57 protein-coding genes, 1 other RNA gene and 1 other annotated feature (2 of these 59 only partly in view) are annotated in these 57671 nt (G+C 52.9%); of the genes, 51 read left to right on the top strand and 7 right to left on the bottom strand.

The features are described 5' to 3' along the window. From M2298_RS03345 to M2298_RS03375, 7 genes are all read left to right on the top strand, one after another. Positions 1-2066: the 3' portion of a peptidoglycan D,D-transpeptidase FtsI family protein gene (locus M2298_RS03345; protein WP_280648221.1), read on the top strand. Its footprint begins 376 nt before the window's first position; the window shows 2066 of its 2442 coding nt (coding positions 377-2442); its start codon lies beyond the left edge, outside the window; it ends in the stop codon at positions 2064-2066. Positions 2067-2179: 113 nt separating this feature from the next. After that, complete coding sequence (minC, locus tag M2298_RS03350; RefSeq protein WP_122964231.1) at positions 2180-2857, top strand: septum site-determining protein MinC; 678 nt, start codon at positions 2180-2182, stop codon at positions 2855-2857. A gap of 20 nt (positions 2858-2877) precedes the next feature. Further along, on the top strand, positions 2878-3672 hold the full coding sequence (gene minD / locus M2298_RS03355; RefSeq protein ID WP_122964230.1) for a septum site-determining protein MinD: 795 nt from the start codon (positions 2878-2880) through the stop codon (positions 3670-3672). A 58-nt stretch (positions 3673-3730) separates the two neighbouring features. Then, positions 3731-4861: an FtsW/RodA/SpoVE family cell cycle protein gene (locus tag M2298_RS03360; RefSeq protein WP_122964229.1), complete on the top strand. Its 1131-nt coding sequence runs from the start codon at positions 3731-3733 to the stop codon at positions 4859-4861. A 234-nt stretch (positions 4862-5095) separates the two neighbouring features. After that, entirely contained in the window at positions 5096-5296 is a 201-nt protein-coding gene (locus M2298_RS03365) for a cold-shock protein (protein ID WP_005832370.1), read from the top strand. Positions 5297-5455: 159 nt separating this feature from the next. Further along, positions 5456-6235, top strand: coding sequence for a M23 family metallopeptidase (locus tag M2298_RS03370; protein WP_122964228.1), 780 nt, complete (start codon positions 5456-5458; stop codon positions 6233-6235). Beyond that, on the top strand, positions 6228-7064 hold the full coding sequence (locus M2298_RS03375; protein ID WP_122964227.1) for a M50 family metallopeptidase: 837 nt from the start codon (positions 6228-6230) through the stop codon (positions 7062-7064). Before M2298_RS03370 ends, M2298_RS03375 begins: the two co-directional genes overlap by 8 nt. On the opposite strand, the gene M2298_RS03380 is transcribed toward M2298_RS03375, so the two are convergent. Further along, complete coding sequence (locus tag M2298_RS03380; RefSeq protein WP_348521710.1) at positions 7061-7570, bottom strand: GNAT family N-acetyltransferase; 510 nt, start codon at positions 7568-7570, stop codon at positions 7061-7063. The two genes, M2298_RS03375 and M2298_RS03380, sit on opposite strands and share 4 nt — an antisense overlap. Before the next feature lie 130 nt (positions 7571-7700). Here M2298_RS03380 and M2298_RS03385 point away from each other — a divergent pair, with 130 nt between their 5' ends. The 9 genes from M2298_RS03385 to M2298_RS03425 all read left to right on the top strand — a co-directional run bounded on the left by M2298_RS03385 (position 7701) and on the right by M2298_RS03425 (position 15000). Next, positions 7701-9191, top strand: a complete 1491-nt coding sequence (locus M2298_RS03385; RefSeq protein WP_280648238.1) for an Rne/Rng family ribonuclease — start codon at positions 7701-7703, stop codon at positions 9189-9191. A gap of 52 nt (positions 9192-9243) precedes the next feature. Beyond that, positions 9244-9322, top strand: a sequence feature (ribosomal protein L21 leader region). A 10-nt stretch (positions 9323-9332) separates the two neighbouring features. Next, positions 9333-9644: a 50S ribosomal protein L21 gene (rplU, locus tag M2298_RS03390; protein WP_173597471.1), complete on the top strand. Its 312-nt coding sequence runs from the start codon at positions 9333-9335 to the stop codon at positions 9642-9644. Between the two features lie 15 nt (positions 9645-9659). Then, positions 9660-10010 (top strand): ribosomal-processing cysteine protease Prp, encoded by a 351-nt coding sequence (locus M2298_RS03395; RefSeq protein ID WP_122964225.1) that lies wholly within the window; start codon positions 9660-9662, stop codon positions 10008-10010. A 7-nt stretch (positions 10011-10017) separates the two neighbouring features. Continuing rightward, positions 10018-10311: a 50S ribosomal protein L27 gene (rpmA, locus tag M2298_RS03400; protein WP_063230242.1), complete on the top strand. Its 294-nt coding sequence runs from the start codon at positions 10018-10020 to the stop codon at positions 10309-10311. A 181-nt stretch (positions 10312-10492) separates the two neighbouring features. After that, positions 10493-11074 (top strand): Spo0B C-terminal domain-containing protein, encoded by a 582-nt coding sequence (locus M2298_RS03405; RefSeq protein WP_280648222.1) that lies wholly within the window; start codon positions 10493-10495, stop codon positions 11072-11074. Positions 11075-11090: 16 nt separating this feature from the next. After that, on the top strand, positions 11091-12368 hold the full coding sequence (gene obgE / locus M2298_RS03410; RefSeq protein WP_122964223.1) for a GTPase ObgE: 1278 nt from the start codon (positions 11091-11093) through the stop codon (positions 12366-12368). Positions 12369-12376: 8 nt separating this feature from the next. Continuing rightward, positions 12377-13042 (top strand): PilZ domain-containing protein, encoded by a 666-nt coding sequence (locus M2298_RS03415; protein WP_122964222.1) that lies wholly within the window; start codon positions 12377-12379, stop codon positions 13040-13042. 290 nt (positions 13043-13332) lie between these two features. Continuing rightward, entirely contained in the window at positions 13333-13782 is a 450-nt protein-coding gene (locus tag M2298_RS03420; protein ID WP_122964221.1) for a DUF1641 domain-containing protein, read from the top strand. A gap of 39 nt (positions 13783-13821) precedes the next feature. Continuing rightward, positions 13822-15000 (top strand): NAD(P)/FAD-dependent oxidoreductase, encoded by a 1179-nt coding sequence (locus tag M2298_RS03425; protein ID WP_280648223.1) that lies wholly within the window; start codon positions 13822-13824, stop codon positions 14998-15000. Positions 15001-15163: 163 nt separating this feature from the next. Here M2298_RS03425 and M2298_RS03430 read toward each other — a convergent pair whose 3' ends face one another. Beyond that, a complete protein-coding gene (locus M2298_RS03430; protein WP_167470286.1) occupies positions 15164-15316 on the bottom strand; it encodes a hypothetical protein in 153 nt (50 codons plus the stop codon). A 187-nt stretch (positions 15317-15503) separates the two neighbouring features. Between M2298_RS03430 and M2298_RS03435 the strand changes: the two genes are divergently transcribed. From M2298_RS03435 to M2298_RS03465, 7 genes are all read left to right on the top strand, one after another. Then, the gene (locus M2298_RS03435; RefSeq protein ID WP_122964219.1) at positions 15504-15947 is read left to right on the top strand and encodes an ACT domain-containing protein; all 444 of its coding nucleotides are present in this window, start codon (positions 15504-15506) and stop codon (positions 15945-15947) included. Positions 15948-15971: 24 nt separating this feature from the next. Then, entirely contained in the window at positions 15972-17273 is a 1302-nt protein-coding gene (locus M2298_RS03440; RefSeq protein ID WP_122964218.1) for a homoserine dehydrogenase, read from the top strand. After that, entirely contained in the window at positions 17273-18355 is a 1083-nt protein-coding gene (gene thrC, locus M2298_RS03445; protein ID WP_122964217.1) for a threonine synthase, read from the top strand. The genes M2298_RS03440 and thrC overlap by 1 nt, the downstream gene beginning before the upstream one ends. After that, positions 18352-19281 (top strand): homoserine kinase, encoded by a 930-nt coding sequence (gene thrB, locus M2298_RS03450; protein WP_173598623.1) that lies wholly within the window; start codon positions 18352-18354, stop codon positions 19279-19281. The genes thrC and thrB overlap by 4 nt, the downstream gene beginning before the upstream one ends. Before the next feature lie 23 nt (positions 19282-19304). Next, a complete protein-coding gene (gene pheA, locus M2298_RS03455; RefSeq protein ID WP_173597468.1) occupies positions 19305-20180 on the top strand; it encodes a prephenate dehydratase in 876 nt (291 codons plus the stop codon). A gap of 115 nt (positions 20181-20295) precedes the next feature. Next, positions 20296-21735, top strand: a complete 1440-nt coding sequence (locus M2298_RS03460; RefSeq protein WP_280648224.1) for a LysM peptidoglycan-binding domain-containing protein — start codon at positions 20296-20298, stop codon at positions 21733-21735. Positions 21736-21746: 11 nt separating this feature from the next. Continuing rightward, positions 21747-22775, top strand: a complete 1029-nt coding sequence (locus M2298_RS03465) for a phosphotransferase (RefSeq protein ID WP_122964214.1) — start codon at positions 21747-21749, stop codon at positions 22773-22775. Between the two features lie 60 nt (positions 22776-22835). Here M2298_RS03465 and M2298_RS03470 read toward each other — a convergent pair whose 3' ends face one another. Continuing rightward, entirely contained in the window at positions 22836-24824 is a 1989-nt protein-coding gene (locus M2298_RS03470) for a bifunctional 2',3'-cyclic-nucleotide 2'-phosphodiesterase/3'-nucleotidase (protein ID WP_122964213.1), read from the bottom strand. Between the two features lie 256 nt (positions 24825-25080). Between M2298_RS03470 and M2298_RS03475 the strand changes: the two genes are divergently transcribed. Continuing rightward, positions 25081-25650, top strand: a complete 570-nt coding sequence (locus tag M2298_RS03475) for a BofC C-terminal domain-containing protein (RefSeq protein WP_173597466.1) — start codon at positions 25081-25083, stop codon at positions 25648-25650. 57 nt (positions 25651-25707) lie between these two features. Here M2298_RS03475 and M2298_RS03480 read toward each other — a convergent pair whose 3' ends face one another. Continuing rightward, complete coding sequence (locus tag M2298_RS03480) at positions 25708-26799, bottom strand: hypothetical protein (protein ID WP_217022419.1); 1092 nt, start codon at positions 26797-26799, stop codon at positions 25708-25710. 134 nt (positions 26800-26933) lie between these two features. On the opposite strand from M2298_RS03480, the gene M2298_RS03485 reads away from it, so the two are divergent. The 9 genes from M2298_RS03485 (at position 26934) to yajC (ending at position 34350) form a co-directional block, all read left to right on the top strand. Next, on the top strand, positions 26934-27125 hold the full coding sequence (locus M2298_RS03485; RefSeq protein WP_063230197.1) for a hypothetical protein: 192 nt from the start codon (positions 26934-26936) through the stop codon (positions 27123-27125). 124 nt (positions 27126-27249) lie between these two features. Continuing rightward, entirely contained in the window at positions 27250-27750 is a 501-nt protein-coding gene (gene ruvC / locus M2298_RS03490) for a crossover junction endodeoxyribonuclease RuvC (RefSeq protein ID WP_063230198.1), read from the top strand. Next, positions 27747-28364: a Holliday junction branch migration protein RuvA gene (gene ruvA, locus M2298_RS03495; protein ID WP_122964210.1), complete on the top strand. Its 618-nt coding sequence runs from the start codon at positions 27747-27749 to the stop codon at positions 28362-28364. The genes ruvC and ruvA overlap by 4 nt, the downstream gene beginning before the upstream one ends. Positions 28365-28368: 4 nt before the next feature. After that, positions 28369-29367, top strand: a complete 999-nt coding sequence (gene ruvB / locus M2298_RS03500) for a Holliday junction branch migration DNA helicase RuvB (protein ID WP_122964209.1) — start codon at positions 28369-28371, stop codon at positions 29365-29367. Further along, positions 29364-29582 carry a DUF2905 domain-containing protein gene (locus tag M2298_RS03505; protein WP_063230201.1) on the top strand — a complete coding sequence of 73 codons (219 nt, stop codon included), beginning with the start codon at positions 29364-29366 and terminating at the stop codon, positions 29580-29582. Before ruvB ends, M2298_RS03505 begins: the two co-directional genes overlap by 4 nt. A 183-nt stretch (positions 29583-29765) precedes the next feature. Continuing rightward, positions 29766-31694 (top strand): SpoIID/LytB domain-containing protein, encoded by a 1929-nt coding sequence (locus M2298_RS03510; RefSeq protein WP_217022420.1) that lies wholly within the window; start codon positions 29766-29768, stop codon positions 31692-31694. Positions 31695-31737: 43 nt separating this feature from the next. Further along, a complete protein-coding gene (queA, locus tag M2298_RS03515) occupies positions 31738-32766 on the top strand; it encodes a tRNA preQ1(34) S-adenosylmethionine ribosyltransferase-isomerase QueA (RefSeq protein ID WP_173597464.1) in 1029 nt (342 codons plus the stop codon). Positions 32767-32883: 117 nt separating this feature from the next. Further along, the gene (tgt, locus tag M2298_RS03520; protein ID WP_063230203.1) at positions 32884-34014 is read left to right on the top strand and encodes a tRNA guanosine(34) transglycosylase Tgt; all 1131 of its coding nucleotides are present in this window, start codon (positions 32884-32886) and stop codon (positions 34012-34014) included. 15 nt (positions 34015-34029) lie between these two features. Next, entirely contained in the window at positions 34030-34350 is a 321-nt protein-coding gene (gene yajC, locus M2298_RS03525) for a preprotein translocase subunit YajC (RefSeq protein ID WP_063230204.1), read from the top strand. A gap of 60 nt (positions 34351-34410) precedes the next feature. On the opposite strand, the gene M2298_RS03530 is transcribed toward yajC, so the two are convergent. After that, the gene (locus M2298_RS03530; protein ID WP_122964207.1) at positions 34411-34812 is read right to left on the bottom strand and encodes a TIGR04086 family membrane protein; all 402 of its coding nucleotides are present in this window, start codon (positions 34810-34812) and stop codon (positions 34411-34413) included. A 133-nt stretch (positions 34813-34945) separates the two neighbouring features. Between M2298_RS03530 and corA the strand changes: the two genes are divergently transcribed. Both corA and M2298_RS03540 read left to right on the top strand, forming a co-directional pair. Beyond that, entirely contained in the window at positions 34946-35923 is a 978-nt protein-coding gene (corA, locus tag M2298_RS03535) for a magnesium/cobalt transporter CorA (protein ID WP_063230206.1), read from the top strand. Positions 35924-35967: 44 nt separating this feature from the next. Next, positions 35968-36705: a DUF421 domain-containing protein gene (locus M2298_RS03540; RefSeq protein WP_217365236.1), complete on the top strand. Its 738-nt coding sequence runs from the start codon at positions 35968-35970 to the stop codon at positions 36703-36705. Between the two features lie 3 nt (positions 36706-36708). Here M2298_RS03540 and spoVB read toward each other — a convergent pair whose 3' ends face one another. Continuing rightward, on the bottom strand, positions 36709-38295 hold the full coding sequence (spoVB, locus tag M2298_RS03545; RefSeq protein ID WP_122964205.1) for a stage V sporulation protein B: 1587 nt from the start codon (positions 38293-38295) through the stop codon (positions 36709-36711). Positions 38296-38382: 87 nt separating this feature from the next. Between spoVB and M2298_RS03550 the strand changes: the two genes are divergently transcribed. The 9 genes from M2298_RS03550 (at position 38383) to M2298_RS03590 (ending at position 48172) form a co-directional block, all read left to right on the top strand. Beyond that, entirely contained in the window at positions 38383-38619 is a 237-nt protein-coding gene (locus M2298_RS03550; RefSeq protein ID WP_122964204.1) for a post-transcriptional regulator, read from the top strand. 178 nt (positions 38620-38797) lie between these two features. Continuing rightward, entirely contained in the window at positions 38798-40036 is a 1239-nt protein-coding gene (gene secD / locus M2298_RS03555; protein ID WP_122964203.1) for a protein translocase subunit SecD, read from the top strand. Beyond that, entirely contained in the window at positions 40026-40940 is a 915-nt protein-coding gene (gene secF, locus M2298_RS03560) for a protein translocase subunit SecF (RefSeq protein ID WP_122964202.1), read from the top strand. Before secD ends, secF begins: the two co-directional genes overlap by 11 nt. 113 nt (positions 40941-41053) lie before the next feature. After that, a complete protein-coding gene (locus tag M2298_RS03565) occupies positions 41054-41962 on the top strand; it encodes a cation diffusion facilitator family transporter (RefSeq protein WP_122964201.1) in 909 nt (302 codons plus the stop codon). Positions 41963-42035: 73 nt separating this feature from the next. After that, entirely contained in the window at positions 42036-44390 is a 2355-nt protein-coding gene (gene recJ / locus M2298_RS03570) for a single-stranded-DNA-specific exonuclease RecJ (RefSeq protein WP_173598618.1), read from the top strand. Positions 44391-44402: 12 nt separating this feature from the next. After that, positions 44403-44915: an adenine phosphoribosyltransferase gene (locus M2298_RS03575; RefSeq protein ID WP_063230212.1), complete on the top strand. Its 513-nt coding sequence runs from the start codon at positions 44403-44405 to the stop codon at positions 44913-44915. A gap of 358 nt (positions 44916-45273) precedes the next feature. Beyond that, entirely contained in the window at positions 45274-47445 is a 2172-nt protein-coding gene (locus M2298_RS03580) for a RelA/SpoT family protein (protein WP_063230213.1), read from the top strand. A gap of 84 nt (positions 47446-47529) precedes the next feature. Next, the gene (dtd, locus tag M2298_RS03585; RefSeq protein ID WP_122964199.1) at positions 47530-47967 is read left to right on the top strand and encodes a D-aminoacyl-tRNA deacylase; all 438 of its coding nucleotides are present in this window, start codon (positions 47530-47532) and stop codon (positions 47965-47967) included. Between the two features lie 25 nt (positions 47968-47992). Beyond that, positions 47993-48172, top strand: coding sequence for a Rossmann-fold NAD(P)-binding domain-containing protein (locus M2298_RS03590; RefSeq protein ID WP_233454075.1), 180 nt, complete (start codon positions 47993-47995; stop codon positions 48170-48172). A 223-nt stretch (positions 48173-48395) separates the two neighbouring features. On the opposite strand, the gene M2298_RS03595 is transcribed toward M2298_RS03590, so the two are convergent. Beyond that, on the bottom strand, positions 48396-50309 hold the full coding sequence (locus M2298_RS03595) for an N-acetylmuramoyl-L-alanine amidase family protein (RefSeq protein ID WP_429827580.1): 1914 nt from the start codon (positions 50307-50309) through the stop codon (positions 48396-48398). Positions 50310-50455: 146 nt separating this feature from the next. Here M2298_RS03595 and M2298_RS03600 point away from each other — a divergent pair, with 146 nt between their 5' ends. The 7 genes from M2298_RS03600 to M2298_RS03630 form a co-directional block, all read left to right on the top strand. Next, on the top strand, positions 50456-50626 hold the full coding sequence (locus tag M2298_RS03600) for a hypothetical protein (protein ID WP_167470285.1): 171 nt from the start codon (positions 50456-50458) through the stop codon (positions 50624-50626). Between the two features lie 93 nt (positions 50627-50719). Further along, complete coding sequence (locus M2298_RS03605; RefSeq protein ID WP_280648226.1) at positions 50720-52225, top strand: coproporphyrinogen III oxidase; 1506 nt, start codon at positions 50720-50722, stop codon at positions 52223-52225. 507 nt (positions 52226-52732) lie between these two features. After that, positions 52733-54013 (top strand): histidine--tRNA ligase, encoded by a 1281-nt coding sequence (gene hisS, locus M2298_RS03610; protein WP_173597460.1) that lies wholly within the window; start codon positions 52733-52735, stop codon positions 54011-54013. Positions 54014-54047: 34 nt separating this feature from the next. Next, positions 54048-55838 carry an aspartate--tRNA ligase gene (gene aspS, locus M2298_RS03615; RefSeq protein ID WP_217022422.1) on the top strand — a complete coding sequence of 597 codons (1791 nt, stop codon included), beginning with the start codon at positions 54048-54050 and terminating at the stop codon, positions 55836-55838. A gap of 50 nt (positions 55839-55888) precedes the next feature. Beyond that, positions 55889-56070: non-coding RNA, 6S RNA (ssrS, locus tag M2298_RS03620), on the top strand. Between the two features lie 69 nt (positions 56071-56139). After that, entirely contained in the window at positions 56140-56895 is a 756-nt protein-coding gene (locus M2298_RS03625) for a tRNA threonylcarbamoyladenosine dehydratase (RefSeq protein WP_122964195.1), read from the top strand. A 6-nt stretch (positions 56896-56901) separates the two neighbouring features. Continuing rightward, positions 56902-57671, top strand: the 5' portion of a protein-coding gene (locus tag M2298_RS03630) for an AAA family ATPase (protein ID WP_122964194.1). The gene runs 589 nt beyond the window's last position; 770 of the gene's 1359 nt are visible here — the first part of the coding sequence; it begins with the start codon at positions 56902-56904; its stop codon lies off the right edge, out of view.

Below are 57671 nucleotides of genomic sequence, written 5' to 3' on the forward strand. Positions count from 1 at the left end.
GCTCCACTTTGCCGATTGCTTTTAACAATGAGGAAACAAACGCGTTGAAAAGCAGAGTAGCTGCCAAGCTGCAAGCTGTTCCCAAGCAGGAAGCGGTGGACAGCATGTCCGATTTCGAGCTGGTGAAGACGGCTCTGTATGTAGGGTTGCGCGTACGTTCGCCATTTGATGACAAGCAGCGAAAAGACGTGATCAAAAAGCTCAATGCCAACAACAAGAGCGCAGAGAAAGCCTTGACGGAAGACAACGTTTCCGATTTTGAGCTGCTGAAGATGGCGATCGGCGCCAACATGCAGCTGACGCTCACGTTGGACAAGGAAGATCGCGATGCCCTCAGCAAGGAAGTGAAGGCGCAAATTCGCAAACTGCCTGCCCCCAACGGACTGTCTGACAAATCCGACATGGAGCTGTTGCGTTACGCCTCGCTGTTTGAACTGGATGTACAACTTCCGCTCAAACCGGAGCAGCGGCAATTTCAATGGCACAAGCTCTCACTTTTGCAGGAGATGCGCTCGCCGCAGATGGCGAGCTATATCCCGCGGCGTGTGAAGGTAAACATCACAGACAATGAGATGTTTCAAATCGAAGAACGCCGTACAGAGCTGCCTGGGATTAGCGTTGTGCTGGAGCCTGTCCGGCAAATTTTCCGGGACCCGGATGGCTCTGCTTTCGGAACGCACTTTCTCGGCTACATCAACGCGATTCGCCCCGAGAGCCTGAAAGAGTATCAGGCGCAAGGCTACAATGCGATTGACCGCGTTGGTGTCACTGGACTGGAAAGCTCCTATGAGAGATATTTGCGCGGCAAGGACGGCGTCATGGATGTCTTCGTAAACAAAAACTCGGAGACGGTGAAAAAGGAAATGCGGCCGGGAAGAGAGCCGGAGCCGGGCAACGACCTCGTGCTCGCGATGGACTGGCGCTACCAGAGCAAGGTGGAAGCGATCCTGAAAGAAGAGGTAGAGGCGTTTAAAAAGCGGCCTACTACACCAAAAGAGTTCAAGGATGCGCACGTCCTGGTAATGAATCCGAATACGGGCGAGATTTTGGCGATGGCCAGCTACCCGGATTACGATTTGAACCTGTACTACGATCGCAAGGCGTTCAACGAAAACTACACCTCGCTCATTTTGCCGAACGAGTCCAATCGGTTCATTTATACACCGTACCCTCCTGCCTCTACTTACAAGCCGTTGTCAGTCATGATCGCGTTGCAGGAAGGGCTGACGACGCCAAGCGAACCGATTAATGACCGTGGGGGCTTGAATGTCGGTACTTCTTACAAGCGCAACTGGAAGCCTGGCGGACACGGTATCGTCAACGCGCGCCGCGCTTTGCAAGTTTCGAACAATACGTACATGTACGAAATGGCGATCCGCTTGGCGAGAAAAGGTAAAGAAGGCTGGGAGAAACAATTTTCCGTGCTGGATTACTACAATGCCCAGTTCGGACTTGGCGTCAAAACAGGCATTGACCTGCCGGGCGAGAAGACAGGCTGGGAAAACCCGAACCTGTACTACGGGAACTTGGCTGACGCGATGATCGGTCAGTACGATTTGTTTACACCGATACAGATCGGGCAATATGTCTCGACGATTGCCAATGGAGGGTACCGGGTTCGTCCGCACCTGGTCAAGGAAATACGCAAAGGCACGACCGATCCGAAGCAACAGGGCCAGACGCTTGCACAAATTGAGCCGCAAGTTTTGAATCGGGTCAACATCGATCCTAAGTACATCCAGGTTGTAAAAGAAGGGATGCGCATGGTTACGCAGCCAGGCGGTACGGTTCAGCGTTTTAACGGGTTGCCGTTTGCTGTGGCGGCGAAATCAGGTACAGCGCAGACCGGAAAAAGTGCGGAAAACGCGCTGGTTGTAGGTTTTGCGCCGTATGAGAAGCCGCAACTCGTGTTTGTCGTCGTCGCACCAAACAGTTTGCGGGACGGGACATCCAGTTCGGATGCGACTGGTCCGATCGCGCGCCGTTTGCTGGAAGCTTACAACGAATTGAATCCGGGAGTTTTGACAAACGGAGTACCGATTCCAAATCCGCCCTCCTCTAAATAAATAACGGGACGAGACCTTCGCCCAGCAGCATTTGACCCGATTCGGCAAATTTTTCATGCAGAGCAGGAGAAATCTTTCTGTATGGCGAATGGTATCGGTCGAGGTGAAACCGGGTGACGACTGTGAAAAGCAAGGTCACAATCAAAGGGACTAAAGAAGGTCTCGTCTTCTTTATGGATGATGCCTGTTCCTTCGACGAACTGCTGGCCGATGTGCGTGAAAAAATAGAGCATAGCCACCAACAGATATTGTCGGGGCCACTGATACGGGTATCCATAAAATTGGGGAAACGTTACTGCACTCCTGAACAACAGGAGCAGTTGACACAAATTATCCGGCAAAAAGGAAACCTGGTGATTCACACGATCGAAGCCGACGTGATCACACGGGAGGAAGCTTTTGCTGAACGCCTAAAAACCCATTTTTCCATACAGGTAAACACCGTTCGCTCTGGTCAAGTATTGGAGTTTGACGGAGATTTGCTTTTATTGGGGGATGTCAATCCCGGGGGAACGGTTCGCAGTACAGGAAGCATTTATGTGCTAGGTCATCTGCGTGGTTACGCCCATGCAGGTATTTCCGGCGATGCACAGGTGATTATAGCGGCTGCGGTCATGAGTCCTACCCAGTTGCGGATTGCCGATGTGATCAGCAAGCCTGGAGAAGAATGGACGAATCATTCCGGAGGGACAGAGTTTGCCTATCTGGACAATGAGACCATGCTCGTAGCAAAAATGAACTACTTGTCGCGAATACGCCCGGATCTTGGCGCGAACAAGCGTGAGGGTTGAGGGAAAGAGGAGGAACGGACGTGGGTATTGGAATAGTCGTAACTTCAGGAAAAGGCGGCGTGGGCAAGACGACCACATCCGCGAATTTGGGAACAGCACTTGCATTGCTGGGCCAAAAGGTGTGCATGGTAGATACTGATATCGGTTTGCGCAATCTCGACGTGGTCATGGGTCTTGAGAACCGGATCATCTACGATCTGGTGGACGTGGCAGAAGGCGCTTGCCGACTTCCGCAAGCGCTGATCAAGGACAAGCGCTTCGAGAACCTTTCCCTGCTGCCTGCTGCCCAGACAAAGGACAAATCGGCAGTCTCGCCTGAGCAGATGGAGGAAATCATCACGCAGCTCAAGCGTGAATTTGATTACGTGATTATCGACTGCCCGGCAGGCATCGAGCAAGGTTTCCGCAACGCAGTAGCGGGAGCCGATCAGGCCATCGTCGTAACAACTCCGGAAAAGGCGGCTGTCCGTGACGCGGACCGCATTATCGGCCTTTTGGAGCGGGAAAAAGTGGGGATGCCAAAGCTCGTCATCAATCGCGTGCGCTCTCACATGGTAAAAAACGGCGACATGCTTGACGTGGAAGACATTTTGGATTTGCTTGCCATTGACTTGATCGGTGTCGTGCCTGATGATGATCATGTCATCAAATCGGCCAATCAGGGCGAGCCTGCTGTCATGAATCATGAATCGCGTGCGTCGATCGCGTATCGCAATGTGGCGCGCCGCTTGCTCGGAGAAGCCGTTCCTCTGCAACCGCTGGAGGAAAAGGCTGGGGTCTTCACGAAAATGCGCAAATTTTTTGGGTTAAAATAGGGTATACTTGGCTCCCCTTCTGTTAAAGAGGGGAGTCACGTTTTCTAGGAGGAAAAACATGGACCTGGAAAAACGACATTTAAAATCGATTGACTGGACCATTATCTTGATTTTGGCCGGGCTTGGCATCTTCAGTTACTTGGGCATTTCCGGATCAGCTGCCGGATTGGACACGGCCCATCGACAGGTGATGTGGTACGTCATCGGATTTATCGTGCTCGGAGGGGTATTGCTTTTTGACTATCGGCTCTTTCACAACTTCTCCTACGTCTTGTACACGTTGGGGCTGATTTTGCTGATCGGAGTCTTTAAGACAACGCCGATCAACAACACGACGAGCTGGTATAACTTGGGGCCTGTGTTGTTCCAGCCTTCAGAACCGATGAAGCTGTTTACGATTTTGACGGTCGCCCGCTTCATGTCCAAACGGGCGGAGGACCCGGATCGTTTTTACTATTTTTACAAGCTGATTCCGGTAGCGGCTCTCGTAGGCGTTCCTTTGCTTTTGATTTTGGTGCAGCCTGACCTGGGAACAGCGATGGTCTTTACAGGGATGCTTGCTACCATGCTGATCGTCGGTGGAATCCGGATGAAGCATGTATTGTACTTGGGCGGCATTATCGGCAGCTTTTTTGCGGCGATGACGCTTTTGTACGAGTACAAGCAAGATGTTTTTTTCAAGATCATCAAGCCGTACCAGTGGGATCGCGTCGTCTTTTGGATGGACCCCGATCTGGACCCGATGGGAAAAGGCTTTCAGTTGAAGCAGGCACTGATCTCGATTGGTTCGGGCCAACTGTTCGGAAAAGGCATTAACACGCCGACACAGGCGAGCTTTGGCTGGGTGCCTGTCGGGGAAAGCGATTTTATTTTCACGGTCATTGCCGAAAAGCTCGGCTTCATGGGCGCAGGGCTGTTGATGATTTTGTTCTTCGCCTTGATTTACCGCATGATTCGCATCGCGATGGAAGCGAAAGATCCGTTCGGCTCCTACGTGGTGGCGGGCGTGGTGGGGATGCTCACCTTCCAGATTTTTGAGAATATCGGCATGACGATCCAGTTGATGCCGATTACAGGGATTCCGTTGCCCTTTATCAGTTACGGGGGGAGCTCGTTGATCACCAACTTTTTGATCATCGGGGTTGTCCTCAATATTGGCATGCGCAAGGATAAGTTGCGATTTGACTAAATGCGTGACAAATCGGAAAGTATATGATAAAATCATCCTAAGTTAACCATTTTTACAAGTTATAGTGGTTTGGATGATTGGTTATGGAGTCGTACGGTTGTGAGAGACGTCACCATTGGTCAATCGCAATTTGTCCGACTTTTTTCCTTGACGCAAAAGGCTTATCTGTAAAAAAGGGGTTAACGCTACACTCTTTCGCCTCATGGGGCGTAATGTTCAGGGAGGTTTTGTTTCATGCAACAAGGTATCGTAAAATGGTTTAACGCAGAAAAAGGATACGGTTTCATCCAAGTTGAAGGTGGAGACGACGTATTCGTTCACTACAGCGCGATCCAGTCTGAAGGTTTCAAATCTCTGGACGAAGGTCAAAAAGTTGAGTTCGAAATCGTTCAAGGTAGCCGTGGACCACAAGCTGCTAGCGTAACTAAACTGTAAACTTCGACAGATTCAGAGACAGTCTCTCAACAGGGAGACTGTCTTTTTTGCATTTTCGCCATACGCGAGAGCAACGAAGAACGCACGAGGAGACGACGGCATAAAGCGGGTAGACAAGTCATAAGATGGAACAAAGGCTTGGCCTGCGGAGGGATGGACATGTTTGGTGGAGCAAATCGTGTAAAAGAAAGACGGCGGGAGCGACTGGAGCGAATCCGTACACAATCACGAGACAGTTTCTCTCCTTACGTGGATGATTGGAAAGATCCCATTGATGTGCAGTCTGATCCATACGATTTTCCCCTCAGGGAAAATGATGAGGAAAACAAGCCGCCTTCTCACGAAAAATGGGGGCTGCAAGTGTTTGCTTCCATTCTTTTGCTGGGAACGGCCTATTTATTGTTCCAGACGTCCTTGATTCCTGCCAACTGGAAAGACTCTGCGCGCGAGGTCATGACCCGGGATTTCAATTTCACTGGCGTAGCGGATTGGTACGAGGCGCGTTTTGGACCGATCCCCACCTTGTTGCCTGCGATGCAGGGACCGAGTGCGGTTCCTGCAACCAGCACAGCCAAAGATGTCGCTGTCTGGCGGCTGCCGGCAAGCTGGAAAATCGTGAAGCCGTTTGAACTGCAAAACGCCAAGGTCGTATTGGATACGGGCTTAGGGGAGCAAGTGAAGATCGGGGAGGCCGGGTGGGTTACGTACGTCGGAGAGCAGTCTGGCTTTGGCACGACTGTGATCGTCCGGCTGACAAAAGGCCGGGAAGTGTGGCTCGGCAATCTGGACAGCGTCGGAGTGACAAAAGACGAGGTGCTATCACCCGGTCAAGTGATCGGCACAGCGCGGGTGGTGAACGGAAAAGAGCGTCACCTGTACTTTGCGGCCAGGGCAGAGGAAGAGTTCGTCGATCCGCTGGAAGTGATCCCGTTTGAATAGAGGGGGATGGCTGGACATACGCTTTCGCATTCACCTGCTCTTCTGGGCGGTAATCGGTGTGTCTGTGCTGACAGGCCACTTTTTGGAAGTAATTACGCTGTTCGTGATCGTGCTCATACACGAATTGGGACATGTGGCAATGGCTCGGGAGTTGGGGTGGAGAGTGCATGAAGTCCAGCTGCTCCCTTTTGGCGGAGTGGCGACAGTAGAAAACAGCTATGCGACAGACCCGATGGATGAGATTGTCGTAGCGTTGGCCGGGCCGTTCATGAATGTAGTGATGATGGCGGCATCGTACCTGTTTTGGTATACAGGTGTCTGGACGGAGGACTGGTCCCGGTTTTTTCTCGTCAGCAACGCCACGATTGCTTTGTTCAATCTGCTGCCGATTTGGCCGCTGGATGGCGGGAGGATCGTGCTCGGGGTGCTGTGCTGTTTTTTGTCTTATCGGCAGGCAGCGATCGTCTCCATGACGGGCAGCACCCTTTTGGCTGGCATCCTGGTCGGTGTGTCCGGCTTTGATCTGAAGCTCAACCTGATCATCATCGGGCTGTATTTGCTGGCGATGAACATTCAGGCATTCGTCCGCTTTCCGTACCAGTTTTTTCGCTTTCTGGTGGAAAAGTACGGGCGCAGGCAAGAGGAAACAAACGTACAGGCTATCCGCGTCCGTCCAGAGGAGACGGTGTTGGCTGTATCCCACAAGCTGCGGCGTGGCCGCTCTCACCTTTTTTACGTACAGGGGGCGGGGCTGTTGGCAGAGGAGCAGCTGCTGCACGCCTTGTTATTCGAACAGAAACACGATGCTGCGGTCGGCAAGCTCCTCTAGTTTTCAGCGGGAGATGGGCGCCACTCCATCAGCAGGCAATCGCGCAAGCTTCCTTCGTGCCACTCGTGCCGGGGAAGCTTTTTCTTTTGGCGAAAACCGCATTTTTCATAGCAGCGGATCGCCCGTTTGTTCCATTCTTGCGGGTCCATGACAACGACCGCTGCTCCCAACTGGTGAACATAGCGGATTACAGCCTGTACCAAGTCAGCGCCTATCCCGCGATTCCAGTAGGCCGGCTCGCCGATAAACTGATCCATGCCGTAGACGATCGTGTCTTTGGCGTAACCGTAGGCTTCCTTGGTCGCAGGGTCGAGCGGGTAAAACTGGAGGTAGCCGACAGGGACCGCTTCATGGCAGACGAGACAGCGCGTCACATTTTCAGCGTCTGTGGAATAAAAATGCTCCTGGACAAGTGCGGCGTCATGAGTGCGGTCACGGCCTTCGTAAAAAGCGAGAACCTGCTCGTCCGAGAGCCATTTGAGCAAATGGACGGCATCGTCGGGCACAAGCTGTCTGATGGATTGCTCCGCTGCGATGACTTTTCTTTTACGGCAGGCTATGATAGATTACTTCCTGTATGTCCGGCAATCCTGCCTGGGTGCCGGAAAAAGGACGGGAGTGCGGAGAGTGAGCGTAATGAGACAATTGGCTATCAGCGGCAGAAGCGGCGTGCAGATCGCGTATTTGGCAGACGGACAGCTGATCGAATGGCGGACGCAGGAGACGGGCGGGCTTGTCAGCGCCGGGGAGATTTACTACGGGCGGATCGCGGACGTAAAACCGGGCATCCAGTCTGCCTTTGTCGACATCGGCTGTGGACAAAACGCGTATTTGTACGTAGATGATACGCTGAACAAAGGAACGGCGGGAAAAGGGAAGCCGAACATTTCCGAGCGGGTGCAAGTTGGTCAAGCGGTTATTTGCCAGGTGACAAAAGAAGCCTCTGAATGGAAGGCTCCAAAAATCTCGTTGAAAGTCAGTCTCCAGGGACGTTACCTCGTGTATCTGCCACAAGAAGCGGGGATATCTATATCGCGAAAAATCAGCCAGCCGGAAGAACGGGCACGACTGGAAGAAACCATCGCGCCGCTGCTCGTTGAAGGGGAAGGCGTCATTGTGCGGACGGAAGCGGCTGGCGTGGACGGACAGCAGCTGGCAAACGAACTGGCCTATTTGCGCAAGCGCTGGGAAGGCGTCTGCCAGCAAGCGGAGGCGAAAAAGACGCCGGGTCGGGTCGGTCACGATCTCGATGGAATCGAAGCGATATTGCGCGAAGCTTTGGCGGAAGGGCTTGATGAGGTGATCGTGGAGGATGCTGCCACGTATCGGCAAATCAAAGACATGCTGACGGTCTTTTCTGCCGACGCGGAAAGTCTGCTGCGCAAGCATACAGGCAAAGAGCCGCTGTTTGACGCGCTGCGCTTGGAGGCCAAGCTGGAACAGGCGCTCAGGCGTCAGGTGCCGCTGGCAAACGGCGGACATCTGGTGTTTGACAAGACAGAAGCCATGACCGTGATCGATGTCAATACCGGCTCTTTTACCGGAGCGGGCGGCCAGCAAAGGGAGCAGGCAGTCACGGCAACCAACGTGGAGGCGGCCAAAGAAATAGCCAGACAGCTCAGATTGCGCGACATTGGCGGGATCGTCGTCATCGATTTTATCGATATGAAAGAGTCTGCCAACAAAGAACGCGTGCTGTCGACGCTGAAAAGAGAGCTTGCCCGCGATGCGACACCTTCTACAGTCCATGGCATGACAGCGCTTGGACTGGTCGAATTGACGCGCAAGCGGGTGAGAGCGAGTCTCTCTGAGCGGCTGATGGAAACGTGCGCGGTGTGTGATGGGCGCGGGCGAATTTTGCGCGGGGATGAGAGCATCCGGCGGTTGCAAAACGAACTTGCAGGATTGGCCCGTTCGCAGCAAGTGGAGGCAGCTGTGGTGGAGCTTTCCGGCAGATTGTTCCAACTCGTTGAGCAGTTGGAGACGACAGGGGATGAAAAAAGCTGGCCGCTACGCGTCTTCAAGCGTGAGGAGCCGCGGCTCGCTCCGGACGAGTACCGGATTGCATATGCGGGAAATACGGCAGAAGCAAAGCGTCTGTACGAAAAACAGTGGAAAATAACTTGACTGGGCAATTGCAGCTATGATAACCTAATGGTTGTCATGCAGCTATGCCCCGTGCATACTGTAACCGCACGAATCGGGTACATAAGTCGCCGCCAGACGGCGCACCTGTAGAGGCGAGTCTGAGTATAGGAGGTGCACACAGTGTACGCAATTATCGAAACCGGTGGAAAGCAATACAAAGTTGAAGAGGGTTCCGTTCTCTTCATCGAGAAATTGGCTGGCAACGAAGGAGAATCTGTTACTTTTGACAAAGTTCTCTTCGTAAGCAAAGACGGCAAAGTTACTGCAGGAGCTCCTACAGTAGCTGGTGCAACGGTAACTGGTAAAGTAGAAAAACACGGTAAAGCTGCAAAAATTATCGTGTACAAATACAAAGCCAAGAAAAACTACCGTCGCAAACAAGGTCACCGTCAACCGTTCACCAAAGTTGTGATCGAAAAGATCAACGCTTAATTTTGGTGACCTGATATGATTGAAGTGATCGTGAGCCGTGCGCAGCACGGTATCCATGAAATTTGTATTTCCGGACATGCCAATGCGGGTGCCTATGGGGCGGACATCGTTTGTTCTGCCGTGTCAGGCATCAGCTTTGGTATATTAAACAGCGTGCAGCCGTTGACAGGACTGACACCGCAAGTATCAGTCGCCCAAGAAGGCGGCGGCTTTCTAAAATGGACGCTGGCTTCGCAAGAAGCGGCGGATATACTAGAAAAGCAGCAGCTTTTGGCTGAGAGCATGGTGATCGCTCTGTTATCGGTAGAAGCGCAGTACGGGAAATACGTAAAAGTGAATGACCATAAATGGCAGGGAGGTGTCTGATATGAACATGCTGTTTAATTTGGACCTTCAGTTTTTCGCATCGAAAAAAGGGGTAGGTTCCACTAAAAACGGACGCGATTCCATTTCCAAACGTCTGGGCGTGAAACGTGGTGACGGTCAATTCGTTACTGCCGGAAACATCCTCGTTCGCCAACGCGGAACGAAGATCTACCCAGGTACGAACGTAATGAAAGGCGGAGACGACACTCTGTTTGCAACTGCAGATGGTGTTGTTCGTTTCAAGCGTCTGGGCCGCGATCGCAAACAAGTTGTGATCGAGCCAGTTGCTTCCGAAGCGTAAATATTTTTCCAAAAGAAAACCCAGCATCGGTGCTGGGTTTTCTTTTTGGTTTCGGGTAGGCGGATTTTGGGAATAAGACTTGTGTCAAAATAGTTGGGCGCAGCCAAGTTTTCTCATTGTCTGGCCCCCTTTTATGGTACAATAGTTAAGAAAGAAATTCTTATCGACTTGGGTGAATGTGATGGGGGACGAGCGGAGACTGCTTACGCATCAGACAGACCAGCTGTTGGCCGTACTGAACCGGCAGCGGCATGACTGGTTGAACCACGTTCAGGTTCTGCTCGGCTATTTGCATATGAACCGTACTGAGCAGGGAGAGGCGCATTTGAAGCGCATCGCGCAGATGGCGATGCAGGAATCGATGGTCGCCCGTTTGAACAACTCCCTGTTGTCCGTCTTCTTCTTGACATTCAATGCGCTGAACAAGGAAATGCTTTTGGAAGTAGACGTGTGCAATGACGTGGATCTCACGCGAATAGCATTAGGCGAGCAGCACTTGTTTCAGTTGGTGTCAGAGATATTATGCACAGTGAACGATCATGTAGACCAAAGCGGCTACGAACCAGCCAGTATGCAAGTAAGCTTGCAGGCGGATCAACGAGGCGTTCATTTTCGTTTTGACCTGGCCGGAGAGCTGAATGCATCCGGAATGGAAAAATTGGAAAAGCTGATACGGAATAGCGAGCAAAGTACGGTGGAGGTCACCGAGTGGATACATACGGAAGACGAATGGGTTCTGGATTTGCTGGTTCCATTCGCGTAATGAAAGAGGTGGCACCATGTTTGTCGATCAGGTAAAAGTTTATGTCAAAGGTGGAGACGGCGGTAACGGAGCCGTTTCTTTCCGCAGAGAGAAGTACGTGCCACTGGGCGGGCCAGCAGGTGGCGATGGTGGAAAAGGCGGAGATGTCATATTCGAGGTGGACGAAGGACTGCGCACGCTCGTAGACTTCCGCTACCAAAGACACTTCAAGGCAACACGCGGCGAGCACGGCCGCAACAAGTCGCAGCACGGAGCCGGTGCGGAGGATATGGTTGTTCGCGTACCGCCGGGAACGACTGTGATCGATGACGATACAAAAGAAGTCATCGCCGATCTGATCGAGCATGGTCAGCGTGCTGTGATCGCCAAAGGCGGACGCGGTGGACGGGGTAATATCCGTTTTGCCAATTCGTCGAATCCGGCGCCGCATATTTCCGAGAACGGCGAGCCTGGCCAAGAGCGCTACATCGTCATGGAGCTGAAGCTGATTGCCGACGTCGGTCTGGTTGGTTATCCGAGCGTAGGGAAGTCTACGCTGCTCTCCAGTGTGACCGCAGCGAAGCCAAAAATTGCTGCCTATCACTTTACTACATTGACTCCGAATCTCGGTGTCGTGGATTTGGGCGAACAGAGCTTCGTCATGGCTGACTTGCCAGGGCTGATTGAGGGAGCGCACGAAGGTGTGGGGCTTGGTCATCAATTCCTGCGCCACGTAGAGCGCACTCGTCTGATTGTCCATGTCATTGACATGGCGGGAGTGGATGGACGCGATCCGTACGAAGACTATTTGCAGATCAACCGCGAGCTGAAGCTGTACAACTTGAAGCTCGAAGATCGTCCGCAAATCGTTGCTGCCAACAAGATGGACGTGCCGGAAGCGGCCGAAAATTTGCAGCGCTTCAAAGAAAAAGTGCCAGGTGTTCAAGTTTTCGAAATCTCGGCAGCGACCCAGCAAGGTGTCAAGGAACTGATGTACGCAGTAGGCGAGACATTGTCCACAATTCCGGACAAGCCGACAGTCGAAGAAGTACAAGAAGTGGAAGAGCGCGTGATGTTCCGTGCGGAGAAAGAGCCGGAGCCGTTTGAAATCACTCGCGACAACGAAGTATTCGTGATCAGCGGGGAAAAAATCGAGAAGCTGGTGCGCATGACGAACCTCAACAGCTATGACGCAGCTCAGCGCTTCGCGAGACAGATGCGCAGCATGGGTGTGGACGAGGCATTGCGCAAACACGGTGCAAGAGACGGGGATACCGTTCGGATTGGCAAATTAGAGTTTGACTTTGTGGAGTGACAAATAGAATGATTGATATCCCATCCCTCACCCCTTTTATGGCGGACAAACGCCTCCAACGCGGTGCTTCATTGCCGATGATGATCTCTAGACAGGTCAAATCGCCCATTCAAGTAATGGTTGAGCATGTCAAAAGTAGTTATCTCGTCGTTTCTCTTGAGATGAAGGCCGATGCAAAGGCCGAACTGCTCGGATCAACGGTGCGTGTTCGGTGGGAATCGGATGCGGCGATTAACACGATTGATCTGGAAGTGATTTCGGAAGAAACGATATGGCCTATCAAGCTGTTGGCGATGGTTCCGGTCAGCGTCGGCGTCGAGATTGCCACAGGCCGCAAGCAGGAACCCATTCCGCCCGGGATCGACATTCGCGTCCCGTACAAGGTGATGGGCGCAAGACCGATCGAGGAAAAAGGGGAGGCTGTGCTGCTGAAATTTTCCCCTACACGACTGATACTCGCAACAGAAGGTTATGTGGCAAAAGGGGAGTTTCTCCACCTTTCTTTCACGGTTCCTTCGACTGGGCAAGAAATCGTCATGATGGCAAAAATCGTGGAAAAGACCTTCGAAGACAAGCAGACAGTAATCGAGTTAATTTTTACGGATATCAATGAAAAACATCACCAAGTCATCAAAGATTACTATAAAAAGCTCTCAACTGCCGCTTCTTCCTAAGGAAGCGGTTTTTTTCCTTTGCTGTTCCCGCGAAGAAGGTATATAGTAGAGTACATAGAGTTCTAAATCGAGCCTGTTCACCTGATGGATTTGTTCTGTGCTTTTTCCTGAATATCACTTTGTGAAATCATGCACTTTTGATTATTCCACGTAGCTGTATCATTCGCTTTGTGAAAAATATTACAAGCACACGTGCTTTTCGGTATTTTGGGAGAATAGCGGCCGTAACTCGTATGAACAGGCATCGAGAATGAAGGCCTCTATTCCAAAGCAAAGGAGGACGTTTTTCCATGTCTCAAACAACCACGCAACAAGCTCAAGCAGAAGTAGCAAGCACAGCTACTCTGGCACCTGAGCAACAAATGGATGTACTCGATCAGTTGATGAAACCAGAAATTCAAGAATCCCTGAATGTATTGGTGGCAAACTTGCCAAAACTGGCCGAGATGACAACTATCCTCACCAAAACGTACGACCTGGTAAACACCGTAGCTAACGATCATGTACTCATCGACGACATCAAGGGCGGTATGGAAGAGTTCGTCAAACCGATTTCCGACAAGGCAAAAGGCATCGCGCAAGCGGCTATTGAAGCAAACGACCGCGCACACACTGAGGAAACGACCGTTGGCTTGTTTGGCATGCTCAAAATGCTGAAAGATCCGCAAGTGCAAAAAACATTGCGTTTTGCACAAGCATTCCTCGAAGTTTTGGCTGAGCGCCAACAACAAAAACGCTAATTACGATAACCTACGAGAGACAAGGACGGAGGATTAGGCATGGCGAAGCATATTCTCATTCTGGGCGGCGGCTACGGCGGTTTGCTGTCCGCTTTGACTGCACGCAAATACATGACGGCGGAAGAGGCGACGATCACGGTTGTGAACCGTTTCCCTACGCACCAAATCATCACGGAGCTGCACCGTTTGGCAGTAGGCAACCTGTCTGAACAAAACGTGGCACTGCCATTGGAAAGACTGCTGCGTGGAAAAGACATCAACCTGGTGATCGACACTGTTGAAAAAATCGGTCTGGAATCGCAACGCGTCACTTTGACGAGCGGCGAGAGCATCAAATACGATGCACTCGTAGTTGCTCTGGGCAGCGAAACCGCATTCTTCGGTATCCCTGGCTTGCAAGAGTACAGCTTTACACTGAAATCCGTAGAGGAAGCGAACCGTCTGCGCGCGCACCTCGAAGAGCGCGTAGTGGAATACAGCAAGAGCAAAAACAAAGCCGATGCGACTTTCGTGGTTGGCGGCGGCGGTCTGACCGGCATCGAGCTGGTTGGCGAATTTGCTGACATGCTGCCTGATCTTTGCCGCAAGTACGGCGTAGATTTTGCAGACCTGTCCATCTATTGCGTAGAGGCAGGACCATCGATCCTCGCGGGCTTTGCTCCTGACCTGGTAGAGCGTGCAAAAACTAGCCTGGAAAAACGTGGCGTTCAGTTCCTGACTGGCGTTCCTGTAACCGAAATGAAAGAAACAACCGTTTGCCTGAAAGACGGCAACACCATCGAAACCAAAACAATGGTTTGGACTGGTGGCGTTCAAGGAAATCGCGTAGTGGCTGAGTGCGGCATCGAAGTAAACCGCGGTCGCGCAACTGTGACTGAGTTCCTGCAATCCACTTCTCATCCGGATGTATTCCTCGCGGGAGACAGTGCAGTGGTTATGGGGCCAGAAGGCCGTCCATACCCGCCAACTGCTCAATTGGCATGGCAAATGGGTGAAGTGGTTGGCTACAACTTGTTCGCTCACTTCAACGGCTCCAAAATGGACACGTTCAAGCCAGTCTTCTCCGGTACTCTCGGAAGCTTGGGCCGCAAAGATGCCATCGGAACCATCGGTGCAAGCCAGTTGAAGCTGAAAGGCTTGCCAGCTACGCTGATGAAGGAAGCGAGCAACGTGCGCTACCTGACTCACATCAACGGCTTGTCTTCGCTCGCGTACTAAACCAAAAACAACCATACGAACAAGCGTCAAACCCCGGGATACACAAATCCCGGGGTTTTTTTCTTTACAAAACAGCTCGCTCGCTTTTAGCAAGGGAAATGTGCCTGCTTGCGCCTGACCATACGCCTGTGGCCGTTTGCTGAAAAAGCTTGGCCGTTGACGGCTATTTATTGCCGCTCGGGTCCTCGATGATGTTAGGCGATTGCGCCATTTTTTTGCCCCGAAGATCAGAACCGAACTGCTCCAGGCTGCTCGGTTTTCCAGCCGGATGATTGTTGCGGCGCTCCGATTTGTCTGACTTTCCGCGTCCTGCCATTCGTGCTTCACCTCCTCTTTTTCTTGCCGCTTTTAGTGTGTACGAAGATCGACATAGCCATGTAACCCAGGTGAACCGAATATGGTTCCATGAAAAAAGTTGGCGATGAAGGATTGTCACAGCGAGTACTATCCGTTATAATGTCCTCTATGAAGAAACAACTGTTTTTCTCAGGAGGACACAACACGTGAAACGGGAAGAGAAGTTCTACTTGATACGATCTGACATCTTACCAGAATCAATCGTCAAGACGATCGAAGCGAAAAAGATGCTGGAATCCGGCGAAGTGGACACCGTGAATGAGGCAGTAGATCGAGTGGGACTGAGCCGGAGTGCATTTTACAAATACAAGGACGGGATCTTTCCCTTCAATGCCATGATGAGCGAAAAGATCATGACGATCACGTTTTCGCTGGAGCACATGTCCGGTTATTTGTCGAAGGTGCTCACGTATGTTGCAGAACAAGGCGGGAACGTCCTGACGATCAATCAGACGATTCCGCTGCAAGGGATTGCCAATATTTCCATGTCTGTCGATATGGCCAATCTGCGCGTATCCAGCACGGAATTTCTGGAAAGCTTGCAAGAAATCCCCGGCGTTCGCAAAGCGATGATCGTCGGTAGAGGGTAAAAGAAGGGTAGGAGGAGAGAAACAATGGAGAAGCAAAGCATCAAGCTGGGGTTAATGGGGTTTGGAACAGTCGGGACTGGGGTTGTCCGCATCATTTCTGCTCATCAGGACGATTTGCAAAAGCAGACCGGACTGGGGATTGAGATCACGAAGATTCTCGTGCAGGATGCCGAGAAGTCGCGCAATATCGCCGCCATGGAAAATTTGCTGACGACAGAGCCTGCCGAGCTTCTGGATGATCCGGACATCGAGGTAATCGTCGAGGTAATTGGCGGCATCCACCCGGCCAAAGAATACATCCTCCAGGCGCTGGAGCGCGGCAAGCACGTAGTCACTGCCAACAAAGATTTGATGGCCTTGCATGGGGCTGAAATCTTGAACAAGGCGCAAGAAAAAGGCTGTGACGTGTTTTATGAAGCGAGCGTAGCGGGCGGGATTCCGATTTTGCGCGCTTTGGTGGAAGGCTTTTCCTCCGATCGCATTACGAAAATGATGGGGATCGTCAACGGGACGACCAACTATATTTTGACCAAAATGAGCCAAGAGGGCGCAGATTACAGCGACGTCCTCAAAGAAGCGCAAGCGCTGGGCTACGCGGAAGCGAATCCTACCTCCGATGTCGAAGGTTTTGACGCAGCCCGCAAGATGGCGATTCTCGCCACACTCGGTTTCCGCGTGCCGATGAAGCTGGAAGATGTGGACGTCAAAGGAATCAGTGCGGTAAGCAAGCAAGACATCGCATACGGCAAGCAGTTGGGCTATGAAATCAAGCTGTTGGGTCTGGCCCGCCGCGACGAGGAAGCGATCGAGGTAAGCGTGCAGCCGACGATGGTGCCGAAATCGCATCCGCTTGCTTCTGTCAACGGCGTGTTCAATGCGGTGTACGTACACGGGGAAGCCGTAGGCGAGACGATGTTTTACGGCCCGGGCGCAGGCGAGCTTCCGACCGCAACCGCAGTCGTGTCCGATCTGGTCACGGTTGTGAAAAACCGAAAGCTGGGCGTAAACGGACGCGGGATGGTTGCGCCGTACAAGGAAAAAGTGCTTAAAGACGACAGCCAAAAGCTGTCCAAATATTTCCTGCGAATCGTGGTGGCGGACAAACGCGGCGTTTTGGCAAAGATTACCCAGTTGCTGGCGGACAAAAACATTTCGCTGGAGCAAGTCATTCAGCAGCCGTACAACAATGGCGGCGAAGCGGAGATCATCATGGTGACGCACCAATCGTCCAAGAGCGATATGGATGGGGTCATCGCCTATATGGAACAAATGGACATCATCTCCAAAGTGGAGAGCTGCTACCGTGTAGAAGGGGGAGACAAGTAATGAGTTTTGATCGTCAATCTGGCATTATTGCGCGCTACCGGGAGTTTCTTCCGGTTACGGACAAGACACCGTTGGTCAGTCTGCACGAAGGAAACACTCCGCTGATCCATGCGGCGAACTTGTCCAAGAAGCTGGGAGTCGAGCTGTATGTAAAATATGAAGGACTGAATCCGACAGGCTCGTTCAAAGACAGAGGCATGGTCATGGCTGTTGCCAAAGCAGTGGAGGAAGGCAGCAAAACGATCATGTGCGCTTCCACCGGAAATACGTCTGCGGCAGCAGCGGCGTATGCAGCGCGTTCCGGTCTGCGCTGCATCGTCCTGATCCCGAGCGGCAACATCGCGCTGGGCAAGCTGGCGCAAGCGATCGCATACGGTGCCGAGGTCATCGCTATCGACGGCAACTTTGACGAAGCGCTGAATATCGTGCGCGACATTACGGCGAAAGAGCCGATTACGCTTGTGAACTCCGTCAACCCTTACCGGATCGAAGGACAAAAGACAGCAGCGTTCGAAGTGTGCGACGCTCTGGCAGATGCACCGGACATTTTGGCGATTCCCGTAGGAAATGCCGGAAACATCACCGCCTACTGGAAAGGCTTCAAGGAGTATAAGGAAGCAGGCAAATCAAGCCGTTTGCCGCACATGTACGGCTTCCAGGCGGCGGGGGCCGCTCCGCTGGTGCTCGGACAGCCTGTACCCAATCCGGAAACAATCGCGACTGCGATCCGCATCGGAAACCCTGCGAGCAAGGACGGCGCTTTACATGCGATTTCTGAATCGAACGGTCTTGTTGACAGCGTGACAGACGATGAAATTTTGCAGGCATACCAGCTGCTGGCCAAAGAAGAGGGCGTTTTCTGCGAACCGGCTTCTGCTGCCTCCCTGGCCGGAATCATCAAGTTGCATCGAGCAAACAAACTGCCGCAAGGTGTCAAGGTTGCGTGCGTTTTGACAGGAAACGGCTTGAAAGATCCAAACATCGCCCTGAAGCTCGTTGGAGAAGAGCCACGCTCAGTGCCTGCGACACATGAAGCCGTCATGGAGCTGGTTCGCCAGAGCGGGAGAGAAGTCGTCTCATGAGCAGTCAGCGTGTAAAAGTAACGATTCCCGCAAGCACAGCCAATCTGGGGCCAGGCTTTGATGCTTTGGGAATGGCATTTCAATTGTATTCCGTAGTAGAAATGGAAATCAGTGACCGGACCACCGTTGAGCTGGTTGGCAAAGAGCTGGAAGGCACACCTGCGGACAAAAGCAACTTGTTGTATCAAGTAGCAGCGAGTCTGTTTCAGGAAGCAGGGCTTGCCGTGCCGGAGCTTGCCATACGCGCATCGAGTGAAGCTCCCCTGACCCGCGGGCTGGGGAGCAGTGCGGCTGCGATTGTCGGAGCATTGGTGGCGGCCAATCAACTCGCTGGCGAGCCATTTAGCCGCGAGCAGCTTTTCGCCCGCGCCACAGCACTGGAAGGACATCCAGACAACGTCGGAGCCTCCCTGTTTGGCGGGATCATCGTGGCGACTATGCCAGAGACGATCGAAGAACCTGTTCCTTACGTTCGATTTTCCCCTCCCGCCGGATTGCAGACACTCGTCGTGATCCCGGATTTCATGCTGGAGACGACAAAAGCGCGGAACGTCTTGCCACAGGTGTACAGCAAAGAAGATGTTGTATATAATGTGGGACATAGCAGTTTGCTTGTTGCCGCTTTGGCACAAGGCAGACTAGACCTGATGGGACGGGCCATGTCAGATCGGCTGCATCAGCCGTACCGCGCTAAACTTGTACCTGGCTTGAACGAAATCCTGGACAAAGCGACTGAGCACGGTGCCGTAGGCGCTGCCTTGAGCGGCGCGGGACCAACCATCCTTTGCTTCTTTTCTTCCGCGGAAGAGGAGGGGCAACTGCGCGCATTCGTGGACAGAGTGATGAAAGGACACGGCATTGCCTACCGTGTAATGATTTTGCAGCCGGACGAAAATGGCGTACAAGTAGAAATCCATCAGAGATAGAGCATAGTGGATAGGAGAACGCCATGGAGAAGAAACTTGCTTTTCTCGGACCACGCGGAACATTCACAGAAGAGGCGGCGCGGACTTTGACGCAACGCCAGCCGCTCTCGCTCGTTCCGTATCCGAGCATCATCGATGTGCTGGATGCTGTTTCCAACAAGGAAGTGGCATTCGGGGTCGTGCCGATGGAAAATTCCATCGAGGGTACCGTCAATTCGACTTTGGACTGGCTCATTCACGAGGTCGATTTGCCGATCCTGGCTGAGCTGGCGCTGCCGATTACGCAAAACTTGCTGGTAGCTAAAAGAGAGCAAGCCTTGCCTTTGTCTGCGATCACAAAAGTGTTGTCGCACCCGCAAGCGATTGCCCAGAGCCACAATTTCTTGCGGGAAAACTTGCCGCACGCCAAGATCGAGTACATGAACAGCACGGCACTGGCTGCAAAAACGGTGAGCGAGCATCCCGAGGAGCCGTGGGCTGCTGTTGGCACGAAGCTGAATGTGGAGATTTACCCGCTGGAGTTCGCCCGCGAACAAATTCAAGATTATTCGAATAACTACACGCGTTTTGTGCTGGTCGGCACGGAGCCGTTGGAGTTGCAGGCGTCCTCACGCGAGAAAACGACGATACTTGTCACGCTGCCGGAAGATTTCCCTGGTGCGCTGTATCAAGTGTTGGCCGCGTTTGCCTGGAGAAAGGTCAACCTGTCGCGGATTGAGTCCCGGCCGACGAAAAAAGCGCTGGGAAGCTACTACTTTGTCATCGATATCGAGCAAAAGATGGACGATGTCCTCTTGCCGGGCGCTTTTGCCGAGATTGAAGCTATCGGTTGTCAGGTGCGTCAGCTGGGAACGTATCCGTTTTATATGCAAGGAGCCAAGCTGGAAGCCAATTTGTAAAAATTGGCTTCTTTCTTTTTCTCCCCTGCAAGCGTAAAAGCGAAGGCCGCCAAGGAGCAAAAAGCCCATGGGTGCATACCATGGTAGGGAGTTTTTACGCAAGGGAGGAGAAACATTGAGGATTCACATTGTACAAAAGGGCGACAGCATGTGGAAGATCGCCAAAAGATATGGCGTCGATTACAAGGAACTGCTTCGCTTAAACAGCCAGGTCAAAACTCCCGACACGCTCTATCCAGGAGCAAGAATCAAAATTCCGACGAAGAGCGTTCCTGTCAGGCCCCAGCCACGAACAACGCCTCATCCGATGAGTGAGGCAGCTCCATATGTAAAAGAACGTCCGCGGACAGAAGCAGAGTCGGAGGAAGTGCCGAGACAAATTGAGCGGCGGCCGATTGAGCCTGAGGAAGAAGTGCAAATCGAATCGGAAACGAGAATCACGCAAGAAGCGCCGTCTACACCTCCGGCAAAAGAGCGGCCGCCAGCGTCTCCAGGCCCACTCGTGTCTCCGGAGACGATCCAGCCCACACCAACGCCTGCACCTACACCTACACCTGTGCCGACTTTGCAGCCGCAAAGGGTGCTTCCGCCTGCGCCTTCAGCGCCGAATATCATGTCGGAGCCTACGAGTCCACCGGCACTGCCGACACCGCCGACACCTACACGGCTGTTCGTTCCGCCTGCGCCGCCAACACAGGTCAGTCCGTACATTTACCAGCCGCCTAGTCCGCCAAACATCGGGATGCCGAACATACCGCCGATGTCGCCAACACAGATCAGCCCATTTCAGCCGCAAACACCGCCAGCTATCATGTGCCCGCCATGCCCGCCTGTGCAGGTGCAACCAACCAGACCGCCAGCCCAAGTGAGGCCGTTTACACAAATGCCGCCCGCACAGGTTCGTCCGATGCAACCAATGCCGCCCATGCAGCAGCGTCCTATGCCGCCATTCATGCCGCCTGCGCCGCAGCTTAGGCCATGCCCGCCCGTGCGGCCATGCCCACCGTGTGCCGCACCGAGGATGCAACAGCCAATGCCTCCTGGCAGGCAGCAGCAGCTACTAAGCCCTCAACAGATGGGGCCAATGCCATCCCAAAGACCGTTTGGCGGTCCTGGTCAGCCGATGTTTCCTTATCGGCCATTTATGGGTCCGGGGCAAATGATGCCGCCATTTCCGGGGATGGGCATGATGCCATTCGGACCGCCACCACCAATGCCACCAATGATGCCGCCGATGATGCGACCAATGCCGTTCCCTATGCCGCTCTATCCGATGCCCATGCCGTTTCCGCCGCCACCGCCACCGCATCCGCCAAGACGGCCGCATCTGCAGTTGCCTGTATGCCCAGAACCAGTGGAATCATCGTCTTCATCATGTGAGTGTTCCTCGGACAGCCCGGAATTGAGAAGGCGCAGAAGCGCGAAAAGCAGCCGTGGCCCGCAGCCGTTTCACAACAACATGATGTTCCCTCCTTCCCAATGTGTCGCTTCCATGCCGGAACAAGGCGCATGGCCTAACTGGGGAGACGGACTCGATGAATCCTCTTCGTACTGAGAGGGACGGTTATGAACAAAGGACTCATACCAGCGATCGAAAAAGCTTTTCGTTGTGAGGTGCACGGGGTTAAGCCTAAGAGGAATGTCAATCTGCTCAAAACAGACCGGGGACACTGGATCATCAAAGGGTATAAGCAGTTGGAAAAAGCAGTATGGGTCACGGAGTTAGCCGACGCCTTGAGGCAAAAAGGCTTTGTTCACACAGTTCACTACGTATCAACTACCGAGGGTGCCAAAATATTTCCTTTCGAGGATCGCTATTACACCATCATGAAGCTGATTGATGGCGAGGAAGCGGATAACGCGTCACTCTTTGATGTGAAAAAGACAGCAGAGACGTTGGCGCGGTTTCATGTCGCGGCTCAAGGCTTCCCTGTCGTTCATTCCTATGCCTACGAGGGCAAGCCAGCCTTGCTCGACAAGTGGGAGAGTCGGATGGAATACTTTGAACGACTGACGTGGATGATTGAGCAAAACGGCCCGCAAAACAAACTGGAGCAAGTCATTGCCCACGCTGCCGATGAGGTGCTGCGTGACGGTCAGCAACTGCTGCAATCCGCCCACAAGCTTCCGCTGATTCCGGAAATGTATATGGCGATGGAAAGAGGCACATTGGCGCATCGCGACGTCGCCAGCCACAATTTTTTGCTGACGCAGCGAGGGAATTGCTATTTGATCGATCTGGATACGGTCGGACACGACATCCAGCTTGTCGATCTCGTTCAGCTGATGTCTCGCATGCTGTTGATGCAGGAATATCGGATGGAATCGTTCGTAGAGGCGATGGAGGCATACAGTAAAATCAATTACTTGAGCGACACCCAGATTTGGGCGGTTCATCAATTGCTCCGTTATCCGGACAATTTTTTGCGCGAGGTGACCGGGCTGTATAGCAGGCGTCCCGGTTATCATATGCGCGGCGTTTTGCAGCTGGTGATGCTGGAGGGAAGACTTGCCCAAAATCGCCAACAATTTTTGAACGATGGGGAGCGCATCTTCCAGCGTTCGCCCTGGGGTGAATATCATTTTGTCGGATAACCGATTTTGGCAAGAAAAAACATCCCTCGATCATGAGGGATGTTTGTCTTGCGTCGAAGCTTATTTGGAAGCTGGTTTGGACAAGTCGATGGAGAATTTGGCGAAACCGGATTCCAGTTGGCTGATGAATTTCAGGTTGGAGATTTTTTCTGCAAATGGCTTCGCATCTGGCGAAGAAGTGAAGGTTACGTTCACTTTTTCTTTGATTGGCGCAAATGTCCAGTTGTTGTCAGCCGCAGGGTTGATGTCTTTTTGGCTCAAGATGTAGTCGATGACAACTTGACGGTTTTCGTCTGGAGAATCGATGATGATGTTTTTGCCGTCCAGACCTGGGAAGCTTCCGCCGCCGCTTGCACGGTAGTTGTTCGTTACGACGATGAACTTGTCTTCCGGTTTGACAGGCTTGCCGTTGTAGGACAGGTTTTTGATGCGGTTGGCATCTTTGTTAGCCAGCTTGCCGTCTACAGCGTATTTGGATGGTTGAGTCACATCGATTTGATAGGTTACGCCATCGATTACGTCGTAGTTGTAAGTTGGGAATGCTTCGTTTACGAGCGGTTGCTCTTCTGTTTTCTTCACATCGATCTGGTTGAATTGGCCAGCGGAGCGCTCCAGCCATTCTTGCAGCTGGGAACCGTTGATCAGGACAGCTTTCAACGTGTTTGGATAGATGTACAGGTCAGATACGTTTTTGATGGCGATTGTGCCGGCAGGGATGTTCGTGTAGTAAGTTGCGCCGTTGCGGCCGCCTGCTTTGAACGGTGCTCCTGCGGACAGCACTGGAATGCCGTCGTATTCGGTACCTTTCACGTTTTTCTCAACGAACCATTTTTGTGCATTGGTCACGATCTGGATGGATGGGTCATCTTGCACCAGCGCGAAGTAGCTGAAGATAGGGGAAGATGTTTTCCCTACTGCGGAACGCACCCATTCCACTGTGTGATCATGATCTTCTTTTACAGCGTCCAGTACAGCTTTGTCTGCATCAGCCAGGGACGCTTTGTTTGTTTTGTCGTAGATTGGAACGGTTTTGGTAACGGATTCTGTTACTTTCCATTTGCCGTTTTCTTGCGTGAGTGTCAGGTCGATCACGCCCAGGTTGTTGCCCCAGTAGCCAGGCATTACAGCCGGTTTGCCGTTGATGGTGCCTTTTGTACCGTCAACGCCAGGGATGTTTTCAAAGCCAGGACCCGGGAATACCAGGTGGGAGTGGCCGAACAGGATGGCGTCGATGCCATCGATTTTGCTCAATTGGTAGCTGGCGTTTTCCAGGTTCGCTCCGCCTTCAACAGGACCGATGCCGGAGTGAGGAACCGCTACGATGATGTCTGCTCCCTTTTTCTTCATTTCAGGGATGAATTTGTTGGCGCTTTCCACGATGTCTTTGGCGATGACTTTGCCTTCCAAGTTCGCTTTGTCCCACTGCATGATTTGCGGAGGTACAAATCCGATTACGCCGACTTTCAGCGTCACTTCTTTTCCGCTCTCATCCTTGAATTTGCGCTCCAGGATTTGGTAAGGGGTGAACATGTTTTTATCGTTGTCCGGATTTTTATCCTTGTCGTCAATGTAGACGTTGGAGTTGATGTAAGGGAATTTTGCACCTTTCAGGCTGCGATCGAGGTGCTCCAAACCGAAGTTGAACTCGTGGTTTCCGATGTTGCCCAGATCGTAGTTCAACAGGTTCATCGCTTTGTAAACCGGGTGAGTTTCTCCGTCTTTCAAAGGATCGATTTTAGCAACATAGTCGCCGAGCGGGTTTCCTTGCAACAGGTCGCCGTTGTCGATGAGAATGCTGTTTTTCGCTTCGTCTCTCGCTTTTTTGATCAACGTCGCTGTTTTGGCGAAACCAAATTCATCTGTGGACTTGTCTTGATAGTAGTCATAGTTCACGATGTTGGTGTGGATGTCAGTTGTTTCGAGCAAGCGAAGTTTCAGGGTGGAACTAGCTGCGGCGCTCACAGGCGTAGTAGAGAAAGTGAGAGCGCTGACAACTAAAGAAGTGCTGAGGAGAAAAGCGGTCAGCATTTTTTTGTTTGCCTTTTTCATGTTTTGATTGACCTCCATAAGTTCACAATGAATACCAAGCAAAAATAGTTTATCACTAGAATCAATAGATTGGTAGATAATTGCAGGTTAAGATTATTAAATTTTGGCTATTGACAAAAATCATAAAATGTTCCCTCGTTTTGTCGTTTCGTGGAAGTGAATTTCTAGCCAATTACGAATGTTGAGTGATTCATGTATGGCCCCGATCCAACATGGCGACACTAGAAAAAAAGCTTGTGAAGGGGTTCATCGAACAATGCGAAAAAAATGGATGGTGTACGCATCGTGGAGCGCGGCGCTTCTCACAGGTGTCGTATTGGGCATCCTGCTGGCAGGCAGCGGAAGCAAAGGGACGGGGCTTTCGCAGTTGATGCACACGGGCATAGGCAGGACGGCCGAGGTGACAGGGAAGCCATATGAGCTTGTATTGACGCGAAGCTATTTGTGTGGCGTCCGAGACGAAGAGCGGCGTCCTGTCGGCACGGGATATCTCCCTCAAGCGATGGGAGAATACAAAGGCTGGGAGATCGTGACTTCCGATGCCGCCAAGATGATCCTGATGAAAAGGGAGCAGGACATTTCTCCTGCCTGCAAAGAAAACGGTCATTTCGGACTGTCAGCGGACGGCATGCTGACTTTGTTTCACGGTGTGCCAACGGAACAGGACGTCATCCAGACCTTTTACCGGATCAATACGGAGAAAATGGAAGCGAATCTGCCCAAAGAAGAGCTGGAAAATTTGAAGCGGGGCATTCGCATCCGCAATCTCGCGGAGTACAACAGCATTCTTTCCACGTATGGGGAGTTTCAACTGGATGCGCCATGATCATCAGGGAAGGGAAAAGCCGGAGAGCGATTCCGGCTTTTTTCTATATTTATAGCCTTATAGCTCTACCGCGATGACACGCCATCTGTCCCACGGAACCGGGCGATGGAGGACAAACGTCCACTTTTCCTTGCGCTCGTCGTTGTTCCGCGTGAAGTAGGTCAGGTGAACGGGCACTTCCAGCAGCAAGGGACCTTTTTCATCGGAAGGGATGACCATCTCGGTTTTGCGAATCGATGCTACTTGCGCCAGGCGATCTGGCAGCGGAAAGCCGTCTGTCGTCATCCGCAGCGAATGAATGTCCTGTTCGTGCAGGGCGGTCAAAAAATAGCCGACCAGCTCTTCGGCAGATGCCCCGATCAAGTTCGCGGCCAGAGAGCCGGAAGCTTTTTGGATCATCAGGCTGTGGCTCGGGTCAGGCTCCTTGCGTTTGTGGGTAGAGCTGCCAAAAAAGTGGATGCAAAAGTGTCCGGGAAAGTCGTTTCCGGCGATAGCCCCCGCACCGTGAGGCATGCCGTGCATCGAGGCGGCGAAATAAACGCCGTTGACCTCCACGAGAATCGCCCTGCGCTTCCAGCTCCATTTGCCCTGATAAATTTTTTTCATCGTTTGGGTATCCGTACGTGTCAATGGTTGCACATCGGCATGGCGACTGCCCGCCCGGCGCTGGACGTGAAACCGTTCCCCTGTTTCCAGGTCGATGACGGTTGCGTATTCCATGCGGCCGAAAGTCTGCTTGACTTGTTCCCACGGAGTTGCTTTGGCGTAGTGCACACTTTCCACTTTTGCTACCAGATCTTCGATTTTTTGTTTCAAGTTTGCGCTCAGCATGTATTGCAGCGGGCGTTCCTTTTCAAACAAATTCCCGTCGTGATCGTACAAGAAATAGCGATTGTGCACGACAAGAGTCGCGCGGACCCAGTATGGATTCACATAGGCCGCGACTGTCTTTGCACGCAGCAGCTGCTTCACAAACGAGTGCTGGGCGCGAAACGTCAACGTGGAGTGAAAGGAAGAAGCGGGTGAGACCGAGACAGATACGGTGATTTCTTCTTTGCTTTTGGCATGGGCAGATTGGGCGGATGGCTCCGGGATCAACAGCGTCAGGAGAAGACAGATGAATACGAAAGCAAATCGTAAGTGTCGCACCGGATGAAAGCACCTCCACCAGTTATGTTGTCTTGACAAAAGCAGGGCAATGAGGTGTAAATCTTGGCATCATAAGCGTCGTGGTCGCACGCCATACTGTAGGCATACGGTGATCGAAGGAGGAGTCTTTTCATATGTCTACCATGCCAAGAGGTAGCTACAAAGACCAGTTCCATCAGCGTTTGTACGTTCAGTTGAATCAGGGACACAACAAGCTCAATTACCAGCAGATCAACAAAATCCAGGAGCAAATGCAGAGCGGTGTGGATGAATATGCCCACATGCAGCATGATGTGTCAGATACACTCGGGATGAACAAACACTAAAGCGACGCCGTATGGCCCGTTCCTCGCAAGCAGGAGCGGGCTTTTGCATGGAAATACACGTTCGCTTTTCGGGCGCTTTGTGATACAGTAGAGAGTAGAAACTTAAGCCTACGGAGAGTGGACTATGCGCATTTTAGGAATCGACCCTGGCATTGCGATCGTTGGGTTTGGGGTTCTGGATAAGCAGGGTAGCCAATTGCGTCCCGTCCAGTATGGAAGCATTCAGACAGAGGCAGGCTTGCCTGTTCCGCTTCGCCTGAAACAAATTTTTGAAGCGATGCAAAGCTTGCTGGAAACGTATCGACCAGATGAAATGTCAGTAGAAAAGCTGTTTTTCAATAAAAACGTGACAACCGCCTTCACCGTCGGGCAAGCGCGCGGCGTCATCCTGCTCGCGGCAGAGCTTGCCGGGGTGCCCGTGTACGAATACACGCCGATGCAAGTCAAGCAGGCGGTGACCGGGTACGGTGGGGCAGAGAAGAAGCAAATCCAGGAAATGACCAAGCTGCTCTTGCGGCTGAAAGAAGTGCCAAAGCCGGATGACGTGGCGGATGCGTTGGGGATTGCGATTACGCACGCACAGTTTAAGGCGTTTATCTCCATCTCGGAAGGAGTTCAAAAATGATTGATTTTGTGGAAGGGACACTTTGTTACCTGGATTCAGAATACATAGTCGTAGAGACTGGAGGGATCGGGTATCGCCTGTTTTGTCCCAATCCGTACCAGTTCGTTCGCTACGAGGGCAGCAAGACGAAGCTGTATACGCACCATCATGTCCGCGAAGACGCGATATTGCTCTACGGCTTTGCGACCCGCGACGAACGCGATTTGTTCCGCAAGCTGCTCGACGTGAGCGGCATCGGGCCAAAAGGCGGCCTGGCGATTCTCGCGGCTGCTACACCTGAGCAGCTCGTGATGGCCGTGCAACAAGAAAATGTGACATACTTGACCAAGTTCCCCGGGATCGGCAAAAAGACGGCACAGCGCATTATTCTCGATCTCAAGGACAAGTTGGTCGGCTATACGCCATCGGCGATTTTGACTGTCGCAGCCGGCGACCTGACGGCAGGCGAGCAGGCGGTATCCGCGTTGAACGAAGCGCTCGACGCTTTGACGGCGCTCGGCTATTCGGATGGCGAGCTGCAAAAAATCAGAAACGCGCTGTCGGAGAAATCCAAAGAGGGCGAGAGTGTTGAAAAGCTCATCAAGCAAGGGCTTGCCCTGCTCATGAGGGGGTAGGATTTTGGATCAGCGAATTATTACGACGCACATGAACTGGGAAGAGGATGCTGCGGAACTAAGCCTCCGTCCCCGTTATTTGAATGAGTACATCGGACAGCAGCATGTGAAGGAAAACTTGAAAATTTTCATCGAAGCGGCGAAAATGCGCAAAGAGTCGCTGGACCACGTCTTGCTGTACGGGCCGCCCGGATTGGGAAAAACGACGCTTTCGCAAATTATCGCCAACGAGCTTGGCGTCAACATCCGCACGACATCCGGGCCAGCCATCGAGCGCCCTGGTGACCTGGCGGCGATTTTGACCAACTTGCAAGAGGGCGACGTGCTGTTTATCGACGAGATACACCGACTGAACCGGAGCGTCGAGGAAGTGCTGTACCCGGCCATGGAGGACTTTGCGCTCGACATCATCATCGGAAAAGGGCCAAGTGCGCGCAGCGTTCGCCTCGACTTGCCGCCGTTTACGCTGGTGGGAGCGACGACGAGAGCAGGGATGCTCTCCGCTCCGCTCCGCGATCGATTCGGCGTGGTCAACCGGCTGGAGTTTTATACGGTTCCCGAGCTGACGTTTATCGTGTCGCGGGCTGCTGACATTTTGCAAGTCATCATTCGTGAGGGCGGGGCAGAGGAGATTGCCAGACGCTCGCGTGGCACCCCGCGCGTGGCGAATCGTCTGTTGAAGCGCGTGCGCGATTTTGCTCAGGTCAAGGGCGAGGGCGTCATCACGACAGAGATTGCGCAAGAAGCGCTGGAGCGGCTGCAAGTAGATGCATGCGGACTGGATCATATCGACCACAAGCTGCTGCTTGCGATTATCGAGCGCTTTGACGGCGGTCCGGTCGGACTGGATACGATTGCCGCCACCATCGGGGAAGAGGCGCAAACGGTAGAAGACGTTTGCGAACCGTATTTGATGCAGATCGGCTTTATGCAGCGGACGCCGCGGGGACGTGTGCTCACCCCGAGTGCGTACCAGCATTTTGGGCGGGAGATGAAATCGTGAATCCAATAGCCAAGCTACTCGTCATCGGCGGGGCCGTCCTGATCGTCATCGGCTTGTTGTGGCAGGTGGGCGGACGCTTCTTGCCTTTGGGGCGCCTGCCGGGAGATATCGTCGTGGAAAAGGAAAACGTCAAGTTTTATTTTCCGATTGTGACGTGTATTGTGATTAGCGTCGTCCTGTCGCTTCTGATGTATGTCATCCGGCTTTTCAAGTGAGAGCGCTTCTCTTTTGCACATGTAGAACAAAGCTTACGCCATCGGAGCTGGGTGCCCGATGGCTTTTTGCGTGCAAGCGGATTGGTCCCATTTTGGGAAAAAGGGCAGGAAAATCTCCAGTGATTGTCGAAAAAGATGGGAGCGCATGCCAATTTTCGACGAAATCAGGAGAAAGGAAGGACGTTGGACGACATGAAAAAGAAGTGGATGGGGAAAGTCCTTTCGGCGGGTCTGATCACAGTGGCTCTCCTGGGAGGAACAGTACCGACTCAGGCGGCTGGCGACAACAATATCCGGGTAGCACTTTTTGTGGATATCGGAAAAGGATACAGGGGAGTAGTCCCTTCTGTTACACTTACGGCTGAAAAAGGGATGGAAGTGACGTTGACAGGCCCGGAAGGCAAAATAGAGCTGCCTGAATTAGATGGAGACGCTGTCCGCTACCGGGTGGACGAGTACCATCTGGTTGTAGCGCAGACTTCTGACTGGAATCAGGCGCAGCAAATCGCTCAACTCATGAGCCAGAAAAAATACGAAGGCTCGATTCAAGTGGTCAATCGGGGCGGACAAACGCTTTATCAAATCGTAAGCGGCACGTACGATACGTATCAGGCCGCAGCTGCACAGGTGGCGGCAGTAGCACAAGCGACAGGCCAGAAGCCGATCGTTCAAGGCCCTCTTCGCTTGGAAGCTGGTCAGTTCAAGAGCTTGAGCGAAGCGCAGAAGTGGCAAGAAGCTTTTGAGCAAAAAGGAATCGCGGCTTATCCCGTGCTTTTGTCCAACGGCGAGAAGGTCAAATACGCGGTATGGATCGGCGACGAAGTCAGTCAGGAAGCGCTCTCGTCCCTGGCGCGCAAAGCGAGCAATGCGCTGCCGAACTTTTCTTACTCGGCACCTTCGAGCCAATCTTACGTCGTGCTGAAGCAAGACGTATTCGGATCGCCGGACGAGCCGATCTGGAAGTACGTGTTCTCGCCGCAAGCCAAGCTGACAGTAGAGGCGAAAAAGGCGGACGGCGAATCATTGCTCGGGGTCGTGGAGCGCGATCAGCGAACATACCGGGGGGAGATGGAGCTGTCGGAATACAACGGTCATCTGACGGTTGTGAATGAACTGCCGATGGAACAATACTTGTACGGCGTTGTCGGTTCGGAAATGGCTCCGGGCTGGCCGCTCGAAGCGCTGAAAACACAGGCGGTGCTGTCGCGCACTCGCGCCTTGTGGCAAGGAAACAAATACGGGATTGCCAATGTCTCCGATACGGTGATGGAGCAAGCCTATTACGGATATGGAAAAGAGTCGGAAGACGTTCGCGAGGCGGTCGATGAGACAAAAGGAGAAGCCATTTATTACCAAGGTAACCTGGTCGAATCGTTGTTTTATTCCAATGCAGGCGGGATGACAGCGGACGGTACGGAAGTATGGGGCAATCCTGTTCCGTATTTGCGTTCGGTGGAAAGCGATGACGCGCTGCCTGTAGACGGTGTGAATGCGTGGTATCGCGTGCAGCTTGCAGATGGCTCGATCGGCTATGTCCGCGGCGACCTGATCAAAGAAAGCGGCACAGATGACACGGGAGCGAGGATGGCTGTCATTACGACAGAAAATACGAATCTGCGTCTGGGACCAAGCACATCTACCCGTGTTTTGTCTACTTTGCCGAACGGAGCAGAAGTGACGATTCTCTCCCAAGAGGCAGAAGAGAATGCCTACGCGTGGACGCGCGGGCCTTTTACCTCGGCTGAATTGACGGCGATGATCAATGCGAATCAGGACAAAAACAAGGCTCCCCGCATTCCCGGGAACGTCACCAGTCTGAAAGTGACGAAGCGAGGACCATCGGGACGTGTCATCGCGATGGAGGCAAACGGCATTCCGATCAAGGTAACGGCACCGGATGCTTTCCGTTCGATCTTTTCCCAGGGCGGTACGGCATTGCGCAGTACAAAATTTGACGTAGAGGTAGTCAAGGGTGGACAGTTCCTGTTCCGCGGAAACGGTTTCGGACATGGACTGGGTGTATCGCAATACGGCGCTCGTGCCATGGCACAGGGCGGGTATGACTATCAGCAGATTTTGCAACACTATTACCAGGATGTGACAATCGACTAGCAAGCTTTTGCCACATGAACTGTCATTAAAGGAGTAACGAGTCGTGGACGTGCAACAATTTGATTTTGATTTGCCGGAGCATCTGATTGCCCAGCATCCTTTGGAAGACCGGACATCATCGCGGCTGCTTGTTTTGGACAAACAGACGGGGGCGATTGCGCATCAGCGGTTTACCGATCTGATCGACCATTTGCAGCCCGGAGATGTACTGGTTATGAACGACAGCCGTGTGCTTCCGGCCAGACTGATCGGGGAAAAGGCCGAGACGGGAGCGAAAATCGAGATCCTGTTGTTGAAATCGCTGGGAGACGATCGCTGGGAAACGCTGGTGAAGCCTGGAAAGCGAATGAAGCCGGGAACCGAGGTCGTTTTCGGAAACGGTCTTTTGCGTTGCGTATGCGAGGAAGCGACGGAGACGGGCGGACGGATTGTTCGTTTTTTGTACGAGGGAATTTTTTACGAGATTCTCGATCAACTGGGATCAATGCCGCTGCCGCCGTACATCCATGCGCAGCTCGAAGACAGCGAGCGCTACCAGACCGTCTACGCGAGGGAACGGGGATCGGCGGCAGCTCCGACTGCTGGCCTGCACTTTACGAAGCCGTATCTGGAACAAATTGCGGCCAAAGGCGTACAGCTTGCTTACGTGACGCTGCATGTGGGGCTGGGAACGTTCCGGCCTGTGTCGGCTGATTCTGTCGAGGAGCACGTCATGCATGCCGAGTATTACGAGATTCCCGAAGAAACTGTGGAGCTGGTGAACAAGGCAAAAGCGGAAGGGAGAAGGGTCATCGCGGTCGGGACGACTTCGTGCCGGACGCTGGAGACGGTCGGCCGGGCCAACGAAGGCAAGCTGGTGGCTGCGTCCGGCTGGACGGACATTTTCATCTATCCGGGCTATACGTTCTCGATACTGGACGGACTTTTGACGAATTTCCACTTGCCCAAATCGACACTCGTCATGCTGGTCAGCGCGCTGGCAGGCAAAGAACATGTCATGAATGCGTACAAGACGGCAGTTCGTGAGGAATACCGCTTCTTCAGTTTCGGAGACGCCATGCTGATTGTCTAAAAAACGCCACATCCCACCCGCATAAGTGTATACTTATAAGCCGGGTGGGTTTACTTCACTCTCAAGTTTTCTTATAATAGGAAAGACTTACATACATAGCTTGAGGAGTGCGACAATTTGGCTGTACGTTACGAATTAATCAAAACATGCAAGCAAACAGGCGCCAGGCTCGGTAAGCTGCACACTCCGCATGGGACGATCGACACTCCTGTCTTTATGCCAGTCGGCACGCAGGCAACAGTCAAGACGATGAGTCCCGAAGAGTTGAAGGCGATCGGAGCGGGCATTATCCTCAGTAATACCTACCATCTGTTTCTCCGTCCAGGGCATGAAATTGTCCGGGAAGCTGGCGGACTGCACGGCTTCATGAACTGGGACCGTGCCATCCTGACCGATTCTGGCGGATTTCAAGTATTCAGCTTGAGCAACCTACGCAAGATTACGGAGGAAGGGGTTTCCTTCCGTTCACATCTTAACGGAGAAAAGCTGTTTATCGGCCCTGAGGAGGCCACACAGATCCAAAACGCGCTCGGAGCCGATATTTTTATGGCATTTGACGAGTGCGCCCCTTATCCTGCGGAGTACGATTACGTGAAAAAGTCGATGGAGCGCACAACCAGATGGGCAGAACGCTGCCTTAAGGCACATGCGCGGCCAAACGATCAGGCGCTTTTCGGAATCGTGCAAGGCGGGATGTTCAACGACCTGCGCGAGCAGAGCGCCAAAGATCTCATTTCCATGGATTTTCCAGGTTATGCGATTGGCGGTTTGAGCGTGGGAGAGCCGTTCCCTTTGATGTACGAAGTGCTGGAACATACGGTTCCGCTGCTTCCTGCAAACAAGCCTCGCTACCTCATGGGAGTAGGATCACCTGACGCTCTCATCGACGGAGCGATCCGCGGCATCGACATGTTTGACTGCGTACTGCCGACGCGGATTGCCCGCAACGGGACATGCATGACAAGCCAGGGAAGACTGGTGATCCGCAATGCGAAGTTCGCGCGAGATTTTACTCCGCTCGACCCGAATTGCGATTGCTACACCTGCAAGAATTACACCCGCGCTTACATCCGCCATCTCATCAAGGCGGAGGAGACCTTTGGCATTCGTTTGACCACCTACCACAATCTGCATTTCCTTGTGAAGCTGATGGAGCAGGTGCGCCAAGCGATTGCGGAAGACCGCTTGCAAGATTTCCGGGACCAGTTTTTCGCTCAATATGGATTGGGTGAAGATAGATCTTTTTAATCGAGGGGGATTTTCATGGAAGGCTTGACACAGTTTTTACCGATTATCATCATGTTTGCGATTTTCTACTTCTTGCTGATTCGCCCGCAACAAAAGAAAGCAAAACAACGCAACGCCATGCTGGCTGCTGTCAAAAAAGGCGACAAGATCGTAACAATCGGCGGCATGCACGGCACCATTCAAGAGCTGACTGACGATACAGTGACTCTGCGCATTGCCCACAACGTAAACGTTACATTCGATCGCGGTGCGATCAACAGCGTGACATCCGCAAGCAATGAGCCGGCGAAAAGCGAACCAGCTAAAGTCGAATTGGAAAAAGAAGAATCCAAATAAAGCAAAGAAAAAGCAGGTGGGGAAAATCCCGCCTGCTTTTTTCTTGGACGCATAAGCTTGTTAGCGTCTGGGCTTGAAATTTTTCGGCTTTTGGCTGGAGTTGGCGGAATTGACGCCGAGAATGCCGCCCAATGCTGCAACTCCGAACGCACCGAGCAAAAAGAGGAACGTACCCCATTGCATCGGGGCATCGAATCCCAGAAAGCCGATCAAAAGAATCAGGAGAAAATAAGAAAATCCGGTCAGCCCCCCGTAGTACCAGCCTTTGCCGCCACAGCGCTTTCCGGTGACGAAGCCGCCGACCAGAAGAGCAACCGCATTGATGATGTACGTAAAATAAGGCAAAGAGCCTTCGCGCATGCTGGTGAAGCTCAGAAGCAAGGTTGCGAGCAATGCCCCGAACAAAACAAGTCCTGTCGTGTACAATAGACCTGTCAGCACAGAGGTGGATGCACTCCGCACAATGTTTACCCCCTCACTGATCAACTGTTTGTACCATCTATATGAATGGCCTGGCCGCTCTATTCATCTTCGCGTTGAACATTAGGAGGAATTTTCGTATGATGGATGGGGAACGAGACGGGGGTGAGGAAGGTTGATCAAAACGTACTTTTATAACCACTCAGAGCAGAAGATGTTTCATGATGTTGATCTGGCGACAAAAGATCAATGGTTGAAATCTCCGGAGGATTTGCTCTGGATCGATCTGTATGATGTGGGGAACAATGAACTGCCCTATATTGCCAAGATCTTCGACTTTCACCCACTGGCAATTGAGGACTGCCTGCACGTCAGTCCACGTGCCAAGGTAGACAAGTACGATGATTACTATTTCTTCGTTTTTCACGCCCTGCGTTACAATGAAGAAAGCGATGACGAGATTACCACGGTAGAACTGAACGTTTTTCTCGGCCCTAATTACATCGTGACGATCCACAAATCCCCGATGAACACGATCGGGCGGATCGCAGCCATGTGTCACCGCAACAATTCCTATCTGAACCGGGGTCCCGACTATTTGCTGTATGCGATTGTCGACGGGATTACCGACGAGTATTTTCCGATTATCGATCGGATTAGTGTGCGGATTGACGAGCTGGAGGACGAGATTTACGAGCATCAGATGGAGGAAATTACGGAGGAGTTCCTGGCGCTCAAGCGGACGATTATTTTGATCAGGCGTGTCATCATGCCGCAAAAACGAATCTTCGCCAATGTGAATGGCCGCTTCTCTTTCGATATTTCCGAGGAAAACGTTCCGTTCTACAGCGACTTGACCGACCACCTGGAGCGGATCTCCGACTCGACAGAGACTTTCCGCGACCTGGTGAACGGTGCGCTCGATACGTATTACACGATCATCAGCGCCAAGACGACCGAGACGATGCGTGTACTCACGATCATCTCCACCATCATCCTGCCGCTTACGTTTATCACCGGGCTTTTCGGGATGAACACATTCGCCTGGCTGGGTGAGGAGGCTGAGCCTTACATGCTGATCGTAGCGCTTGTGATCATGCTGGCGATGACCTTCTTCATGCTGCACATTTTCCGCAAACGAAAGTGGTTGTAATTGGAGCTAATAGTTGCAAGCTCCCTGCCGAACAATAATATCAAATGTTCGATAGGGGGCGGCGGGAAGTGGAAGATATTTCAACTGTCATGTTGCGCACCCTTTTCTCGTATTTTTTCCTCCTGATCTTGCTCCGCATCATGGGCAAGCGAGAACTGGGAAAGCTGTCCGTTTTTGATGTGGTGATTTCCATTATGCTGGCTGAAATGGCGGCTCTGGCGATTGAGGATGTAGAAAAGCCCGGGTTGCGCTTTTATTTGCCGATGCTGTTGATTGCCGTTCTGGAAATCGCCATGGCGTATCTCTCGTTAAAGAGCAAGAAATTTCGCGATGTGGTCGACGGTTCAGCCGATATGATCATTGAAAACGGGCAAATCCGAGAACAGGCGATGCGCCGCAATCAGTTGAACATGGATGACCTGATGGTACATCTGCGGCAAAAAAACGTGAAAAATATTGCGGATGTCGAGTTCGCCCTGCTGGAGCCTACCGGGCAGATGAGCGTCTTTTTGAAGCCGGAAAAAGAGCATCTCACCCGTGGGGATATCGAACTGGCTAAAGAAGAACATATCGGGCCGGTTTCATACAAAGGCTTGCCCATTCCGTTGATTCTGGACGGCAAAGTCAGGCAGGAAGCTTTGCAAAAGATCGGGCAAAATCAACTGTGGCTCAAGCGGGAAATTCGCAAATACGGGATCAAGGACATCCGGGAAGTTTCCTTTTGCAGCATTGACGAGCGAGGAATTATGTACCTGGATAAAAAAGACAAGCCGCTACACTAGGTGTTAGCGGCGAGGGAAGAAGATGGCGAGCTGCTCTCCGATCCAGGGAATCCGGCGGACGTCCTGTTTGCCCAGGACGCGCATGGCGACCAGAAGGAGCAAATACAGCAAGCTGCTGATGGACGCGCTGGCGAGAAGCAGCTTGGCCGTCGAGGAATGCAAGAACAGGTGATCCGCCATGTATGAGCCGAGGTAACCCATGGCCAGCATGGCGATCCCAATTTTTCCGAACTCCCATACATCGACGGTAAATCCGATTTTTTTGATCAGGCTGGCAAAGTGCAAAAGGGTGCCCAATGTGATGCCAATATTGGTCGCAATGACGGCGCCGTGAATGCCGAAGGTCGGTTGGGCTGTAAAGACGAACATGGCGGCTGTTTTGATTACAGCGCTGATCAGCGTATTTCGGAAAACGACCTGGGCGTAGTCAAGACCTTGCAAGGCCGCTGCGAGCGGGGCCTGGAAAAAGAGGAACACGGAAAACGGAGCCAGCTCCTTGAGCAAGACGCCGACCTCTCGATATTCGCTGCCGTAGAGCAGTGTACATAACGGCTCCGCAAAAATAGTAAGCAGGACAGTACATGGTGCTCCGATTACGAGTGTGATGCGCATCGCTTGATAGATGCGCCGATGCACGAGAGGAGCATTTTTTTGATAGGCGGCCTCTGCTACGGCAGGAACGAGTGAAACGGACAAGGAATAGGTTAAAAAAGTGGGAAAAAGCAGCAGAGGTACGGCCATACCGGCAAACTGTCCGTACAATCCCGTTGCCGTGGCAGTCGTATACCCCGCGATCACGAGCGCAAGCGGTACGAGCATCGGTTCCAGGACGTAGGCGATCGAACCGATGATGCGGCTCAACGTGACGGGCAGAGCGACGTGAATCAGTTGGGAGATGTTTGTCTTGCTGGCAGAGACAGCTTGCAGAAACGGTCTTTCCAGAAGTTGCGCAGCAGCTTTTTTGCTTCCTTTGCGATATTGCCAGAGAATGTAGAGGAGTCCGGCGGCTTCCCCGAAAATAATGCTGGCGACTGCACCGGCTGTGGCATACTCGATCCCTGCGGACAAAAACGACATGGTCATGACGACGACCAGCGCCATGCGGGCCACTTGCTCCAGCAGCTGGGAGATGGCGGTGGGAATCATGTTTTGCTTTCCCTGGAAGTATCCGCGCAGCACGAGTGAAATACTGGAGATCGGAATGACCGGGATGGCGGCGAGCATGACGATATGGGCGCGAGGGTCCGCGAATAGAGCGCCCGCAATCCAGTGGGAAAACAGCAGGAGCAGCGTGCAAACCAGCAAGCTGATGCCGCCAGCGACTGCGAGGGCGAGCAGCAAGTAGCGGCGGGTCATGCGCGGATTGTTAGCTGCCTCGGTTTCCGCCACTTGCTTGGCGATGGCGACAGGCAGACCGAATGTCGTCACCGTGATCAGAAAGTACAACAGGGGCACGACCATTTGATACAGCCCCATTCCTTCCGCTCCGATGATGCGTGAAAGCACGATCCTGTGAGCAAAGCCAAACACTTTGGTGATGCCGCCAGCAATGATGAGGATAACCGTTCCGTAAAAGAATGACTGTCTCATGGAAGGCTCCTTTGCAAGGAAAAATTCACTCAGTAAAGAATATGGACGTGCCGCTGTCGGCATGACTACTTTGAGGGGGAAACGGGGATGGACCAAGCGCAAAAACAGGAATGGTATGGGCAAGTAGCAAGTCTTTGCCAGAGCAAGGCCGAGGAATTTGCCTTGTTGGGCTACGAAAACGTGGATGCCAAGGACATATGGGAATGCGTCACGAACGGGTACAAGGAATTTCCCCCGATGCACCGTCTCGTCAACGATATTTTGTCTCTGAAACCGAACAAGTACATGAACTATCTCATGATTCAAATGTATAAAAATTCTTAGTGAAACTTCCAGCCTCCCTATTCGTATAAGTAGCATGCTCATTATAGATAAGGGGTTGGTTACCATGGTTCGCTCTTCCAGCAATAATTGACACGTTTTTTCATACTTCGCTATAATGGGCATATTGGTTTCTCGCTTAGGGGCGGGACCCTGTTTATGAAAGAGGGGTATTACAACGATGATAAAATGGGGAAGATTTCTCCTGTTCCTGGTTGTTGTAGGGCTTTTGGCGACACTTGTGTCAACTACGACCAAACAGGTGGCAGGAAACATCACTCTCGGTCTTGACCTGCAAGGCGGGTTTGAGATTTTGTATGAGGTAGAGCCTCTTGAGGCTGGGCACAAGGTTGATATCGAGCTGTTGAAATCAACTGCACACATGATTGAGAAACGGATTAACATCGGCGGCGTGGCAGAGCCTGTCATTTCTACCGAGCTGCCAAACCGGATTCGCGTGCAAATCGCTTCGCAATCCGCTGATCAGGACAAGCTGCGTGAACTGATCGGAAAACCTGCTGTACTGACGTTCCGCGACGAGTCGGGCAAGGTCATCCTGCAAGGTAGCGACTTGGCGCCAAACGGGGCAGCGGTCGGCTACGATGACCTGAAACGCCCTCTCGTAACCGTGAAATTCTCGGATGCAAAAAAATTGGAGGATGTAACTCGCGCCAACCTGCATAAGCGCATGGCGATTTTCCTGGACGAAAACCTCCAAACCAATCCTACGATCCAATCCGTGATCTCGGGCGGCAGCGCTCAAATCACAGGAGACTATACCCAAGAATCGGCTCAGGAACTGGCTGACTTGCTGAACTCCGGTGCGATGCCAGCGAAGCTGATTGAGAAGCAGGTAACATCTGTGGGAGCGTCTCTGGGTGCCCTGGCATTGGAGAAGACGCTTTATGCCGGCTATATCGGCGCTGCGCTGATTTTCGTGTTCATGCTGCTCGTCTATCGCATGCCGGGCATGATTGCGAATATTACATTGGCTGGATTTACTTACTTTTGTATGGTCGTTCTCGACTGGATGGACGCAACGCTGACTCTCCCAGGTATCGCCGGTTTCATTTTGGCGGTAGGGATGGCTGTCGATGCGAACATCATTACGTATGAGCGTATCCAAGAAGAAATTCGCTCGGGCAAAACGATTTTGTCAGCGTTCCGCTCCGGCGAACGCCGTTCTTTGATCACCATTATTGATGCGCACGTGACGACGCTGATCGCGACAGGCGTATTGTTCTACTTCGGAACAAGCTCCGTTCAAGGTTTTGCTGTCGTACTGGCTATGACAATCATCGTAAGTATTATCACCAACGTGTTCGGGTCTCGTTTCCTCCTTTGGCTGGTGGTCCGTGCCAACATGTTTAAAAAGCCGTTCTGGTTCGGAGTAAAGGAGAGTGAGATCGGTGAGCTTTGATCGCGAGCATACCGTAGTGCGGTTTGATATCGTTAAAAATCGCCGGAAGTTCTTCATTTTCTCTTCCGCGATTATCATCATCGGTTTTTTGTTTATGATGTTCCAAGGGCTGCACCTTGGGGTTGACTTCAAGGCAGGTACGCGCCTGGACATTTACGTAGGAAAAGAGTTCAAGCCGGAAGACGTCGAAGCCGTTCTCAAACAGGAGATTCCGAATGTCGCTTTCTCCAAGGTAACGCCGTACGGGCAAAATCAAGCCTACACACGCTTTGATCAAACCATTTCTTCGGATACCTTGATGAAGACAGAAGAAGCGCTGAAGAAAAAGTTCGGCGATCAGGTCACAAAACAAGTATCGTCCGTTGATCCGAGCATTGCTCAGGAGATGGTGAAAAAGGCAGCCATCGCGGTAGGGATCGCTTCCCTCGGGATCGTCATTTACATCGCGATTCGCTTCCAGGTGCTGTTCGGGATTGCCTGCGTCGTGGGACTTTTGCATGACGTGATTATCCCGATCGCGCTGTTCTCCGTGTTTGATCTGGAAGTAGACATTACTTTCATCGCAGCGCTTTTGACCATTCTCGGTTACTCGATCAACGATAAAATCGTTATTTTTGACCGTATCCGCGAAAACTTGCGTACCATGAAGTCCAAGACGATTCCGGATCTGGAGCATCTGGTGAACGTTTCGCTTTGGCAGACGATGCGCCGTTCCGTATACACAGTAGCTACCGTATTTTTTACCGCTTTGGCTATTGCGGTACTCGGAAGCGAGAGCATTCGCAACTTCTCGCTGGCCCTGTTGTTCGGTCTGGTGAGCGGTACGTACTCCTCCATCTTTATTGCTGCTCAAGTTTGGGTAAACTTGAAGGAGCGGAATATGAGAAAGAAGAAAGAAGCATAAGCGGTTCGCTTTTCGCTTCGTCAAAGAGCTTTCGCTATGTAGACCGCAGGGGTTATTCCCTGCGGTTTTCTACTCTTGAAGACAAGTAGGCTGATAGAGGAGGAGAGGCAGGAATGGGCGATGATCGGTTGGCACAAGCGCAGTTTGGGGCATGGGTAGGCATTGTGGGCAACCTTGCTTTGGCAGGGGTGAAGCTGTTGATCGGGCTGATGGCAAAGTCACAGGCATTGATTGCCGATTCTGTGCATTCCGCATCGGATGTAGTCGGTTCCGTGGCGGTTCTGATCGGCTTGCGAGCGGCAGAGCGTCCGCCTGACGCAGATCATCCGTACGGTCACGGAAAAGCCGAATCGATCGCAGCGATTATTGTCGCGGTTTTGTTGGCAGTTGTCGGCTTCGAAATTGCGATGTCTTCGATTAAAGCGTTTTTTGCCCCTGTGGAAGCGCCAGGCATGCTGGCAGTTTGGGCTGCCATCGGTTCCATGATCGTCAAGGAATGGATGTTCCGCTACAAGTTCAAGCTCGGCAAAAAACTGAACAGCCAGTCGTTGATCGCCAACGCCTATGAGCATCGCTCGGATGTATACTCTTCGTTTGCCGCACTGGTAGGCATCGGCGGCGCGATTGTGGGCGAGCGGCTGGGTGTTCCCTGGATGTTGTATCTGGACCCGGCAGCCGGGATATTCGTATCTGTGCTCGTTTTGAAAATGGCTTACAACATCATGATGGAATCGATTCACAGCACGCTGGATCACGTCTTGCACGAGGAAGATACAAAGCAGCTCAGACAGGCGATTGCCGAGGTCGATGGCGTGTTGCGCATCGATTCGCTGCGGGCCAGGGAGCACGGGCATTACCAGATCGTCGATGTGAAAATCGGGGTGGACCCGGCGATTACCGTCCTTGCCGGGCATCAAATTGGCAAGCGCGTCAAGCATATGCTGCTGGAAACATTTCCTGATATTCGCGATGTTTTGGTCCATGTAAACCCATTTGATCCCACTTCACAGCCAAAACGGTAAAAACGGCATGTTTTATGCTGTTGTCAGTCTCCCTCTCCATCCACTATAATGAATGAGGATTGGAGGAGAGCCTATGCTGAAAGCGAAAACACGCTGGAAACTGGCCACCTACGATGAACAGATTGCGGCCAGTATAGCTGAGGAGTGCCAGCTAACTCCGCTCGTGTCCAAGCTGCTGGTGATTCGCGGCGTCGACACAGCGCAGAAGGCCCGTGATTTTTTGCAAGCTGGCCCGGAGTTGTTTCATGACCCTTATTTGCTTGATGGAATGGAACAGAGCGTGCATCGCATTCAACAAGCGATAGAGAGGCAAGAGCCGATCTGTATTTACGGAGACTATGACGCGGATGGGGTCAGTTCGACATCGTTAATGGTACACCTGTTGCGCCAACTGGGCGCTGTTTTTGACTATTACATTCCCAACCGTTTTACTGAAGGGTATGGGTTACATAAAGACGCCTTGGCGCATCTGCATAAAAGCGGTTACAAGCTGATCATTACAGTCGATACAGGAATCAGTGCAGTAGAGCAGGTAGCGTATGCCACGCAGTTAGGTCTTGACGTCATTGTAACCGACCACCACGAACCTCCGGCTGTGATTCCGGAGGCATTTGCTGTGATCAACCCTAAAAAGCCTGGCTGTACGTACCCGTTTGACATGCTCGCGGGAGTCGGGGTCGCCTTCAAGCTGGGGCATGCCTTGCTAAAGGAGCCTCCTTTGCATTTGGCTGACCTGGCAGCACTCGGGACGATCGCCGATTTGGTGCCTTTGGTAGATGAAAACCGCATCCTCGCCAGAGCGGGCTTGAAGCGTCTGAATCAGACCCGCAATATCGGATTGCAGGCGCTGATCCGCGTGTGTGGACTGTCTGACAGCGAACTGTCGGCCGGACATGTCGGATTCGCGCTCGGGCCGCGTCTGAACGCAAGTGGACGGCTGGAGACGGCAGAGTCCGCCGTCAAGCTGCTGACGACCGAGGATATGGCGGAAGCAGAGCAGTGCGCACAAGCTTTGGACGATTTGAATCGCGAGCGTCAGGAGCTTGTAGCGACGATGACGGAAGAAGCCGTGCAGATGGTGAAGGAGCAGTATCCACCCGAGGAAAACAACGTCCTCGTCCTGGCGAAGGAAGGCTGGAACGTCGGGGTTGTAGGAATCGTAGCGTCACGGCTAGTAGAACTGTTTTACCGTCCGACGATCGTGCTTGGCATCGATCCGGAAAAAGGGACAGCCAAAGGCTCGGCGAGAAGCATCGCCGGCTTTGACATGTACGAAGGTTTGACAGCATGCAAGGAGTGGCTCCCGCATTACGGGGGGCATACGATGGCCGCAGGAATGACACTCCCGGTGGAAAACCTCGATCTCTTGCGCAGCAGGCTGAACGAGCTGGCGGGGGAATGGCTGACGCCGGAAGATTTTACCCCTCTGACCAAAGTAGATGTGTCGATGAGCATGGACGAAATCAGCCTGGAGGCAGCCGAGCAGCTGGAACGGCTCGCTCCTTACGGGATGGGCAATCCGACTCCGCTCGTCATGCTGGATGAAGTCGAGACACAGGGAATGCGCACAATCGGGCGCGATGACAATCATTTGAAATGCACACTCGTCAGGTCAGGCCAAACGTTGGATGCCATCGGCTTCAACTGGGCGCACGTGACGAAAAAGGTGACCCCAAAAGCGCGTTTTCAGGTGCTGGGCGAGCTTTCAGTCAATGAATGGAATGGCAACCGCAAGCCGCAGCTGACGATCCGGGACTTGTCCGTTCCGCATCAGCAAGTGTTCGACTGGCGGGGAAGTCGGGACAAAATAGAGAAATGGCAGCAGTTGATAGCGGAGTCCGGGACGATGACCGTTGTGTTTCGGGCGGAAAGCTATGAACAGCTCGTGCCAAAGACAAGCGCGGACGGGCAGACTTCTCTCTTTTTCCTGGGCAATGCTGTCGCGCTTGACAGGCAGGAGCCGCAGCAAGCGGTTGTGCTCTACGACTTGCCGAAGCGTCGTGCCGATTTGCTGCAAATCAGTCCGCTGCTGCAACAGGCTGAGCGCATCTACTGTCTGTTTGGCGACCCGGATTTGGGCATGGAGCGGCTATCCTGTCCGAGCCGCGATCATTTCAAGCAGCTGTACCAGTTTTTTGTGCAAGTGCCAGTAGTGAAGCGCATACATTTGGATGCGCTCGCCCGCAAGCTGCAATGGAAGCGAAGCTTGCTGGACGGCATGCTTGCGATCTTTTTGGAGTTGCAGTTTTTGCAGGAGGATGCCGAACAGTATCGCCTGCAGGAGACGGCAGAAAAAAGGCCGCTGGAAAGCTCCGTCATTTATACGGAGTGGAAGGAAGAAGCGCAACTCGCTACGGATTTGCTGCTCTCATCCTCGGAATCATTGATCCAAACGTTTCATCAGCTGGTGACACCAGTCACCGTATAGGAGGAATTTTTCATGGATTACAAACAATACATTCGCGTCATTCCGGACTTCCCGCAACCGGGGATTCGTTTCAAAGATATCACGACTTTGCTGAAAGACGGCCCTGCTTATCGCGCAGCGATTCAAGACTTGGCTGAATTTGCCCGCGAAGTGCAGGCTGACGTGATTGCAGGTCCGGAAGCACGCGGATTTGTCGTAGGAGCGCCTCTGTCTTACGAAATGGGAATCGGCTTTGTGCCGATCCGCAAATCCGGCAAGCTGCCTTACGAGTCGATCAAGGCAGATTACGACCTGGAGTACGGCAAAGACGCGCTCGCTGTGCACGTAGATGCCGTTACGCCAGGCCAACGCGTGCTGATTGCGGACGACCTTCTGGCGACCGGAGGAACCATCGAAACGACGATCAATCTGATCGAGCAACTCGGCGGAAAAGTAGTAGGCGCTGCCTTCTTCATCGAGCTGTCCTATCTGGAAGGACGCAAAAAAATCGGGGATGTTCCGATCAAATCCTTGGTGCAATATTAATTGATGCTTCAACGAAAAACGGGTCATGTACCCGTTTTTTTCTTTTTTCCACGCATGGATCATACTTTACAGGGGAAACAGCTTTACAATACGAACGACATAAAAGATAATAGTATGAAATAGACATGACGCTTTTTTTCATCCAGACAGACAACCGATAATGTTCGTCTGCCGCTTCCAAGGAAGAGCAGGCTGCCAGCGTCCGCACGCAGGACGCACCAAAATCATCCGCTACAGAAGAACTACTTGTTCGAAAGGGCTTCTATAGATGATTTTTTTTATACGCTCAAAGCCTTCGCCTGTGACATAAGGCTTGGCAAAGCCAAGTTTTCCAATGAGAGGATAAGGGAAGGGAACTATGATTACCGGCATTGATGAGGTAGTAAAAAAAGCAAGCACCTATTTGTCACAATCGGATCTGGACCTGATTACTCGCGCCTATCAGCTGGCTGAAAAAGCTCACGAAGGGCAGATAAGAAAATCAGGCGTTCCGTACATCATGCACCCGATCGCAGTAGCGGGGATTCTCGCCAACCTGCACATGGACGCGGTTACGATCGCTGCCGGATTTTTGCATGATGTAGTGGAAGACACCGACATTACGCTTGACGATCTCCGCCAACAGTTCGGTCCTGACGTGGCTCTGCTGGTAGACGGGGTAACCAAGCTGGAAAAAATCAAATACAAGTCCAAGGAAGAGCAGCTTGCTGAAAACCACCGCAAGATGCTGGTTGCCATGGCGCAGGACATTCGTGTCATCATGATCAAGCTGGCAGACCGTTTGCACAACATGCGGACATTGCGACACATGTCCGAAGAGAAGCAGCGGGAAATATCCGATGAGACGCTGGAGATTTTCGCGCCCCTGGCTCATCGGCTGGGGATTGCCTCCGTCAAATGGGAGCTGGAAGATACGGCGCTGCGCTATTTGAATCCGCAGCAGTATTACCGGATCGTCAACCTGATGCAAAAGAAGCGGGTGGAGCGCGAGGCTTACCTGAACGAAGCATCGGATACGATCAGGGAGAAGCTTGGCGAGCTGAACATCGAGGCGGAAATATCGGGGCGGCCCAAGCATATATACAGCATCTTTAAAAAGATGACCAAGCAAAACAAGCAGTTCAACGAAATTTATGATTTGCTGGCCTTGCGGATCATTGTGAACGACATTCGCGACTGCTACGCGGTGCTGGGCATTGTCCATACACTGTGGAAGCCGATGCCTGGCAGATTCAAGGACTATATCGCGATGCCGAAGACCAACATGTACCAATCGCTGCATACGACGGTGATCGGGCCTAAAGGCGAGCCGTTGGAAGTGCAGATTCGCACGTGGGATATGCATCAGACGGCAGAGATCGGGATCGCGGCCCACTGGGCGTACAAGGAAGGCCAGAGTGTCGTGCAAGGATCGTTTGCCGAGAAGCTGGGCAGCTTGCGCGAGATTATCGAAGGCGGGTCAGAGGAAGCGCCCAATGCGCAGGAGTTCATGGAAAGCCTCAAGCAGGATTTGTTCTCGGACACGGTCTTTGTGTTCACGCCAAAAGGAGATGTAGTCGAACTGCCAAAAGGCTCCGTGCCGCTGGACTTTTCCTATCGCATTCACTCGGCGGTAGGAAACCGGACGATTGGGGCAAAGGTAAACGGCAAGATCGTTCCGCTTGATTACGCCATGAAAACGGGCGATATCGTCGAAATCCTTACTTCCAAGCATTCGTACGGGCCAAGCCAGGACTGGCTGAAAATGGCCAAGTCCGCCCATGCCCGCAACAAAATCAAGCAGTGGTTCAAAAAAGAAAAGCGGGAAGAGAACGTTGCCAAAGGCCAACAGATGGTGGAAGCGGAGATCAAATCGCGCAGCTTCGACGTGAAGGAAGCGATGACGGACACCAACCTGAAGGAAGCGGCGGCGCGATTCAACTTCCAGGGGGCCGAGGACATGTTTGCCGCAGTCGGCTACGGCGGCATTACGGCTTCCCAGATTGCCACACGTCTGCTCGACAAGCTTCGCCGCGAGCGGGAGGAGCAAAATCCGGTCATCCCGGAGATCAAGCAAAATCCGGCTCACCGTGCGCAAAAGAGCGAGTCCGGGGTAAAAGTGCGCGGCGTAGACAACTTGTTGGTGCGTATCTCGCGTTGCTGTACACCAGTTCCGGGCGATCAGATCATCGGCTTTATTACAAGAGGGCGCGGTGTGTCTGTGCACCGGAAAGACTGTCCGAATGTGCTCGCAGATGAATGCTCAGAGCGTTTGATCGACGTCGAATGGGATACCGATCAGAAGCACAACTTCAACGTGGAAATCGAGATCACGGGCAACGATCGCAGCGGACTGTTGAACGACGTGTTGCAAGTCGTCGCAGAGACGAAGACGAATATTGCTGCCGTCAGTGGCAAAGCAGATAAAAATCGGGTGGCGACGATTCATATGACCATCTCGATCAGCAATGTGGATCATCTCTTGAAAGTTGTGGAACGAATCAAGCGGATTAAAGATATTTATTCGGTTCGCCGCATATTGAGCACCTGATCCGTTTTTGGATCGGGTGTTTTGTTTAGGTCAGCCGTGCGTCATTGTGAGCGGCGAGCTTCCAAACGAAAGGAATGGATCGACGTGAGAGTTGTCGTACAGAGAACGAAAGAAGCAAGCGTGACCGTTGCTGGCGAGGTAGTCGGGCAAATCGAGCACGGGCTGTTGCTGTTAGTCGGAATCACCCACGAGGACAGCGAAAAGGAAGTAGACTTTGTCGCGGATAAAATCGCCAATCTGCGAATTTTTGAAGACGAAGCAGGAAAAATGAACTTTTCCGTCCTGGAGACGGGCGGGCAGATTTTATCGGTGTCCCAGTTCACGCTGTACGGAGACTGCCGCAAAGGGAGAAGGCCGAACTTCATGGCAGCCGCTCGCCCTGAGCAGGCTGAACCGCTGTACGAGCTGTTTAATGCCAAGCTGCGGGAAAAAGGGCTGGTCGTGGAGACGGGGCGTTTTGGCGCGATGATGGACGTACGTCTGCTCAACGACGGACCTGTCACCCTGATCGTAGAATCGTAAGCGAAAAGACGGGGAGGCGGGGAAAATGGCACAGGAAGCGCTGGTGATCGGGGCGAGCGGCATGCTGACAGAGGTAGCTCGCTGGCTTGCCAAAGAAGGCTATCGAGTGACAGTGGTGGGACGCGAGCGGCAAAAGCTTGCCCGCGTGCGGGACGGTTCCGGCAATCCGGCAAAAAGCAGCACAGGCGATTGTCGGACAGGTTGAGCCGTGGGAGCGGCGTCCGAGTTACTGAGACTACGAGATATCTGAAAAACGGCTGCTGCGGCAACCGTTTTTTCTTTTGCGTGAAACTGCTTATTACGAAAAAATGAAAACACCCCCGCCCAAGGAGGGGACGCACTGGCGATTCGCGCAAGCAGTGTGTCCGTCTCTCGTGGTACGGGGGTTTTGTTTTGGAACCCGTTGTTACGCAGTCTGGCAGCCGGAATCAGCCGCCCTGAGGGTTCAGCGTATTGAAGTATTGGACGATCCCTTTGTACAAGCCGTCTGCGGCGAGATCCTGCTGTTTCTCCGAGCGCACGCGCAACTCCTCGTTGTAGTTGGACAGGAACCCGATCTCGGCCAGGATGGACGGAACGGAGTTTTCCCGCAGTACGAAGTAATCGCCAAAACGGGATTGCAAATCTTTGTAGCTCGTCGCTTTCACCAGTTCGTTTTGCACGAGGGACGCGAGCTTGCTGGAATTGCCTTGGTAGTAGAAAAAGACGATGGAGCCGTTGGTCGCCGTGTTTGGATGTGTATTGTGGTGAATGCTGACAAAAATATCCGCTTTGTTCATGATGGCGACATCCACGCGCTGCTGCAAGGTGAGCTTGCGGTCGTCGGCTCTCGTCATGATGACTTTGGCCCCGGAAGCCTCCAGCTTGTTTTTCAGCAGCAGGGCAACTTGCAGGTTGACGGTTTTTTCCAGCGTAGAAAAGCTTTTGCCGGTTGCGCCGTTGTCGTTGCCGCCGTGTCCTGCGTCGACGACGATCAGCTTTCCGGCGAGATCTTGGCTGCGAATTACGGCAGGCACGCCGCTTGCCGATACGAGCCACCCGGCAATATAGCCTGTCGAGCCATCGCTGAGCGTTACTTTGAACCAGTCGCCCTCTTTGGACACGACGCTGTATTTTTCCCCTGCCTGCACTTGGCGAATCAAACCGTGCTCGGCACCGGGACCTGAGCGAACGTTCGTATTCGGATTGATGACCGTGACATACGGCCCGCTTGGTGTCGGCACATTTGGTCCGGAGACACTGACCAGCCATCCGGCTACCCAGCCTGTCTGTCCGGCCGATGTCTGCACCCGATACCACTCGCCTTGCTTCTCCAGCACCTTCAGCTTGCTGCCGACAGGCAACGTAGCGAGAATCGCACTGGATGTATTGGACTGGCTGCGCAGGTTCAGCCCGTCCGTTTGCACGGTAGCTGTCTGTTCGGCAGGTGTGGCAGGCTGACTCGGCTGGCTTGCCGAGCCGGAATTGACATCGGTGTTTGGTCCGGGAGACGTGGTCGTGTCTTGCGCGGGCTTGTTGCTGTCCGTTGATATCCAGGCGTTGACGCCATCGTAAGGGAATTGAATCCAGCCGTTTTGCTGCGATAAAACCGTGATCGTCTCGCCAGCGTGAAGCTGCCCGATGGCAGGAGCGCTGGCATCCGGCGTAGGGTACACGTAGGGAGCGAACTCCAGTGTCAGGCTTGCTCCTTGAACGGCTGTCGGCTTCGGCGGGGTGACGGCACTCCCGGAATTGCCGGAGCCTCCTGGCTGTTGTGGTGCAGTAGTTCCGCTTCCCTGCGTGGAACCTGGCGACGCTGGGGATGAGCTGTCCTTGACCAGCCAGGCTGCCACCCAGCCTTTGCTTGTCCCATTTAGCTGAATCATGATCCAGTCGCCGTTTTTTTGCACGATCGGGTATTTGGTTCCCGGGTTGATCGTCGTCACAACCGGGTACGTTTGGCCCGGGCCGGAGCGGACGTTGAGATTGGTAGTCGTGCTCTCTGCCGTACTCGCCGGAGCTTGTGCAGGCTGCTGGTTTTGCGAGACGAGCCAGTTTGCCACCCAGCCGCTCTGACCATTATGCAGCTTGACTTGAATCCAGTCGTTTTTGGTAGAGATGACAGGCAGCACGGTCTTGTTTGGCAGCGTGGTGACGACAGCGTCCTGAAGGCTCGGCCCGGAGCGGACATTGAGCTTGTCCACGCTGACCTGAACAGAACCGGCGGCCCAGGCAGTTGAAACGGGGAGGGAGATGGCGCAAGCGATAGCCAGGAGCGACCCCAGGATTTTTTGACGTAACAGCACGTTTTTGACATCCTTTCCAGATAAAATGCGAGGGAGGCGAAGCGTCGATTCTTTCATGTTTTTGCCAACACAATCACTTCGCGCCAGTTTCTCGTTTTTCCTGCAAGAAGCGACAAAGCTTTTGCCAGGTGCCGCTGGTTGCAATTTGTTGCAAAAGGCCATACTAGAACAGATAGAGCCACAAAAACGCAGGAGGAATTGCAGTGAGGCAGTCAAACAAGGAAACGTTTGCGCAAGGCTTGAATCGACAATTTTTTTCCGTCGACTTTCATGACGATTTGGCGAAAGAATCGTCACGGCAAAATGTAGAAATGTCCCAAGATTTTTATGTCAATATGCGAGACTTGCCGCAATCACACCCGAAAAGGAAGTAATCGCCTGAGATGCCGCCCATCCGCTCTGTTGACCGCGATTGTGCCTGTCAGCTATGATGGAGTGTGGCATTTTAAATAAGCAGGTGAGCACATATGATTCAAATAAAATGCGAGGGACACGCGTTTGAACGCGAACTCTCCTTAATTCTTGCGCTGTTTTACGAAGACCCTGCGTTAGCTTTTGTCTCGGAGTGGGATGGCGCTGCCGATATGCAAATCAGGCTCGCGCTTGCCACTGACAGCTCGGGTGTAGTGGCGTCGGGAGAACTGGATGACAAAACTACTCGACTCAGCCGCCAGGTCAGGCGGGAGTACGTTTCCCGCGATGAAAAGGCGATGCGCAAAACAGCGAAGCAGGCATTGTGCTACACGCTGTTGCTCATGCTGGAACAATATACGGGAATCGAACAAGGCTGGGGAATCTTGACGGGAATCCGTCCGACCAAACTGCTCCATCAGCTGAACGTGGCAGGTGTCGAGAAAGCAGAGGCGCACAAGCGGCTGCAACAGGATGTCATTTTGCGTCCGTACAAACTGGAGCTGCTCCAGGAGATCGTCGACAAGCAGCTTCACGTCGTGCCTGATCTGTACCAGATCGACCGCGAGCTGTCGGTGTACATCGGCATCCCTTTCTGTCCGACGAAGTGCGCCTACTGTACGTTTCCTGCCTACGCGATCCGCAGTCATACGGCTTCGGTCAATCCGTTTCTCGAAGGACTGCATTACGAGATCGAAAAGATGGGCGAGTGGCTGACGAGAAACGACCAGCGAATTACTTCGATCTACTTCGGGGGAGGAACGCCGACGAGCATTACCGCCGATGATATGAACCAGCTGTTCGAGACGATGCACCGCAGCTTCCCGCACATGGACGGCGTGCGCGAGTTGACTGTCGAAGCGGGCAGGCCGGATACGATTACGGCAGAAAAGCTCGATGTGATGAAACGGTGGGAAGTCGACCGGATCAGCATCAATCCCCAATCGTTTACACAAGAGACGCTCAAAGCAATCGGGCGGCACCATACCGTGGAGGAGACGATCGAGAAGTACCATCTCGCCATGGAAATGGGCCTGACCAATATCAACATGGACTTGATTATCGGGCTGCCGAACGAGGGCGTAGCCGAGCTGGCGCACAGTCTGGAAGAAGTGGAAAAGCTGATGCCTGCGTCGCTTACCGTGCACACGCTCTCCTTCAAGAGAGCTTCGGAAATGACCCAGAACAAGGAGCGTTACAAGGTAGCCAGTCGCGACGAAATCGGCAAAATGATGGAAATGGCGTCTGCCTGGACGAAAGCAAACGGCTACGATCCGTATTATTTGTATCGCCAAAAAAACATTTTGGGTAACCTGGAGAATGTCGGCTATGCGAAACCGGGGCAGGAAAGCATCTACAACATCATGATCATGGAAGAAGTGCAGACGATTCTCGGCCTTGGCTGCGGGGCGGTTTCCAAGCTGATGGCGCCGGGCAGCGGCAAGCTGAAGCGTTTTCCGAATCCGAAGGACCCGAAAACCTACAACGACACGTACAAAACATTGGTGGAAAACAAGCTGCACGATCTGGATGAAGTCTACGCAGGGGCAACGACTACGTAAAAAAGCAGCGCAGGTGCAGGCTGAACGCGCGGCAAACCATAGTAAAAAAAGTTTTATGGAGCGCCTGTTGACGCCTGCTGGCTGGTTTGCTATGATTCACATTAAGCTTTTGGATACAATCAGATCTGATGACGGGAACAAGTACCCAACGAACCGGATAACCAGAGAGAAAGCGCCGTGGCTGAGAGTGCTTTCGTATCACGACTTGGTGAATGACATCCCTGAAGACCGCAGTGAACGAGCGAGGAGCAATCCTCTCCCTTCAGTAACTGGCAGGCGTGCGCCGGCGTTAACGGCTTAATCAAGTGGGATGGCCTTTGATACACAAGGCTGTTCAAACAGGGTGGCACCACGGGAGTATAACCAGTCTCTCGTCCCTGACATGTGGCGAATTGCTAAATGTCAGGAGGCGAGGGGCTTTTTTATTTGGCTAAATAGAAAAGGTCCTTTGATCCTGGAGGTTTGGCGTAGCCCAAGTTTTTCAAAAGACATGGAGGTTCGAGAGGAATGACGAGAATCCAGATTCCCCGCGGTACGCAGGATATCATGCCAGGTACCGTAGAGTTGTGGCACTACGTAGAGGCAAAAGCCCGCGATTTGTGCCGCCGCTTTAACTACGCGGAGATTCGCACGCCGCTGTTCGAGAGCACGGAGTTGTTCCAGCGAGGAGTTGGCGAGACGACGGACATCGTGGAAAAGGAAATGTACAGCGTAGCAAATCCGCGCAGCAACGACGCGCTCACGCTGCGTCCGGAAGGGACGGCTGGCGTCGTACGCTCTTACGTGGAAAACAAGCTGTACGGATCGCCCAACCAGCCTACCAAGCTGTACTATCTGGGGCCGATGTTCCGCCACGAGCGCCCGCAAGCAGGACGCTACCGCCAATTCGTTCAATTCGGGGCAGAAGCGATCGGTTCGAGCGACCCGGCGATTGATGCAGAAGTGATCGGCCTCGCCATTCGCCTGTATCAGGAGCTTGGCCTGACAGGGCTGTCTGTCGAGCTGAACAGCGTCGGCACCGTAGAAGACCGCGCTCGCCACCGCGAGCATTTGCTGGCGCATCTGAACGGCGTACGCTCCGAGCTGTGCGAGGATTGCCAATCCCGGATTGATCGCAATCCGCTGCGCGTGCTCGATTGCAAAAACGAAAAATGCAAAACATTGACCAAAGACGCACCTTCCATTCTGGATTACTTGAGCGAAGCATCGGCAGCTCACTTCGAAGCAGTGAAAGGCTACCTGACTGCTCTCGACATTCCGTACCATGTCAATCCGCGTCTGGTTCGTGGATTGGACTACTACACGCTGACGGCTTTCGAGATCAAAATGGCGGAAATCGGCGCGGTGGAAACGCTTTGCGGCGGCGGACGCTACAACGGTCTGGTTGCAGAGCTGGGCGGCGACGATATGCCAGGCATCGGTTTCGCACTGAGCATCGAGCGCTTGCTGCTCGCTCTGGAGAAACAAGGCGTGCAGCTGCCGATTAGCGGCGGTATTGACTGCTTCGTCGTCGTACAGACACCGGAAGCCAAGCAAGGCGCCTTTATTCTCGTCGACCAACTGCGTCAAGCAGGCGTGGCTGCCGAACTGGACTACCTCGACCGGAAAATGAAAGCGCAGCTGAAACAGGCTGATCGCCTCTCGGCCCGCTTTACGGCCATCATCGGAGAATCCGAGCTGGCAAACGGTACCGTCGTTCTGAAAGAAATGGCAACAGGCGAACAGCAGGAGCTGAAACAGGCTGATTTCGTAGCTGCGCTTGCCGCAAAAGTACAAGGCAACAACTAACAAACAAAACAAAGCAAAAGTGGGGGAAATCATCATGTCTTGGCAATATCGCACCGTACACTGCGGTGAAGTGACAACTGCACACGTAGGACAGGAAATCGTATTGAACGGCTGGGTACAAAAGCGCCGAGACCTCGGCGGAGTTATTTTCATCGACTTCCGCGACCGTACGGGAATCGTGCAGATCGTATTCAACCCGGAGCACAACAAAGCGGCTTGGGAAGCGGCTGACAAAGTGCGCAGCGAGTACGTTCTGGTCGTAAAAGGAACAGTAGTCAACCGCGCGCCTGAAGCAATCAATCCGAAGCTGAAAACAGGCGAAGTCGAAGTTCATATTTCCGACATTCAAATCTTGAACGACGCGAAAACGCCTCCGTTCCAAATCGAAGACGACATCGAAGTAGATGAGCAAGTTCGCCTGAAATACCGCTACCTCGACCTGCGCCGTCCGGAAATGCAACGTTCCCTGTTCCTGCGCAGCAAAGCGGCGAAAGCATTCCGCGACTTCCTGGACGAGAACGGCTTCCTGGAAGTAGAGACACCGATTTTGAACAAGAGCACGCCAGAGGGCGCCCGCGATTACCTCGTGCCGTCCCGTGTGCATCCAGGCGAGTTTTACGCCCTGCCGCAATCCCCGCAGCTGTTCAAGCAGCTTTTGATGGTGTCCGGTCTGGAGCGCTACTACCAGATCGCCCGCTGCTTCCGCGACGAAGACTTGCGCGCTGACCGCCAGCCTGAGTTTACCCAGGTGGACATCGAGACGTCGTTCTTGTCGATGGACGAAATTTTGCCGATGATGGAAAAAATGGTCGCTCACGTGTTCAAGCAAACGATCGGCGTGGATGTCGTGACGCCATTCCCTCGTCTGACTTACGCGGAAGCTATGGGACGCTACGGCTCTGACAAACCGGACGTGCGCTTCGGCATGGAGCTGACAGATGTATCCGACCTCGTAGTCAACAGCGACTTTAAAGTGTTCGCTTCTGTCGTATCTGGCGGCGGTCAAGTAAAAGGGATCAATGCAAAAGGCTGCGGTCACTACTCCCGCAAAGAAGCAGACGATCTGGGCAAATTCGCTTCCCGCTACGGAGCAAAAGGCTTGGCTTGGATGGGCTTCAAAGATGGCGAAGTAAAAGGACCAATTGCCAAGTTCTTTAAAGAAGAAGAAATTACCGAGCTGAAAAAGCGTCTCGAAGCGGAAGAAGGCGACCTGCTTCTGTTCGTAGCCGACAAGCCGAAAGTGGTTGCAGACGCATTGGGAGCACTGCGCTCCAAGCTGGGCGCGGAGCTTGGCCTGATCGACCACAGCAAGTTCGCATTCCTCTGGGTTGTAGACTTCCCGCTGGTAGAGTGGGATGAGGATGCCAAACGTTACGTGGCCCTGCACCATCCGTTCACTCGTCCAAAAGACGAAGACCTGCACCTGTTCGACACCGATCCGGGCCAAATCCGTGCGCAAGCGTACGACATGGTGCTCAACGGCTACGAACTGGGCGGCGGTTCCATGCGGATTTTCAAACGCGACGTGCAAGAAAAAATGTTCAAGGCGCTCGGCTTCACACTGGAAGAAGCGCATGAGCAATTCGGCTTCCTCCTCGATGCATTCGAGTACGGTACACCTCCACACGGCGGAATCGCCCTCGGTCTGGACCGTCTGATCATGCTCCTGGCTGGCCGTACCAACCTGCGTGAAGTGATCGCGTTCCCGAAAACGGCAAGTGCGAGCGACCTGATGGTCAACGCGCCGGATGTAGTAGCTCCGAAACAACTGCAAGAGCTGTCGATTGCAACAATCGTGACAGAAGAAGAAAAGGTAGAAGCGTAATCGACTTGCGCAACTGCATTGCTGTTTGATACATTGGTAATACTATCTACAAAGCCCTGCGATGTTCGTGACATCCGATAGTTTTGAGCCACAAAGTTTGTTCAGGGAGTTTTTCGTCCGCAATTGTAAAGGCATGCCTCCGTCGAGTGGACGTCTGTAACAGTTGGGCAAGACACCCACCTGCGATTAGCAGGTTCAAAACTAAGGAGCTACACGGCATAATGGGGCTCCTTTTTTCTTTGTGATTCCTACTTTTCCGATTGACAATTATCTTACTTGCGAATGAAAGGTGAAACGAACGATGCTTCATCAATTTTCCCGTTGCGAATTGGCCTTCGGTCCCGAAGGTTTGGAAAAAATGAAAAATAGCTGCGTCGCGGTTCTCGGAGTCGGCGGTGTCGGTTCCTTTACAGTGGAAGCGCTGGCGCGTACAGGTGTAGGCAAGCTTGTGCTGGTGGACAAGGACGCCGTTGACATCACGAACATTAATCGGCAAATTCATGCGACACTGAACACGATTGGACAAAAAAAGGCAGAACTGATGAAGGAGCGCATCGCTTCGATCAATCCCGAGTGCGAAGTCGTGACGCTCAACATGTTTTACAACGAGGAGACATATGAGCAGTTGTTTGCCCATGAACTCGACTATATCGTAGACGCCATGGATACGATGTCTGCCAAGCTGCATCTGATCCAGGAAGCCAAACGCCGCAACATCCCGGTTATCTCCAGCATGGGCGCTGCCAACAAAATGGACCCGACCCGGTTTGAAGTAGCGGATATTTCCCAGACGAGCTACGATCCGATCGCCAAGGTCATTCGCCGCGAGCTGCGCAAAAAAGGCATCTACAAAGGCGTCAAGGTCGTCTATTCACGAGAGATTCCTGTAAACGTGCGCACGGATGTGCGTGAGAAAATCGTTTCCAACCCGGATTCACCGATTAGCAAAGTGCGGCAGCCTCCAGCGAGCAACGCGTTTGTTCCGTCCGTAGCGGGCCTGATTTTGGCCAGCGTCGTCGTGCGTGACTTGCTGGACTGGCAGCCGATAAAAGGATAGGGTAGCATGAACGATCTGTTTTCGTTTGCTTATGAAGAAGAGGGCGGCAGCAAGCAAAAGCCGCTCGCTGCACGCATGCGTCCAAAGACGATCCAGGAAGTGATCGGCCAATCCCACATTCTCGCGCCAGGCAAGCTCCTGCGCCGGGCGATTGAAGCCGATCAAGTATCGTCGCTCATTTTTTACGGGCCGCCCGGGACGGGAAAAACGACCTTGGCAAAAGTGATTGCCCGGACGACCCGCACGCATTTTTCCGAGTTGAACGCCGTAACGGCAGGAGTGGCGGACATTCGCAAAGTCGTTGAGGCGGCCAAGGAAAGACTCGTGATGGACAACCAGCGCACGACTTTGTTCGTCGATGAGATTCATCGCTTCAACAAGTCCCAGCAAGATGCGCTGCTTCCTTATGTAGAGGAAGGCACGATCATTTTGATCGGGGCGACGACGGAGAATCCTTTTTTCGAGGTCAATCCGGCGCTGTTGTCGCGTTCGCAAGTGTTTTCGCTCCAGTCGCTTTCGCACGAGGAATTGCAGCAGGTCATGGATCGCGCGCTCGCAGATGAAGAGAACGGATTGGCGGAACTGTCTGTCAACGTGACGAAGGAAGCGGCGGAGCATTTGATCCAGTATGCAGAAGGAGACGCCAGACGTTTGCTGAACGCCTTGGAGCTGGCTGTGATGACGACGCCGCCCGGAGCGGACGGGAGAGTGACCGTAACGCTCGATGTAGCGGTCGAGTCGATCCAACGCCGCGCCGTGCGCTATGACAAAAGCGG

The organism is Brevibacillus sp. 1238, assembly GCF_029892995.1.
GTDB lineage: Bacteria > Bacillota > Bacilli > Brevibacillales > Brevibacillaceae > Brevibacillus > Brevibacillus parabrevis.

Coding starts and splice junctions, on each gene's coding strand:
- M2298_RS03430 (WP_167470286.1), bottom strand. CDS start 15,316: ATGGCAGGACGCGGAAAGTCAGACAAATCGGAGCGCCGCAACAATCAT.
- M2298_RS03420 (WP_122964221.1), top strand. CDS start 13,333: ATGTCTCAAACAACCACGCAACAAGCTCAAGCAGAAGTAGCAAGCACA.
- ruvA (WP_122964210.1), top strand. CDS start 27,747: ATGATTGATTTTGTGGAAGGGACACTTTGTTACCTGGATTCAGAATAC.
- M2298_RS03365 (WP_005832370.1), top strand. CDS start 5,096: ATGCAACAAGGTATCGTAAAATGGTTTAACGCAGAAAAAGGATACGGT.
- M2298_RS03425 (WP_280648223.1), top strand. CDS start 13,822: ATGGCGAAGCATATTCTCATTCTGGGCGGCGGCTACGGCGGTTTGCTG.
- aspS (WP_217022422.1), top strand. CDS start 54,048: ATGTCTTGGCAATATCGCACCGTACACTGCGGTGAAGTGACAACTGCA.
- thrB (WP_173598623.1), top strand. CDS start 18,352: ATGAGCAGTCAGCGTGTAAAAGTAACGATTCCCGCAAGCACAGCCAAT.
- M2298_RS03405 (WP_280648222.1), top strand. CDS start 10,493: ATGGGGGACGAGCGGAGACTGCTTACGCATCAGACAGACCAGCTGTTG.
- ruvC (WP_063230198.1), top strand. CDS start 27,250: ATGCGCATTTTAGGAATCGACCCTGGCATTGCGATCGTTGGGTTTGGG.
- thrC (WP_122964217.1), top strand. CDS start 17,273: ATGAGTTTTGATCGTCAATCTGGCATTATTGCGCGCTACCGGGAGTTT.
- yajC (WP_063230204.1), top strand. CDS start 34,030: ATGGAAGGCTTGACACAGTTTTTACCGATTATCATCATGTTTGCGATT.
- M2298_RS03595 (WP_429827580.1), bottom strand. CDS start 50,309: ATGAAAGAATCGACGCTTCGCCTCCCTCGCATTTTATCTGGAAAGGAT.
- M2298_RS03575 (WP_063230212.1), top strand. CDS start 44,403: ATGGATTACAAACAATACATTCGCGTCATTCCGGACTTCCCGCAACCG.
- M2298_RS03470 (WP_122964213.1), bottom strand. CDS start 24,824: ATGAAAAAGGCAAACAAAAAAATGCTGACCGCTTTTCTCCTCAGCACT.
- M2298_RS03385 (WP_280648238.1), top strand. CDS start 7,701: ATGAGACAATTGGCTATCAGCGGCAGAAGCGGCGTGCAGATCGCGTAT.
- M2298_RS03590 (WP_233454075.1), top strand. CDS start 47,993: ATGGCACAGGAAGCGCTGGTGATCGGGGCGAGCGGCATGCTGACAGAG.
- M2298_RS03550 (WP_122964204.1), top strand. CDS start 38,383: ATGGACCAAGCGCAAAAACAGGAATGGTATGGGCAAGTAGCAAGTCTT.
- M2298_RS03440 (WP_122964218.1), top strand. CDS start 15,972: ATGGAGAAGCAAAGCATCAAGCTGGGGTTAATGGGGTTTGGAACAGTC.
- rpmA (WP_063230242.1), top strand. CDS start 10,018: ATGCTGTTTAATTTGGACCTTCAGTTTTTCGCATCGAAAAAAGGGGTA.
- M2298_RS03485 (WP_063230197.1), top strand. CDS start 26,934: ATGTCTACCATGCCAAGAGGTAGCTACAAAGACCAGTTCCATCAGCGT.
- M2298_RS03360 (WP_122964229.1), top strand. CDS start 3,731: ATGGACCTGGAAAAACGACATTTAAAATCGATTGACTGGACCATTATC.
- M2298_RS03475 (WP_173597466.1), top strand. CDS start 25,081: ATGCGAAAAAAATGGATGGTGTACGCATCGTGGAGCGCGGCGCTTCTC.
- hisS (WP_173597460.1), top strand. CDS start 52,733: ATGACGAGAATCCAGATTCCCCGCGGTACGCAGGATATCATGCCAGGT.
- secD (WP_122964203.1), top strand. CDS start 38,798: ATGATAAAATGGGGAAGATTTCTCCTGTTCCTGGTTGTTGTAGGGCTT.
- spoVB (WP_122964205.1), bottom strand. CDS start 38,295: ATGAGACAGTCATTCTTTTACGGAACGGTTATCCTCATCATTGCTGGC.
- M2298_RS03395 (WP_122964225.1), top strand. CDS start 9,660: ATGATTGAAGTGATCGTGAGCCGTGCGCAGCACGGTATCCATGAAATT.
- M2298_RS03540 (WP_217365236.1), top strand. CDS start 35,968: ATGTTCGATAGGGGGCGGCGGGAAGTGGAAGATATTTCAACTGTCATG.
- M2298_RS03580 (WP_063230213.1), top strand. CDS start 45,274: ATGATTACCGGCATTGATGAGGTAGTAAAAAAAGCAAGCACCTATTTG.
- M2298_RS03625 (WP_122964195.1), top strand. CDS start 56,140: ATGCTTCATCAATTTTCCCGTTGCGAATTGGCCTTCGGTCCCGAAGGT.
- pheA (WP_173597468.1), top strand. CDS start 19,305: ATGGAGAAGAAACTTGCTTTTCTCGGACCACGCGGAACATTCACAGAA.
- M2298_RS03415 (WP_122964222.1), top strand. CDS start 12,377: ATGATTGATATCCCATCCCTCACCCCTTTTATGGCGGACAAACGCCTC.
- obgE (WP_122964223.1), top strand. CDS start 11,091: ATGTTTGTCGATCAGGTAAAAGTTTATGTCAAAGGTGGAGACGGCGGT.
- M2298_RS03370 (WP_122964228.1), top strand. CDS start 5,456: ATGTTTGGTGGAGCAAATCGTGTAAAAGAAAGACGGCGGGAGCGACTG.
- recJ (WP_173598618.1), top strand. CDS start 42,036: ATGCTGAAAGCGAAAACACGCTGGAAACTGGCCACCTACGATGAACAG.
- M2298_RS03605 (WP_280648226.1), top strand. CDS start 50,720: ATGATTCAAATAAAATGCGAGGGACACGCGTTTGAACGCGAACTCTCC.
- M2298_RS03565 (WP_122964201.1), top strand. CDS start 41,054: ATGGGCGATGATCGGTTGGCACAAGCGCAGTTTGGGGCATGGGTAGGC.
- M2298_RS03465 (WP_122964214.1), top strand. CDS start 21,747: ATGAACAAAGGACTCATACCAGCGATCGAAAAAGCTTTTCGTTGTGAG.